Origin of the sequence: Cyclobacterium sp. SYSU L10401, assembly GCF_010993705.1 — a bacterium.
Taxonomy (GTDB): domain Bacteria; phylum Bacteroidota; class Bacteroidia; order Cytophagales; family Cyclobacteriaceae; genus Cyclobacterium.
This window is the reverse complement of record NZ_WOFO01000003.1, coordinates 499,598-557,268: the sequence shown is the minus strand read 5'-3', so window position 1 is coordinate 557,268 and position 57,671 is coordinate 499,598. Positions and strand designations below refer to the sequence as shown.

Genomic DNA, 57,671 nt, shown 5'->3' with positions numbered 1-57,671 from the left:
AGGGGTAAATCTGCCTTGCCCTTTGCTTCAATTCGGACTGCATGGCAATATTGTTGCCGGAATATTTTCTGTATTGCCATCTCAGAAAAGCGTTTCTTTTTCCGGCATCCCAAAGGACCAAACCCAGCGTTCCGTATAATTTATCATACGTATAGTTGGAACGTTCAAAATCAAAGGCATATCCCTGGCCCATGAGGGGCGATATATTGCCCCATTCCCTACCATACCCTGCTCCTAGGGTGACAAAATTAAAAACATTGACCCTGACTCCCACATTAATTGGGTATGCCATTTGGCCAGTTGTCATGGCCAGTGTATCCCCCGGCTGAATATCCATCTGCTGGTCTGCCCCCGTAGGGCGCAGTGGATAATTTGATGGCGTATCACTATTAAAAAGCAAATCATGTTCCTGGTAAGCCGCACCTGTCGATATTTCGAAAGAAAAATTACTCACCATGTTTCTGAAAACATTACCCAACTCATTTTCACTTTTCCTCCCTTTAATTTTCCGCTCTATGCCAAAAATATCCTCCTGGGCCATTAAAGGGAACTGAATACCGCAAATAAACAAGAAAATGGAGACAGCAGCAAATGCCTTTTTTCCGAATAAATTCATCGTGTTAAGGTTTTTATACTTGTTGTTTAACGTATAAAACCAAAAAACCCTCTCAAATGGAGGGTTTTTTTCAATAATTATTGAAAATATTTTTATTCACCAGCATCAGGTGATGCCTCATCTTCAGATTCAACCGTTCTTTTTTCCTTCATCTCGGCGATCATATTGTCTACTTTTTCCTTGATTTCAGGATTTTCCTTCATGGCTTTGTTCACCTTGTTATAAGTAGCAACACCCAGAATGTCATCATTCTTGATAAGACCTATTTTTAAATCCCTCACCTCATTACTGAGAGACCCCATAAATTCCAGTATTTCCTCATAGGCAGCTTTCTCCTCATCCGTGATTTCAAGTTCGGCCATTTTTTCTTCATCTTCCCAGGCACCCTTGATTTCATTGTAGCGGGCAGCTCCATCAATCACCTCATTATCCTTGATCATACTGACCAACTCCTCATTTTTCTGATCGTAGAAAGCCATTACGGAATCTTCTACAGCTGCGAATTTAGCCAACTCTTCATCAGTGATTTCCTCTTCTGCTTCATCCTGTGCCTGTGCGTGAAATCCTATTACTCCTAACATCAGGAAAGCCAATACAAATAATTTTTTCATAATTTCTATTTCAGTTTATTAAACGCTTTATACCTACGAATTAAATTAGAATCCATTTATTTCACAAATAATATCGCAAAAAATACGCCATATTTTATACCAAGCCCCTAAAATTTGAATTTAAACAATGTTTTTTAGCTTTTTAATGGTTTCTGCTGGACTTTTTGAGGAAAACACAAAATGCCCGGCTACAAGTATATTGGCTCCTGCACTAAAAAGCTTCCCTGCATTATCCATACTGACCCCGCCATCTATTTCTATTCTCGCATGGGATCCGGTTTCAACGATCAATCTGGTCAGGGCATTCACTTTCTTATAGGTATTATCGATAAATTTTTGCCCCCCAAATCCCGGATTGACAGACATAAGCAATACGACGTCTACCTCTCGGATGATGTCTTCAAGGAACTTAACCGGTGTATGTGGATTCAATGCTACCCCTGCTTTACATCCCAGCTCTTTGATGGCCTGCACGGTCCGGTGAAGATGTGGGCAGGCCTCGATATGGACGGTCAGTTGAGATGCTCCTGCCTTTTGGCAAGGTGCCAGGTATTTGTCAGGCTCGACGATCATCAAGTGCACATCAAGCGGTTTTTTGGCATGCCGGTGAATGGCCTCCAATACAGGCAGACCGAGCGATATGTTGGGAACAAAAACCCCGTCCATGATGTCTACATGAATGTAATCAGCTTCAGAACCATTGATCATTTCTACTTCTGCCTGTAGGTTGGCAAAATCAGCTGCCAGTATGGATGGTGCGATTAAAGGATTCATGGTGCTGGCTTTTAGGAATTGGTATCTTACTTTATTGAATGACTTGAATTACAAAAAAAAGGAAATAAACCCTCATTTCCTTATTTCTTCCACAACTTTATACTCCCGGCTTCTACAGCATCCTCTAATTCAAGCCAATAAATGCCCGGATGCAGGTTTCCCATGTCTATCCTGTAGGGGTTTTCTCGTTCCCTTCTGTACAGGGACAACAGCCCGAGCATTTCTCCCTGGGTATCATAAAGCTTCATGCTGCAGTTCACCTGTTTGCCAAACTCTACCTTTAATTCATTTTCTGTCAGGGGGTTAGGGTATATTTTCAAAGGAGATTTCACCAGTACTTTCTTGTCTTCGCCCGAATTGATCCTCAAAAAACTGGGGACGCCATAACCGAGCTCGAAATCCGGCCGATCTGACTGGGATCCACTTTCCAATAACTTTTCCTTGAGCACAGACCGGGTCCAATCAGGATTGGCCTGCCAAACTCCTGCCGCAAGAGCAGCTACCTGCGGGGAAGAAAAAGAAGTACCGCTGGAAATACTTGTTCCCTCAATTTGACGCCAAAGTGTCACTCCCGAACCAAAAGCGGCCAATTCAGGTTTGACCCGTCCGTCACTGCTTGGGCCAATAGAACTGAAGCTGGCTTTATTGAAGCTATTGGTGATGGCACCTACTGCAAGGATTCCCCGAGCATCTGCAGGCACCGTAATGGTTTTCCAACTGATATTCCCCTCATTACCAGAACTGCAAACCACCAGGATACCCTTATCGGCTGCCATACTTGCCCCCCTGGAAATAATCGCAGTGGTACCATTGAGATCCTCCCTGGAATAATTCATTTCGGGATCATCAAAATTATTGTATCCCAGAGAACTATTAATCACATCCACCCCCAGGCTGTCGGCAAATTCTGCGGCACGTACCCAGTTGTATTCTTCTATCCTGTATTCTGAAAAAACATCTTCTGTGATACAAAGGATATAATCAGCGGCGTAAGCCCCTCCTACCAATTGGCTTGGATCATAAGCAGCCATCAAAGAAAGAGATCCTGTACCATGGGTATCCGTTCGAAACACATCCCCGGAACCTGGTTGGACAAAATCTCTTGTGGCGATGATTCTGTTTTCATTGAACAAATGCTGCAGCCCGGTGATTTCATCTGCATTTAAAAATCCTGCATCAAATACCGCCACTTTTATACCCTGCCCGGTGAAGCCTGCCCGGTGCATTTCAGGAATGCCTAAAATATTGTTTTGAAATTCAAAGGCCCTATTTTCCGGTGTAAAGGATTCCAGTTTGGATGGAAATTTTTCATGCAGGGCCTGGCTACCTTCATGCTCATTCCGAAGCCCTCCCCTTGCCACCAAAATTACATTTTCTACGAAGTCCAACTGCCTCAATCGATCAGCGGAATTTTCATCCGCATGGACAATGGAAGCATTCATCCATTTGGAATGATAAATCACTTGATCAACCTCTTTCGCTATCAATGGTATGTATTGTGCGGAGACGGGCAAATCCGTGCTGTCTACCGCCAGCTTTTCTCTGCTCCTGCGCAGGAGAGCGGCCGCTGTCATCAATTCTTCCGGACTGTCCAGGCTGTACTCGGTGGTAGGTTTGTATTTGTAATGTATGGCATACCTGTCCTGAGCGATAGCGTTGGACCAGCAACCCAGGAGGAACAGCACAAACAAAAAACGGACGTTACATTTGGCCATAGTCAATTAGCTTTAAATGAGTAAAACGACCTTCCTGAATGATTTGTTCTCCCAAACAGTCATTTCTGGAACAATACCTGAAGACTTCATAGTAGCTTTCTACCATTCCAATATCTTTAGCAAACACCTCATACCGATTGTCCCTGATGGTAATCAGGTCGTCCTCTTGCTGTTGACGGATCGTTACTGTTTCCGGAAAACTCAAGTTGTCCAATATATGGTCTCCTTGCCTTTCCACCGTAAAATTTTCGGGAGGTAGGTTATTCAGCGAATTGCCGTCCCATTCCAGTTCTGAGTTTAGGGGGTATACCAAAATGACATCCTGCCGGTTGTTATAATGGCGGATTATACGGTTTTGGCTAAAAAGTAGGGTGAAAACCCTTTCATTTATCCAATTGTTTCTGTCAGTTGAAGACTGCCTTTCTACCCTGTAAACAAATTCATTTTCAGCATTGAGGTATTGGTCTACAATTTGATCCCGGTAAAAGAAGGTTTGGGTTTCAAAATCATTTTCTCCAAAGTAAACCGTCTCCGCCACCCTGTACTCCCAAAATTTACCGGGAGATAAAGGGTAAAAAGGGGAAGAAATACTTTCCGGTTCCTCCCGCTCTATCCCACAACTGGCCATAAAAATCAAGTACAGAAAGAATCCCTGCCTTTTAAACAAAATATACATTCTCTATCTTTGAATTCCGTTGAAAATTACACAAATAATACCCTAAAATAAAATGGCTTTAAAAACTTTTGTAAAGATAAGCAATGTAAATAACCTCAGTGATGCCAGATACTGTGCCGGAATGTACGTCAACCTGATGGGCTTCTCCCTTGAGGAAAATAACGAATATTACGTCTCTCCTACCGAATTCAAAGAAATAACCGATTGGCTGTCCGGGTTGCAATATGTAGCTGAGTTTCGTTTCGCCCATCCGGATCAAATTTTAGAAACGCTTCAGCAATATGAGGGTTTTGACTATATACAAGTCGACGAAAAGTTTCATTTACAAATGCTCCATAATTCTGGCTATGGACTTATTTATAATTTTACCATAAAAAAAGAAGCAGATTGGGAAGAGGTACTCTCTTTTTCCAAAACACTGAAAGCCCATAAAGTAATGCTCAATCTTGAAGCAGAAGGCAACAGGCAATTGGAGCAAACGGAACAAAAGCACCTGCAGGCCCTGTCTGAGAATTGTGAAGTATTGCTGGGTTTTGGGTTTGATGAGCAAAATGTAGAGCAAATTTTAGAAGCATCTGGAGTCAAGGGCATCAGCATGAAAGGTGGTCATGAAATCAAGCCTGGAATCAAGGATTTTGATGAACTGGCAGATATCCTGGAGTTGCTTGAGGTAGAGGATTAGCTCTGGATAAAACAAAATTCAATGTATTTGATGGTTTCTCCTTTTTCCATAAACATTTTTTCATAGCGTGTTCTGATGCCGTGGTGCTCGTCTTTCCAGTCGGAAAGGTAAAAATCAGTTGTTTTCCTGATTATCCGGATATCTGTACTGGCAGATAGCACCTCATGCGTATAATTAAATAATCCGGTATTGTCGGTTTTAAAATGAATGTGCCCCCCATCTGCCATAAGTTGGCGGTAGCTGTCCAAAAATCTTGGAGAAGTCAATCGTTTCCTTTCATCACCTTCTCTGGGCCTGGGATCGGGGAAGGTGATCCACAACTCATTGATTTCACCAGGTGCAAAAAACCGCTCCAGCAGTTCAATTTGTGTTCTTAAAAATGCGGCATTGTTTATTCCTTCGGCAAACGCCTGGCTACTCCCCTTCCAAATCCTGGACCCTTTGATATCCACACCCACAAAATTTTTCTCTGGATATTGTCTGGCCAAACCTACGGTAAACTCTCCTCTGCCACAAGCCAGTTCTACCACCAGGGGATGGTCGTTCTGAAATTGAAAGGATTTCCATTGTCCCTTGATCTCTTCGAAAATCTTTTTGCCTGCTTGTACCACATGGGGATTTTCTTCATTTTGCCTGAAGCGTTCTAGTTTCTTTCTGCCCATTATTCTTATAATTCGTTCAATTCGGCTACTACAAAGGTACTCCCTCCAATAAAAATCAAATCCCTGTTTCCGGCACTTTTTTTAGCATATTCCAGTGCCTGGTTTACATCAGGAATACAGGTTCCGCTCAATCCATAGGTCTTGGCCTTTTCCATTAATTGTTCAGCCGGCAGGGATCTGGGTTGGTCCGCCTGACAAAAAACATAGACCCCTTTTTTTGGCAGAAGAGAAAGGATCTGGTCCTGATCTTTGTCTGCGACCATACCCAAAACGAAAAATAGGGTTTCCCGATCCAATTCTTCTACCTGTGAAAGTATGGATTCAAATCCATCTATATTATGTCCTGTATCACAAATGGTTAAAGGGGATTGACTTAAGATTTGCCAGCGGCCTTTTAATCCGGTATTCCGTTTTATTTGTGACAATCCTTTGGCAATATGTGTATCTTTGATTTCCAGTCCCATAGCCTGCAATATTTCCAGGGCTTTAAGGATAGCTGGAAGGTTTTTAATCTGATATTTCCCCAATAAATCCATGGAGATCTCCTGAAGACTGCCCATTGCGGGCTTGATCTGATAGACCGCATTGGCAACATGCCCTTCATTTGCCTCAGAGCGCCTGGAGGTAACCTTCACCCCTTGATCGGCAAAGGTGATCGGTGATTGTGTTTCTTCTGCCCGCTGAGTAAATACCCCGGCGGTTAAGGGATGGGTTTGCCCGATAATTACCGGAACGCCGGCCTTGATGATGCCTGCTTTTTCAAATGCGATCTTATCCAGGGTATCGCCCAGGAATTGCGTGTGGTCCATACCTATATTGGTGATCAGACTGAGGATGGGCTGGATCACATTGGTGCTATCAAAACGACCGCCCATCCCTGTTTCTATGATGGCATAATCTACCTTTTGTTTGGAAAAATGGTCAAATGCCAAAGCAACCGTCATTTCAAAAAAGCTGGGCTTTAGTGCTGTCAGGTAGGCTTGATGGCCTTTCACAAAAGCAATCACCTCACTTTCTGGGATTTCCTTGCCATTAATTTTAATCCTCTCGCGAAAGGATTTCAAATGAGGAGAGGTGTACAAGCCTGTTTTGTATCCGGCTTCCTGCAGCACGGAAGCCAGGGCATGTGCAGTACTCCCCTTTCCATTGGTCCCAGCGATATGAATACTTTTGAAATTGTTTTGGGGCTGCCCCAGCCTTTCACAAAGCTTAAAGGTGTTGCTGAGGTCCTTTTTGAAAGCGCTGCCGCCTACCCGCTGAAACATAGGTAGGGCCTGGAATAAAAAGTCAAGGGATTCCTGATAATTCATGGATTCAAACTAGTCAACCCTTATGATAAAAGTAATTCTACCGGTAGAATATTCGGCGGTGGGATTCCCACTCTGCCGTTTGAACGAAAGACCATTGACCACTGTCCGGTAGTAATTCATTACTTCATTTGTGACGTTATATTCCAGAGGAATCGCCTGTACAATTTTTCCGTCGTCATTTACGGTTATCCGGAATACAATTTTCCCGTTTCTGTTGGATAAATTATCCTGAATATTGGGTTTGGATGCAAAATCCCAGCCTGCCAGATCCAGGTTGTAACCTGATCCATCTCCGGTATTACCCCTTCCGGATTGCAAGATGGACCTGCCATCTACCGTGCCCTGGGGATTGCCTTCATCGCCGCTTTGATTGGATTCACCCTGTTGACTTCCGGCAGCAGGTTGTCTGGAAGAGCCTTTGGTCCCCCCTGCCCCAAAAATTGCTCGGGGATCTACGGTGGGCTTTTTTTCTTCTACTTTTTCAGGAGCAGGTGCTTCCTTCACCTCATTACTAGCAGATTCTGAAGGTTTTTCGTTTGTTTTTTCCGGTTCTTTTATGGATTCTTCCAGTTGTTCTTCTGCTTGTATGGGGCTGGGCACCCTGGATGGGGATTCCACCTTGGGTTGACTTTGCTGAGGGGTATTTTGGGAAGGAGTGGATTCGGGAGGACTAGTGGGGACGGCGTTTTCCGATGGCTGAGGGGCAGGCTCACCAGGGGCTGCTGCCTCTGTGGCAGGTTCCTCGCTGCTGGAAGGCGGTGTAGTGGTTTGGTTTTCGCCCGTACCTACATCGGAAAAGCCCAGGTTAAGTTCCAGGCCAAATTGAGACATGGGAGGAACCGGCTGCTTCCATACCACTATAAAGTACACGGCAGTCAGTATCAATACATTCATGATGAAGGTAATGATTATGGCCTTTCTTTTAGTGGTTGCTTGTTCTCTTTGGTCTTCCCAGACTTCCATGATTTACTTAAATGGTTGTGTTGCAATCGTTACATTGGCTTCCAGTGCAGCTGCTATGCCTCCAATTTCCACCAGGTATTCAACCGGCACTTCTTTATCAATATGTAAAACTACATATCCTTTCTTCTCACTAAGTAACGCAGTAAGTTCATTTTTAATTTCATTCCTGTTCACCTGCCGGTCGTTGACGGCATACCTCAGGTCCTTGGTGATGCTCACGGTGATTTCCTGCATCACTATATCAGAACTCTCGCTAGAGGGAAGGTTTACCGGCAGTCCGGAGGGAGTGATAAAGGATGAAGTAAGCATAAAAAATATCAGCAACAGGAAAATGATGTCTGTCATGGAAGACATGCTGAAGGCGGCTTCGATTTTGTTCTTAGATTGTAAGGCCATTTTATTTCTTGTCCTGAAGTAAATCGATAAATTCTATGGTAGTGTATTCCATGTTGTGTATCAACTTAGACACCTGGGTCACCAGATAATTGTAACCCAAATAAGCAACAATTCCTACCACCAACCCGGTAGCCGTGGTAATCATGGCTTCATAAATCCCTGTGGACAAAAGTTTGGGGGATACCATCCCCTCTTCCTGTGCTACTCCAATAAATGCCCGGATCATTCCTGCGACAGTACCCAAAAAGCCAATCATGGGAGCTGCTCCGGAAACGGTAGCAAGGAGCCCCAGGTTTTTCTCCAATTTATAGATTTCAATTTTACCCACATTCTCTATGGCTACTTCTATGTTTTTCAAAGGGCTTCCTATCCTTTCCAATCCCTTGGCAATCATGTGGGCAACGGGCGTCTCTTCTCCCTGGCAGATCATTTTGGCCTGCTCAATATTCCCGCTTTGCACCATCATCTTGACCTGATCGATCATGCCTTTTGGTGTTTTGGAGGCCTTTTTAAGCGTAAGTATCCGTTCTACAAAAATAAAAATAGCCAGGATGAATAAAAGGTAGAGAGGGATCATCATGTATCCTCCTTTTATCAATAATTCCAGTAATCCGATATCTGAAGATCCGGTTCCTTCCATCAAGGCAAGGGAATCTACGGTTTGCTGTCCATCAGCTGTTGACAAAGTTTGTAATAATATCATATTAGTATTTCAAAACCCATAAGTTTTCCTTGTAATCATTCTGGGAGGATTCCATGGCCTCCAATGCCAAATCTAAATTTTCAAATTGTCCAACAGCCAGTCTGTAAAAATTAATATTGCCGTACGGATGCACCAAAAACGTATTCAATCCCGAATTATTGAGTCTGGAGGAATAATCCCTGGCAAGATCGTCGTCTATAAAACTACCTACTACTAAAAAATACCTGGGACTACCTTCTCGGCCTTCGATTTCGGTGAGCTGGGGTGCTGTTGTTGGCTCCTCAGTTTCCGGAATAGCAGCTTCAGGATCCGGGCTTGGTTCAGGTTCAGGGCTTTCCACAGCAGGTGGCGTTGTATCCTCAGTGGTCACTTCAGGAGTATTTCTATTGAAATCCTCCATCAGTCCAAAATGGTAAACACCATATCCAACGGCTAATATAAAAAGCAGGATCAACAAGATCACCCAATTGGTACGGTCTTTTTTTTCTTTCTTTTCAGGATTTTTTCCAGCATCAGGAACGGAGGATGAACCTGATTCCTGGGCTACAGGTACAGCCGGTTTTTCTGCAACCAATTTTTGTGGGTCGCTTTTTAATGGACTTACATTTACCGGGGGAAGCCCAAAGTCCTCATCATTATCGGATTGGCTGTTATGATCCTTAGATTTATTTTCAGACATCTCAAAAATGGTTGATTTAATCCACTAAGCTAAAGTAAAACCAGCAATTCGCCAATATTGCTACGAATAATTACCTGATATTTACCTTCTAAAACCCCCTCAAAATCCCGGAAGGTTTTCTATTTTCAAATTTTTCAGAATTTAAATCCGATTCCACCGATTACCTGTATGGATCTTACCGGATAATAGTTAAATCGTTCATAGGATTGATTCAGTAAATTATTTCCCTGAAGGAAAGCTGAAAATCTTTCCGTGATCGCATAATCTACACTCAGGTGTAGATCCAATATGGGATCCAATTTTCTTTGGCTGTCAGCGGCCAGGTTAATGGCTTGAATCCCTCCCAAAGCATTCAGATTGGCATGTAAGGTCCATTGTTCATCCGGCGTGAAAGTATTGTTGAGATGGAGTTCCCATTCCGGCCTGTGCCAGGCGGTATTGATTTCGTCAAGCGTATATTGGAAATAATGGGCGCTTGCCTGCAGCTGATAATACTGGTCAAATTTGTAATCTAGTGCTGCATGGTATTCCATTACCCTGGTATTGTTATCGTAAATGAGTTGAAACCGGGTGCTATCGGTAGCATTGTTGCCAAAGAAATGCATGTTGGTATAATCTCCATATCTTAATCCTGCTTTGTAATTGGCTTCATCATTGGCTTTCCCTGAAATTCCGGCATCAATTCTATAATTTTGAACGGTATTTCTCAGCTGGTCGGAAGGACCCAGAAAAGGATTCTCCCGGACAAAATCATAATAGGTATTTCTTATTACATCGCCTTTATATTCAGCATACAGGCCAATGGACGGCATTACATGATAGGATAGGAATACGGATGGAAACACATAAAATTCCTTCAGTTTGTTGGGTACAATGTCATTCTCATGAATCACATTGGCGCCGATTTCCACATGAAAGCCATCTTTGTTATACTGGGCATAGGGATGCAATTTGAAATAATTTCTGTTGATCGCTTCATATTTGACATCTGTAGGTGAGGTAAATGCCAGCTGCGAATTAATTCCTCCGATGAGGTTTTCATTGGCCCTGAATAGTGCCCTGACTTTGACCAATGCTTCACTTTCCCGGGCTTCATACCGATCATTAAACAACCTGAGGGAAAGGCTGGCGCCATAATCAAAAGGCTCGGACCGGTCTATTCTTTTTATACCTACAACAGTCTTTATCGTATTGAATACTTGCTTGATGCTATCAGATGGAATCGCTATTTCAGGGTCAGCGGTATAGCCGTAAAAATGATACATGTCCCTTTGAAAATCCAGGTTACCATAAATTTCCACAACATCCTTATATAAACTTCCACTTAAACCAATTTCAGTATGGTCTTCAGCCGAATTTTCTCCATCCACAGGTCCCGTATAAAACCCCTGATGCCTCAGATGCAGTCCGTATGACTTATCAGGATCGGGCAAATTATGTATATCCAACCGGATCAAGGGTGAAGAATAATTTCCAAATCCAAGTTTTGCGCTGCCCAGCGTTTGGTCATAGGCAGGCAAAGGGAAGGGTTTTTGGTAGGGCTGGGTTTCCAGTACCACGGGATCAAGGGGTACAAAAAAATCCTTAACCTGATAACTGTAATTGGTAGAGGCAGCTACAGGAGGTAAAGTCGGGCTTTTTTCGAAAACCCTGGACTGCCTGGGTAAACTCAATACCCTGTCTTTCCGGATGATGAATTCGGTATCCCTGATTTCTCCCCTATCCGGCTCCTGCCCCTCCTGGCCATTTGACTGGATGGACAGCAGCATTCCCCATAAGGTGAATCCCATACAAAGAGATTTTATTTGGTTCATTCTCCAGTTGCGTTGATGGTTTCTAATAACTCCTCGGCTTCCTGCTTCACCCCTGCATCAGATGAATTCTCTATGATGGATTCCAAAGTGGCTTTTGCCTGAAATTTTTCATCCATTGCCAGGTAATTTTTGGCCAGTTGTACAAATTGCATCCCGTACCAGTACTCATACTGACTGAATGCCTGAGATCTCTCGAAAATCAATTCGTTTGATGCCGCATATGCTCCTGCTTCGGTTTGTATGCGTGCCAGGTGGTACAATCCTTCTGCCCCCTGAATGGTATTGTAATTGTCCACCAACTCCTGATAAGCAGCTGCTGCTCCCGTATCATCATCGGCTTCCTGCAAGGATTTCCCTTTAATCAGCCATGCGTTGGGTTCTGCTTCAGGAGTGATATTTCCCAATGCAAGAATTTTGTCCGCATTTTCTACGGCTTTTTCATAATTGCCTGTTTCATAAAAAGAAAGCATCAAACCAAAATAAGCTTCATATTCCTCTGCTTTGCTCCTGGCATTATCTGCTGTAAATTGAAAATAAGGGATGGTTTTATCGAAATTGCCCCGGTCAAATTCAATAGAAGCAATTTTTTGGAATACCCGGTTCTTTAGATTTACATCGGTAGTATTTTCCAGTTCATAGAATAAGGCCAAAGCCTTGTCCTCATTGTCCATCCTGAAATAGGCATCTCCCAAATAATATTTCGCTTCCGGTACCTGGGAAGCCTTGGGATAATTTCTCATGAATCCCTCCAGGGCTTTGATGGCTTGTTCATAAGATTGGTTGAAAACCAGGCTTTTTGCTGCTTCAAATTCCACATTCTGGAGGTTACTGCTGCTGGGGTTGGTAGTGCGGTATTCCGAAAGGTAGGTGGAAAACTCTTCAGATCTTCCTTGGAGAGAAAGACTTTCCTGCAAACCCACCAATGCCGTTTCTCCATTACTTGCATTGGGAAACTGATTCAAAATTTGTTTATAATCTTCAATAGCTTTATCATAATCTTTCAATGAATAATTGGCCACTGCCCTTCCTTCCAGGGCAAAGGGAATAAAGGGACTGTTGGGTTTGGATGAAATCAGGTTGGTAAAGACCTCCCTTCCCTGTCTGTAATTGAGGTCTTCCATGTGGATCTGGGCTTTCTGAAATACGGCATCTTCCCAGTAAAGGCTGTTGGGATAATTGTTGATTACCTGATCCAGTTGTCGGATGGCCTCGTTATTGTTATTCTGAAAATTGGCTACCACCCCTCCCCTGAAATAAGCATAGTCGCTATACTGATTGTTTTCCCTTACTGCTCTTCTAAAGGTACTCGCAGCAGCATCAAATTTCTTTTGAACATAATATACATCGCCCAGCCTTACCAGGCCATCATCGTAATGCTGCTTTTCATTGCTGTTACTGAGTTTATCGGTGTATACTTTAAACTGGTTCTCCGCTTTTTCGTATTGCCCCTCATTGAAATAAGCATAGCCTAAACTATAGTGGGTTTTAATCAAGCTTTGATCATTACCAGGGGGCTTCATGGCCAGCAAACGCTCATAAGCCTGAATGGCAGCATCCGGTTTATCATTGATGGCATTTACCTCTCCTTTCCAATATTGTGCCTGATAGAGTAATCCTTTATCCATAGGAAAGCGCATGGATTTGTTCAAAAGGTCCAGGGTTCCGTTGAAGTTATTATCCCGTAAGTAGGTCATCGCCTGATAAAAAGTCACTTTCTGATAGGCCGCTTTGATCCGATCTGACTTTTGTTGCATGCCCTCTATGTGAGAAATGGCCCGGAGGTAATTACTGGTATTGATCAAGGCATCACTCAATAGGTTTTCTGCCTCATTTATTTTTTCACCACGGGGATACTGATCCAGGTAATTGTCCAGACCAGAAACGGCTTCCTGAAATTTCCCCATTTCCAAATTTACTTTGGCGTAGTTAAACAAAGCCTCTTCTTTGATACCGGGCTTGAAATCCATCTTATAGGCTGCACTAAAGCTATTTGCCGCAAAAGGTAAATTCTTCAATTGTATGTAAGCATGCCCCAAAAAGTAACTTGATACCTGCCCCAGGTCGTCATTTACCAAAGCAACATCTTTAAAATAATTGCTGGAAGCTTCATAATGCCCCATTTCATAATTAGCCACTCCCGCCTTGTATTTCTGATCTCTGGACAATTGGCCCTTTTTTTCATCAAGAAAAGCCTGGTAATTTACTGCTGCCTGGGAAAAATCCCGCTCATTATAATAGGCTTCTGCCAGCAATAAGTGGATCTGTGCTTTGTTTTCCAGGCCTGCTTTGCCTACCAGCGGGGCAGCGTATCCGATTAGGCTGTCAAGTTTGTCCTGCTGGTAGTAGATGGCTGACAACATGTAGGGGACCTTTAAACTGAATTCCCTGGATTTACCTGCTTCCTTAAAATCTGCGACGGCCTGCTCAAATTCATTTTGTTTAAAGGAACTAAAGCCAGAATAGTAATAGGCCCCTGCCAGAAACGGACTCCTGTACCTTTTTGCCCGTTCAAAGTAATATTTCGACTGCGCATAGTTCTTAAGTTGAAAATAGCTATAACCTATCTTGAAAAGATATTCAGGATGCCTTTCTTCCATCAGGGGTACATCTTGAAGCAAGCTGAAATTTGCTATGGCCTTGCGGTAATCCTTCCTGGCCAAGAAATAATTGCCCAATTCCCAGGCAGCATCATGACTTAAGGGGTGGCCCGGGTGATCCATAATAAACGCTTCCAGAACCGAAGGCCCTTCAGGGAAATCTCCCCTGAGTGAATTAAGGGCGATGTAATAAGCTACATCTGTTGATTTGTTGGAATCGGCGGCTTCAAAATCGATTTTTTCAAAGGCTTCTTTGGAGGAAGCAAACTGGTCCTTATGAAATAAATCCAGGGCCTCCTGAAAGGTAGAAGCCATGTTGTTCTGGTGCTGCGTGCTTTGTGCTTTGGATGTATACCATGCCAAATTCACAAGTACCGAAAGTAAAATTATTCTTTTCATTCTAACCATTCGGATCAATGAAGAATTTTAAAAATGAGTTCTTTAAGTATCTGGCTTTCTTCCATATTGCTTGCTGTTACTCCTTTGGAACGTAAATCTGCTTCTCTCAGGTATCCGATGATATCAATAATCTTGCCTAAAGGGTAATTTTTCCCTGCAGTGATGTATTCTTTTATAAAATAGGGGTTTACTTTTAATAGTCCTGCCAGTTCCCGTTCACCCATGTTCTGGTTAACTTTGAGGAGCAGTAAACGCGTAAAATGGGTGTACAGCAAGTATAAAAGAGGTACCAGGGGGTGTGATTTCTGGTTCTGGGAAAAGTAGCGGATGATGGTATTGGCCTTTGGGACATCCTTATAGCTCAGCGATTTTGTCAATTCAAAATTATTAAAATCCTTACTGATGCCAACATATTTTTGAATGTGCGAAGAATCAATTTGAACGGGCTCGTCAAAATTTATGAGCATTTTATCAATCTCATTTGTCAGCACCTCCATATTATTGCCAATGGATTCCGCAATTACCTGACAGGCCCTGGGTTCAATGGTAAACCCCTTTGATTTGACATATTTGTCAATGTAAGGACCCAGCTTGTATTCTTGTATTTTGTCGGATTTCACCAAAACAGCCTTCTTATCCAATTCTTTCGCCAGGGCCTTTCTGCCGTCTAATATTTTATATTTATAGGCAAAAACAAGGATGGTACTGGGTAAGGGATTTTGAATGTAGGAAAGTAACTGCTGCATGCCATGTTCCCTGTTCAAATCCTGAATGTATTGGGCTTCCTTTACGATGACCACCTGCCGGTCTGCCATCATGGGAAATCTTTTGGCATGGGTAAGGATAGACTCCATACTGGAATCCTTTCCATAAACAATGGTTTGGTTAAATCCACGATCCTGCGGGGATAGGGCATTGTTTTCAATAAAATCAGTAATTTTGTCGATGAAGTAGGGTTCCTCTCCCTGAAGAAAATAGATGGGGGCAAATTTGTTTGCTTCTAAATCTTTAAGAATACTTTCCGGATTATTGGGCATACCTGGTTTAAAAATATCTCAACAAGAACTCAAATATAAAAAGAATATAGGATTATCAAGGGTGAGCAGAAACAATACAGCCATAATTTTTGTATGTATAGAAGATCTAAATGAAAAATGGTGGAAACGATAGAAAAAGGAATTATTTGCTACAAAGAGGGGAAATTCGAGGAAGCGTTACTGATATTTGATAAATTGGTGCAATCTGATGGCCCAAAATCAGAATACCTGCATTTTCGGGGCAGAATCCAGTCCCGGCTGGGATCATTGGACCAGGCCATCAGCGATTTTGATAAATTGATTGCACTAGAGCCCTTTAATACTACCTTTATCAGCGATCGTGCAGTGGTCCTTCATTTGCTGAAAAGGAATCAGGAGGCGATGGAGGCCTTTGATCAGGCCCTGAATTTAGATCCCAATAACCCATATCGTTATTCCAGCAGGGCTTATTTCAAAGATAGGATCGGTGATTTGAAGGGGGCCATAGCGGATTATGAAAAAGCCATTGCCCTTGATCCTGAAGATGCCATTGCCTATAACAATAAAGGATTGGTAGAAGAGAAATTAGGCTATCAGCAAAAATCTAAAAACAGCTTTTCTGAAGCAGATCGGTTGTCTGGCTATGACAACAAGGAAAGCAAAGAAGATTTCACTTCCCCGGAGAATACTTCCTTAAATGAGCCTCATTTTATCCAGGAGGATGAAAATAAGCCCATGAGTTTGGGCCATTACTTTTCTATTTTAACCGACTTATTTACCAAAAAGGAGACCAGGCATGAATTTAAGCAATTCTTAAGTTCAAAGTTCAAAGGGTCTTGACCACATAAAGGGGCTTGTTGATAAAGTAAGACATCTTTTTGGAAAGGTTTTTAGTGAAAAGTTGTTCAAACCATGACTTTTTTCTGCTCAGGGTAAATAATATATCCCCTTTGGCGGTGATCAGGTAGTTTTCCAATCCAAGACCTGGCTCATCCCGATAGCTTTTCAACACAAAATTTATTTTTTCATAATTAACAAAAGGAATTAACTCCTCCATCATAAGCAGGTGTTGGGCCTTGTCGATGATTTTCACCCGGGTACTGACATGTACCACATCTACTTCGGCCTCATAATACTTTGCCAGCTCAATTACTTTCTGAATGGCCAGTTTGTCTTCCTCCAGGTAATCCGTAGCGTAGACCAGTTTTCTTGGGGCTTTGAAAAATACCTTTCTGGGAATGATAAAGACATCACAAGCTGCCTTTAGGACTACCTTGCTGGACTTTGTACCTATATAGTTTTTTTTGACCTCATTGATTCCCTCAGTTCCCATGATGATCAGGTCCACTTTTTCCCTTTCCGAAAAGTCAAGAATGGAGGAAACGGTCTTCCCTTCCTGCAGGATGCCTTTACACTCGGAAAGTCCTTTATCCAGACTTTCCTCCCGAACGGTTTCCACCAGGCGCTTTAATTTCCTTTGAGCTGTTTGAAGGCTTTCACTCAGTTGGTTTCCGGGGAAAAGTTTTTCGTAGTCCTCCTGATCTGGTACATGAAACAAAATTAATGTTGCCCCTTTTTCCTCACCTATTTTGGCTGCATATTCAATGGCATTTAAGGAGCATTCGGAAAAATCAGTAGGACAAAGAATGGTATAGGTTTTCATAAAGAATGGTATAGGTTTAATAGCCCTGGTTTTTGTTGATTTGGTTGATAAGGGGTTTATCGGCCATCAGGTTCTGGTAGTTCTCCATAATTTGTGGAGCTGCGGCTTTGTGATTGGTGATACTGGCAATATGTGGGGTGACGGTAATTTTATCATGCTCCCAGAAGGGGTGTGTCACGGGCAAGGGCTCCTCCTGAAAAACATCCAGCAAGGCACCTGAAATAAAACCGGCCTGGATGGCTGGTATAAGGTCTTCTTCCACCAGGTGCTTTCCCCTCGCTACGTTGATCAGGTAAGTTCCTTTTTTAAATTTCCTGAATAAATCCTTGTTTAAAAATCCGACCGTCTTGGGCGTTAAGGGTAGCAAACAGACAATCAGATTCACTTCATTTAAAAACTCCTGCAATTGATCGCCGTAAAAATAGCGGTGCCTGAAATTGGATTTGGGTGAATTGCCATAACCTATGGCTGGAAATCCAAGCCCGGCAACTTTATCCAAAACATCACCGCCCAATTCACCTACTCCCATTACCCCTACTGAAATGGGAATCTCAGGTTGGCTCATGTCCCAGGTTTTGGATTGGTTATCCTTGATGTACCGCAAGATCTGCCGGTGATGATTAAGAATGCCCATGACCACATAATTGGTCATGGAAAACGTCAATCTAGGATCTACGATTCGGGTAATCGGCACATTGTCCGGACTGTAATCTGCCATGATATGATCTACTCCTGATCCCATGGAACAAATTAAGCGCAGGTTTGGAAATTCATGTAATATACCTTTGGGGTGCTGCCAGAGCACCACTACCTCTACGGCTTTTTTATCGCTGATCTCAGGAAAAACCTGAATATGTAATTGAGGATTGATTTCCCTGAACACAGCCGTCCAGGCATTGATTTCATCTATTGATTTATTTGGAGCAATAATTGCAAGTCCCATTGAAAGAATTTTGATTAAAAGATTAAATATTTTCAAAAATGACCTCCAAAAATGCACTTTAGCTAACCAACCACCAAACAATTACCCCAACAGGATTACTAAAATGGCACAGAATTTACTCACAATTTCCATATCTTTACCGAAAAGGATCCTACCGGTAAAACAATAGATTTACCTGTGCCGTAAACTAAAAATGCTTCGGATGATCATAACTACAATCTAATTATAAATTTCTATGAAAACAAAAAATCTGCTTTTTCTCATTACAATTTTGTCGTTAATCCAAATAAATGGATTCGCTCAGATCAAAATGCCTCAGGCCAGTCCCAGTAGCAAAGTGGTTCAGCAAATGGGATTAACTGAAGTCCACCTAGATTATTCCAGACCAAGTAAAAAGGGACGAAAAATTTTTGGCGAGTTGGTTCCCTTTGGACAGGTTTGGAGGACCGGTGCCAACAACCCTACTACACTTGAATTCGATACAGATATCAAGGTAAATGGGCAAAATCTGCCTGCTGGCAAATACGCTTTTTATACCATACCGGATAAAAAACAATGGACGGTCATTTTTTCCAAAAAAACCGAACTTTGGGGAGCAATGGGTTATGATGCCAATGACGATGCCCTACGGGTATCTGTTCCGGTAAACAAACTAAGAAAGCCAGTGGAATCCATGTCCATTCAATTTGCAGACCTGACAGATACTGGCGCGACTTTACAACTGGCATGGGATAAGAGCCAGATCGAGCTAAGGATGGAAACTGAAGTGGATCCGGTGGTCATGAAACAGATCAGGGAATTGCTTATCGATCAGGACAGTGATAACCCCGGGCTTTATTTTCAGGCAGCAAACTACTACTTTACCAATGACAAGGACCTGGACACTGCTTTGGAATGGGTCAATAAAGCTGTGGACGCTGATCCAAAATATTATATCGTACACCTGAAAGCTAAAATTCAGGCAGCTTTAGGCATGAAATCAGAAGCCATCGCCACGGCACAGCAATCCCTGGAACTGGCCAAGGAAGCCAATAATCCAGATTATGTTGGTCTGAATGAAAGACTGATTGCTTCTTTAAAATAGTTTCAAAGGAGCTGCTCAGGTTTAATGAGCAGCTCCTTTAATTTTTTTATCCTTTGACTTTTTTGGGGATAAATAACTGCAGAATAGCGGCAATCAACATGACCAGGATACAGCCGATGGCATTGTACCACAAGTATCCCACATCAATTGCCATTCCAGCAACGGTTTTTCCATTATAAAAATGGAGGGTCAGGATCAATATTTCAGTGATAATGGAAGCCACAAAGACGGCTCTTCCCCCAACCCATTTCATAAAAAAGCCAACCAGGAATATACCGAGTATGGTGCCATAAAAAAGGGATCCCAATAAGTTAACTGCCTGAATCAGGTTCTCAAACAAGGTAGCATAAGTAGCAAAAAGCACAGCAAATAACCCCCAAAGGGCTGTAAACCATTTAGATGATAACATGTAATGCCTGCTGCTTTCTGACTTTCTGATGGACCTTTTGTAGATATCCATGGTCGTCGTAGAGGAAAGGGCATTCAATTCCGATGCAGTGGATGACATGGCTGCACTGAAAATCACAGCAAATAGGAGCCCTACGATCCCTTTAGGCAGGTAATCCATCACAAAACGCATAAAAACGTAATCGGTATCGTTGGTTTCTGCTAACGGGTCATTCCTGACAATCAATGCTTTTACTTTTTCTCTTACTTCTTCCTGCCTGGCTGAATGATCAAAGATCTCAGCCTTGTACTGATTCGTTTGAGACTCGTTTTCTGAAGAAATGGCTCCCAATAACTGCTGAATACTTTCACTTTTTTCATCAAATATATGGCTGTATTCATCTTCCAGTACCTGAAAATCCTCTATAAGTTCACTTTGCTTGAGTTTATCCAATTGAATGGTATTGAAAATGACAGGCGGCTGGAAAAACTGGTAAAAAACAAACACCATGACACCAATAAATAAGATCACAAATTGCATGGGCACCTTTAAAAATCCGTTCATCATCAATCCCATCCTGCTCTGTGTTAAGGAGCGGCCACTGAGGTACCGCTGTACCTGAGATTGATCCGTGCCAAAATAGGATAAAAACAAAAACAAAGCCCCTGTCACTCCCGACCAGAAGTTATACCTGTCGGAAAGATCAAATTCAAAATTGACGATATTTAATTTCTCCATTTTGCCAGCCAAATGCAAGGCTTCGGTAAATTTCACCGGGATCATATGAATGACAATGATTCCAGCCAGAATCATCCCACCCATCATTACGGTCATTTGTTGTTTTTGGGTGATGGATACCGCTTTCGTACCTCCCGAAACGGTATAGACGATCACCATTATCCCGATGAAAAAATTGGTAAGTGTCAGGTTCCATTCCAGCAATGTAGATAGAATAATGGCCGGCGCATAAATGGTAATCCCGGCTGCCAATCCACGCTGAACCAAAAACAAACAGGCCGTCAGGGTCCTTGTTTTCAGGTCAAAACGGGTCTCCAGAAACTCATAGGCAGTATAGACCTTTAACCGGTAATAAATGGGCAAAAACACCACCGAGATGATGATCATGGCTACAGGCAGGCCAAAATAAAATTGTATAAACCTCATGCCGTCTGCATAAGCCTGTCCGGGAGTACTTAAAAAAGTAATGGCAGAAGCCTGGGTTGCCATGATGGAAAGGCCTATGGTCCACCAGTTCAGATCATTCCCCCCTTTCAGGTATTTTTCCATGTCCTTGGGGCCATAGGTTTTGTATATACCATAAGCGGCAATAGCAACCAAGGTGCCGAACATGATGGTCCAGTCCAGGTAACTCATGAAAAAGCATGGGTTAATATATAAAGTAAAATAACCAAAATGCCAAGCACAATCACCTGAAGCCAATAAAGTCTATTCCAATGCTGATATTCCTTTTCCTTCTTCACCGGATTGTTCGATTAGGTTGACAAATAATTTAATTGCTCCTGGAACCCCTGCAGGCAATAATCGGAACCAGGAGATGCCTGAATAGGTGAAAGTACCCTTGCCATAGCGGCTTAGCAGGAGCGATCCTTTGGTCGGGGACTCATTGGGGTCCTGCATGAGCAGGGGCGTTTGGTAATTATCATCCCAATCTCTAGGGAAATACAAGCCCCTTTCCTGAACCCAGCCTTCAAAATCCATATTTTCAATTTTATTGGGATGATTCAGCGCCGGATGCTCCTTCAATAGTATTTTTACGGGTGAATCTTCCACAGCTATCCTGTCCCTGGAAAGCTCCAGCGGATAGGGACCAAAATCACGGGAGAGCAAGGGCGAACTGGTATTGTATTGCACAATCAGGTTACCCCCATCTTTCACATATTCCATCAATGCTGCGGTTTGGTTGGCCAGCCGTTGATTGACGTTGAAGGCCCTGATGCCTACGATGATGGTAGGGTATTTGCTAAAAAGCGAGGGGCCGAAATTGTCATTCTCCAACATTTCCACCGTATAGCCCAGGTTTCTCAAAACGCCGGGAATATCATCTCCTGCACCCGGTATGTACCCAATCGTTTGTTGGCTCATGTCCATATTCATCCGGATCAGGTTAAATGAAGCTTCCGGAAAATAGGTCAGGTTTGGAATATGATCATATAGGATGCGATTCCTGCCTTGGTTGAAAACCAGGCCATCTTCACTTTCAAAAAACACGGTATGGTTTGATTTTTCCACCCCATTGGTATTGGATAAGGCTACTTTAAAATAGTACTTGCCATTGGCCTTGTCTGTCAGCTTTCCCACAATGCGGTAGGCTTCATTGTTCAGTCCGTCGATGCCTATGGTTCCTGGTACCATATCTCCTTCAAAAGTCACCGTCACTCCTATGATGGATTCCTGTCCATTGAGCAGGAATACATTGTCCTGATCTACACTTACCGAAGCCTTTGGTACAATCGTAAAAGGCTGAATGATTTCGCCGTTGACCTGATCATTGTATCGGTATTGGAGGGGAATTTCTATTTCAAAATTATGCCCATTGATATCAAAACCCAAGGTTCCCGAAATAGAGGGCTCGTTGAAGGCTTTTCCGATCATGGCCTGCTCACTTACTGTATATAAATTGTTCTCGGGAGCTTTTTCCAGCCAATAGGGTTGGGAAATAGGATACGTTTCCGGTATAGACAAATCCATTTCCAATTCAAAAGGTTTGTTGTCACTCAGGGTTGAATTCAATTCGTGGGTAGTATCCAATACCTCAAATGACCGTAAATTGACAGCTGTTTTATAGGGTTGATTCACCACAAGCCGACCGCCAATTTGGTCAGAAGGAAAGGACAACTCTTTGTTAGCTAAAAACAAGGATTTCCAGCCCAGGGCATCTAAGGTGATCTCATCGATCAGTTTTTGCTTTTCTTTGACCCAGGGTAAATTTTCCTGAACCTGATTTAAATTTACTTTAATATCGAGTAGTTCCGGTAAATTATTTTCCGGATGCACAAAATCAAAATTTTCCAGCAACCCCTCAATTTGGTTCTGAATGACTTTACCCCGATCCAGGTTTTCCCATCTGTTGGGAATACCATCAAAGGGACCATCTTCAAATGAATCTCCGGCAACAAACTCGATGAAATCCTGTCCCTCTCCAATAGAAGCCGTAGACCCGAAGCCTTGCGACTTATGCATGGTCCTGCTGTCTGCTGCAATTTGTGAATAGGTGGTGCCAAGCAAGGGATTGAATGCGCCTACTGGAAAACGATAATATTTTTTATCTGGTTTGGGCTCATATTGCCCTCCCCAATTGTATGCATTCCAAAAAATTCTTTTGGCGGTCCAGGGAGCTACCACCTGCAATTGTTCTGGAAAAACATCGGGATCTCCAGATTTTTTGAAAGCCTCTCCCGCAAGAATGGCTGAGGTAGTATGGTGTCCATGGGTAGTACCCGGGGTGGTGTTAAATCTGGTAATGATGATGTCTGGCTGGAAGTTCCTGATGACCCAAACCACATCAGAAAGCAATTTTTCCCGGTCCCAATTGTTTAAGGTTTCGTCTGGATTTTTGCTGTAACCAAAGTCAATGGCTCGCGAAAAAAATTGTCTGCCACCATCCGTTTCTCTGGCTTTCAATAATTCCTGTGTGCGGATCATTCCCAACTGGATGCCCAATTCTTTTCCAATCAGGTTTTGTCCGCCATCACCCCTGGTGAGTGACAAATAAGCGACCTCAGCATTAATGGCATTAGACAAATAACCGATCAGCCGGGTATTTTCATCATCTGGATGGGCAGCGATATACAATACCCGTTTGGTCTCCTTTAGTTTTAAAAGTTGGTGGTAAATTTCCGAACCACTTTGCGCCTGAGCCAAGGGAGCAGGTAGCCACAATCCTGCCAGGCAGCATACCATGAGCAAGACAGGTAGTTTGAATAAGTTCATTGGTTGAGGTTTCATGTTTCAAGCTAAGCAATGTAAAATCCATCCTGAAACTAATTTACATTAATGGAAATATAAGCAGATCAAATCAAAAATGTCGCTTATTCTTAATATTTTAGGTTTTTGTAGAATTAAATTATTAATGTTATATTTTGCCTGAAAGATAAAAATTTTACGATGGCTATTAATAAAAATCATAAAGATATTCCTGGAAACCCATCTACTGCGACCTCCAGTAAAGTTTTTTTAAATGACAGAAGCACGGGTCGTCCGCTGAAGGTTTTGACGGAGAATGATTGGCATTTCTGGGTAGACAACGGGTATGTGATCATCAAAAAAGCAGTACCCAAAGGACTGACATCCAGGTTGCAGCAGTTGTTGTGGGAATTTGAAGAGAAGGACCCTAATCGTCCGGAAACCTGGTATGGGGAGGACAAACCGGAAATGAAAATGAAAGAATTGACCAATAGCGGGATGGTAGAAATTTACAACCACCAATACCTGTGGGATATCCGGCAATACCCTAAGGTGTATGAAACCTTCACCGATATTTGGGGTATGGATGAACTTTGGGTTACCATAGACAGGGCAAACCTTAACCTGCCTTCCCGACCTGGATTTGAGTTCAAAGGCTTCATTCATTGGGATTATGATCCGGAAACGAACCCTCAAAATGTTCAGGGACTGGTCGCATTGAATGACCAGACTGAACCAAATGTAGGAGGTTTTCAATGTATCCCGGAACTCTATCGCGAATATGAAACCTGGAAACAAAGTCAACCGGAAGACAGGGACAGGTTCAAACCTGACACCAGTGGATTTGAATTGGCAAAAATAAAGCTGGAGGAGGGTGACCTGTTGATCTTCAATAGTAAACTGCCCCATGGAATCCGCCCGAATACCAGTCGGGACAAAGTAAGGATGGCCCAATACATCTCCATGATGCCAGCCGAGAATGATAATGAGGAGCTGAGAAATTGGCGCATATCTTCCTGGAAAAACAGGATAGCACCCGATGGATATGCCTTTCCGGGAGATCCCAGAAACTGGGAACAATCCAAGTATGAAAGGGCCAGCTTAAGTCCCCTGGGTAGAAAACTACTGGGACTGGATCATTGGTAGCTGGTCCGATGCTACCAGGTCCACCAGTAAGTAAATTTCAATGCCAGGGTCCTGTTTTTTACATAAAATGGTGCAGGCAGGTAATTATCTGTAAAAACCAGGTAAAGGTCAGAAGCAGGCTTAAACCGCCATTGAAACCTGGTGTTTAAATTGATATTGTCTATCTGCTCGTTGTATTGCGCAAATGCAGTGAAAAACAGGGTGTTGGTAAAGGTCACATCCACTCTGGGACCCACCAGCCAAAACCTGGTATCACCCCAGGGTTCCGGAAGATCAATCTGGTTATAATTTCCCGTCATCGATAGGCCAACATAAGGCTGGAACCTGTATCCCAGCTCTCCAGATAGATTAAACCTTTCTCCCTGAGCAAAATAGCCTCCGTACTGAGAGGAGACAGTGTAAGTAAAGAGACTTTGCGGTTTGGATACATATTCCATGCCTATGGCATTCCAGGTGTGGTCTGTAAACGCCGCCAATGTATCGCCGCTAAAGTTTGTAGGGTCAAAAGCCTGTTGTAACAATATCCGGTTATAGGTGTATTTGGCCGTCAGGTTACTCTGACTCCTGAACCGCACCGTATAGCCCAATTCGGTAATGTTGTCTGTCTGTTCCCTATCCATATTGTAAAAAAGGGAAGTATTTACGGTGGGGCCATGCCTGAGAATTTTCTTACTCTTTGGGAAAAAGAGGTATTCCATATTTGGATTGATCCGGTAGTAGCCATTTCGGGGAACATAACCTACCTCTGCTGTATAATTGGGTGAAACGTATTCATGTTTCCATTCCCAGGTCAGGTTGCCACTGGAATACCTGAGATTGGCCGCATGCACCATGCTTTCACCCGATTGAACGGGGCTAAACGATTTCAGGAAAAGGGCCTTTCCGGTCCAGAGGTTGTTGGATGAGGCCAGGTTGTATTCCAAACCCAAATTTCTATCATAGGCAGGGATAGGTTCCACATTTGCTCCATTACTGCCGGGCACCTGGCCCATATTGGCCTTATTGACGAAGATGGCGGCAATATTGGACCGTTGTCCCACTCTCCTTTGGGCTGACATCACGGTAAAGTTTTGGGCTGGTGTTGCCGTTTCCTCTACCTGTCCTGTTTGCATGTTCATGGCCCCAATACGCCAGTCGCGATTGATTTTTCCGCTAAGCCTGGCCCCAAACTGAATGGGGGCATTCAAACCAATGCGTCGGGAAAAGAATGGCCGGATGGTTTCGTATCCAAAATTGGCGAACAAATCTCCATTTTCCAGAAAAAATTGTCTCCGTTCAGGAAAAAACAATTCGAAGCGATCCAGGTTGGTAATCTGCCGGTCCACTTCCACCTGCGAAAAATCAGGATTTACGGTTAGGTCCAGGTTTAATGAAGAACTTACAGCGATTTTTGCATCCACTCCTACCCTGTTTTGGTAATCTGTTGGAATGCCGCCTTCATTGTCTTTTACACTACCTCCCATGACATAAGGGATGATGGAAACATTCATTCCTGCCTCTGGCGGGGCCTCATCCCAAACCAGGATACCTGTATAAGCCAGGGAGGCGGAAGGAAACTGCCTGGGGACAGGAGCCCAGGAAGATTTTTCCGTGGTTTTTAAGTCCAGGCGACTGAAATTAATCCCCCATTCCTTGATTCCTTTTTTGTATCGGATGGATTTGAACGGTATGGAGGCCTCAAAAACCCATCTGTCTTCATAGTTTTGAACCTTGGAAACCCACTTATTGTCCCAGCTTAAATCTACCTTTCCCCCTTCATACATGATCCCGTCCCATTGGGCTCCGGCGGCATTGGCACCAAATGAAAAGCCATTGGTCTGGTCATCGAAGGTGTCCATGAATAAGAGGAAATTGTCATTCTTTCCAAATGAAAAATCCCGGCGCAGTGATTCCACATAATAGGGACCGGGGACAGCATGGTGGTTGATTACCAACAAGTATAGGCGCTCATCGTCATAGGTCATCATGACTTCCGTCTCTACCTGAGAGAAACTGGTGTCCATGGGCAGGATCATATAAAAATCACTGGCCACTTCAGCGTCCTTCCAGGCCTGCTCATCCGCTTTACCGTCTATGATTACCGGAGAACTGGCCCGCTTGATATGCAACCTGTAGTCATCATTAATTTTTTGACTGAAACCAGGAAATGACAAGAGTACTCCTAAAAGTACCAGGCAGACCTGATTCATCTTAACCTTCCCTGCAAATAAGCTCCAAACCATACCGAAAACCCGAAATATTACCTTGAATCAATTTATTTTGAAGGGCAATAATAAGTTAAATAATCCTATTGTGGACTTTTATTTCTACAATTCTATTGAAAAAAACGGTAATTTATATTGGTTGTGCCAAACCTGGTTTTAATGGTTAATTTCTTTTGGTTTCCTGTTTGATCTTACCGGTTTCCTTGTCCTTCAGGATTAATTTTTCGTCTCCATTGGGCAGAAGCTCTTTTTTAATCAGGAAGTATCTGGCATCATAGGAAGCATAAAATTTATCCTGCTGGTGTTTTGAATCTCCTCTCCAATCTTCTAGTAGGACTTTTTCCCAATTTTTACTTTTTGCTGACAAAAATGCCGCATCAAGGATGGCATTGACTACATATCCGTCATAGAAGGTTTCCAGGGGTGCCCTGCCCTCTTCGATGGCATCAAACATATCCGTAAACATGTGCGGATAGCCCAATTCATGGGCTTCATCCCCAACAGGAAATAGCCATCCTGAGTCAGATTCTGCCTTTTCTGCCACATATTTACCCCCTTTACCAGTGGTAAACATGTCAAACCCGGTTCTTAAAAAACTATTCAGCCAAATGGTACCTTCCGTTCCCATCACTTCATCTCTCAAATCCATGCCTCCTCGAAAAGTCCAACTGACTTCAAACTGGCCAATGGCCCCATTTTCGTAACGGACCAGCCCAATGGCATGGTCTTCTGCTTCTATGGGGTGCACCTGGGTATCTGCCCAGCACATGACTTCCATGGGCCGTACAGACTTGCCGATAAAATTGCGACCGATTTCTACACAATGACAAGCTAGATCTATGATGGCTCCACCGCCAGATAGTTCCTTATCCCAAAACCAGTCGCTGTGAGGTCCGGGATGCGCTTCGCGGGATTTGGTCCACAATATCCTTCCCAGGCTTCCGGCAGCAACACTTTCTACTGATTTCAAAAATTTGGGTGTGTAACAAAGGTCCTCCAGGTATCCGGCAAATATACCAGCCTTCTCTACTGCATCCAGCATGCGCCTGGCCTCACTGGCATTTCTGCCCAGTGGTTTGGTGCACAACACGGCTTTTCCCAACCTGGCACAAGCCAGCACGGCTTCTTCGTGCAGGTGGTTGGGCAGGGCCACAATTACCGCATCAATACTATCCGCACCAATGCTTTCTTCCATTTCGGTGCTATAGGATTCCAAGTCATAATCTGCAGCAAATCTTTTGGCATTGGCTTCATTTCTGGAATATACAGTAGTGATCTGGTCCTTCCTCCTTTGGGCATGTAAAGTGTCCGCATAAAATCGGGCTATAAACCCGGAACCGAGCATGGCGATATTCATAAGTTTTTATATATTGATTAATTAAATGTAGCAAAAATGTTGAAAAATGAAAATGTCAATTCCATGAATCACAATGCCGATCTACCGAATGGTCATGGTAAACGATTTTCCTTTTTGTCATGGAATAGGTTCTTCCGATCAAACAACCATTTTATAATTTTATGAGTCAAAACACCAACCGGCAGGCCTTGATTAAAGCCGATGAGCTGGAGCATTTTTTGGATTGGACCTCAAAAAATGGCATGCAACACGAATACGATACAATTAAGCATAAAATCTTTATTTATCATCAGGCCTGCAGGCTGGGGGATGTAAGACTTCCAATGACAGCCGTTTATGCACCGGAAAAGGCCGGGATAAAGTGGGAAGAAAAAAACCATATCCTGTGTATGGTAAAAGCAGGAATGGCAGCAGTAGGCTATTTCGAAAATGGCATCAATATATCTCATAAGGTTTTCAGGGCCTATATGGTCAGAAAAAAGCAAGGTAAAAGTCAAATCAAATACCTGAAAACAAAGGGGAAATCCAGGGCTGGATCAAGGGTGAGATTGGGAGAATCGGAAATTTTTTTCAATCAAATCAATGAAAGGATATCCAACTACCTGGATACCTATCCAATTGATTATATCGGTTATTCCTGCTCAAAAACCTTATGGCCCTTTCTTTTTAAGCCAGGTTCCACTTTGCAAAACAACAAACACCTGCTCTATAAAATCCCTGTTCATATTCAACAACCGACCTATGACAGGATGCTGGAAATTAATGGCTTATTACTCAAGGCTACCCTTAGGTTGGAAGATGTCGCACCCAATTTACTGGCGGAATATTTTGAGCAAAACAGGGAATCCTCCCACGAAGATGAGCAATGGTAGCGGCAAGGTAAATGATGATGGGAAAGGTTTCCGCTGCGATTATCTGCGAAACCTTCAAGTTTTATCTAACTACAGGCTATATTTGTGCACACAGATCTGAAATTTATGGCATACGATATTACCATTATAGGAGGAGGAATTGTTGGCCTGGCAACAGGATTAAAAATCAAGACACAAAAACCTGATTTAAAAGTAGCCATTCTTGAAAAAGAAGGAGAATTGGCCCGGCATCAGACCGGAAATAACAGTGGTGTAATCCATTCCGGTTTGTACTATAAGCCTGGAAGCCTCAAAGCTAAGAACTGTATTGACGGCTACCGACAATTGGTACAATATTGCGAAACACATGAAATCCCCTATGAAATAACCGGCAAGGTGGTGGTAGCCACAGAAAAAGATCAATTGCCACAGCTAAAATTTCTATTGGAAAGAGGTTTGCAAAATGGGCTAACCGGTATTAGGTCCATTACTTTGGATGAGCTTAAAGAACTGGAACCCTATTGTAGTGGACTGGGTGCATTACATGTGCCGCAAACAGGAATTGTAGATTATAAAGCTGTTGCATTAAGCTATGCCAAAGAATTTCAAGCCTTGGGGGGAGATATATTTATAAACCATAAGGTACTGAATATCAAAAATATAAATAATAAAATTGTAATTGAAACTTCAAGCAGTGATTGTACTACTAAGGTTTTGATAAACTGTGCGGGTTTATACGCAGATAAAATTGCTGAACTCCATGAAAACGCCCCCTTGTCCATTAAAATAATTCCCTTCAGAGGGGAGTATTTTAAAATAAAGAAAGAACGGCAATATTTGGTCAAGAACCTGATCTACCCCGTTCCAGATCCTAATTTCCCTTTTTTAGGTGTTCATTTTACCCGGATGATGAGGGGTGGTGTGGAAGCCGGTCCTAATGCTGTCCTGGCATTTAAGAAAGAGGGGTATAACAAAAGTGACTTTAACCTGAAGGAATTTATAGAAGCCATAAGTTGGCCAGGCCTTCAGAAAGTGGCGGGAAAATATTGGAAAACTGGTCTGGGAGAGTATAAACGATCATTTTCAAAAAAGGCCTTTACAGCAGCCCTTCAGGAGTTGATTCCGGATATACAGGAAACGGATTTGGAAGCTGGAGGAGCAGGTGTCAGGGCGCAGGCATGCGACCGTGAAGGGGGCCTTTTGGATGATTTTGCCATCCACGAAACTAGCAGGGCGGTTCATGTCATCAATGCTCCTTCCCCGGCTGCTACCAGTGCGCTGTCTATTGGAGATAAAGTTGCAGAGCTGGCCTTAACAAAAATATAGGCCATTGAAGCCTTTAAGCCTGAAGATGATGCTTCCAAAATTCAATGGTGTTGCAAATTAGTTTTTGGTAGGTATCAATATGGAGTGGTTTGGTCAAATAAGCATTGGCACCTAAAGATAAGGACTTGAGGGCATCCTGATGGCTGGAACTGGAGGAGAACATGATGATGGGAACCAGTGCCATTTGGGGCTGAGCCCTGATTCTCTCTAACATTTCAAAACCATTAATCTTGGGCATATTGATGTCAGAAATTATGATGAATTTTTCCATCCGAAACATTTCAGGATGGATCGATTCAATGTAGGATAAAAAATTTTCGGGATGAGAAAAACTTTTGAAATTAATAGTGTCAGAAAATTCCGAGATAGCATCTTCAACTATTAAAATATCAACGTCACTATCATCCACTATTAACAGGTTTATGCACATAAATCAAAACAAATATATTGTTTTCAGGATTACCTCATTTTTTGAAGAAAAATTTCTTCCAAATCCAGCAAAGATATTACTTCCCCCTCAATTCAACTACTTATAAATAAAATGTTTTTTTATTCCTACCCAATTGAGCTGGGACCAGAATTTTGAAGCAGGAAAAAATGACTATTGAAAATCTATCTGTAATTTTTCACCTCCTTCAGCACATCATTCGCTGCCTCCAGAAATTCATTTTTATGAGCTTCAATACCCTCATCAAATCCCTTTTCCAGCATTAATCGCTTACCGTTACCGATAATTATGGCTAATTTTTCCAAATCAAATAAACCTAGGGTAGGCTTTATTTTATGTCTTGCCTGCTTGATCGTAGGTAGGCTTTTCTCCTCTATCCCCCTGATATAGGTGCTTCGGAGTTCTTCAACAGCCGCCTGAATGGCATCCAACAATTGGTTTCGGAAGTCTAAATCGTCTTCCACCATATCTTCAATTTTTTTGAAATCAATATTCTTAAAATTTTTATCCATAGTAATTATTTTGTTGACGATTTTCCAGCCAGAAATCCGGTACTCCAGGCTGCTTGAAAATTAAATCCTCCGGTGATTCCATCCACATCAATGACTTCTCCGGCAAAAAAAAGTCCGGGTATCAGTTTGCTTTCCATGGTGTTGGCATCAATCTCCCGAAGATCTACTCCACCAGCAGTAACGAATTCTTCCTTAAAGGTAGTTTTTCCTGAGATTATTAAGGAAAAGTTAAATAGGTTTTCTATCAATTTGTTGATCTTTTTTTTACTGATATCATCCCAGTTTAAATGTTCTTCTATATCCGCCTTTAGGGTCAAATATTGCCAAAGTCTGGCAGGAAGGCTAAAAAGGGCGTTTTTTCTTATGTTTTTTTTAGGATGCCTTTTTTTGAAGTCATTCAAGGCATTTTTTAATCCAGGCTCTGAAAAGCTTTCATCCCACTTGATCAGCACAGCTGCTTGATACTGCTTGCCGTGCAACCAATCTGCTCCAAAAGCAGAAAGCTTCAATACAGCCGGACCAGATATACCCCAATGGGTAATCAGAATCGGCCCCGAATAGCTAAGTTTTGATCCCTCAAACCTGATCTTCCCACTGGGAACACTGATCCCCTTTAATAATTTCAACCCTGTATCTGGTGTATTGAATGTAAACAAAGAGGGTATGGGATTAATGATGGTATGTCCAAGTTTCTCTAAAAAGGAATAAGGCTCTTTTTTGTTATTACCTCCGGTACAAATGATTAACCGGTCCATTTTTTCTTCTATTTCATCCCCTTTCAGGAGAAAATAGCCATCTACCGGGATTATTTCACGTATTTCCTTCCGGGTCATTACTTCCACCCCATATTTACTTGCCTGATCCAAAAGCAGATTGACGATGGTTTTCGAATCATCACTCTGTGGAAACACCCTTAAATCCGTTTCTGTTTTGAGTAATACTCCCCTGCTCTCAAACCAGGCCATGGTGTCGGATGTGCTGAAATGATGGAATACTTTTTTTAAAAACCCACTACCTCTGGGGTATCCCTTTAATAATTCATTTAAAAAAAATGTACCATGCGTCAGGTTACACCTACCCCCACCCGAAATCAATACTTTTGAAAGTAGTTTTGGACTCTTTTCAAAAAGTTTAACTTTATGGCCGGCGTATGCTGCATGAATGGCAGAAAAAAAACCAGCTGCACCGCCGCCGACTACTCCTATTTTCATATAATATGTAAGGTATTCATTAATTACACGGTTAAATTATCCATTTTTAGAATAGCAAATGACAAAACAGCATAAAATTAAATCAAAAAGAGGTAATAGATCCAATAAAAACATTTTTTTATATTATTTATTCTTTTTGGTTATGATGGTTTTCCTGGCTTTCCTTGTTCGAAAGGAATGGAAAAAAAATCAGGATAGCATTTCTATTTATCAGCCTGCAAAAGAGGTAGAAAAAGGTCCTACTGATACCAAAAAAGACCAAAAGCAATCCCCGGAAAATAAAAATAAAGCCGGAGACACTTCCCATTTTTCCTTGGATTCGGCTTATGTTCATGCCCTTTTGATACCCCAATGGTCTCCCGAAAGCAGCTTACAAGTGGTCCACCATGGCTATTACGCTCTGGGTTATGACGAATCGTTGGAACAAGCCGCCTGGGTGGCCTATCAATTGACCCCGGAAAAGCTGTTGGGAAAGCATCAGCGTAAGGATGTTTTTATGGAAGATCGCTTTATTGAAACAGGCTCGGCTCACCCCAAGGATTACTTGAAATCAGGATACGACAGGGGGCACCTGGCTCCTGCAGCGGATTTTACGTATTCAGAAAGTGCCATGAAAGCGAGTTTTTATATGAGCAATATTTCCCCTCAGCATCCAGGCTTTAACCGGGGTATATGGAAAAAATTAGAACAGCAGGTGCGGTCATGGGCCATGGAATATGAAAATATCCTGGTGATTACAGGCCCGGTGGTCAAAACCAATGGGGCGCTTTCCATAGGAGAAAATGAGGTAAGGGTCCCGGAATATTTTTATAAAGTTATCTTTGACATCCATCCCCCTTCGTATAAAATGTTGGCTTTTTTGTTAAAAAATGAAAAATCCAGCCGACCTTTATTGCATCATGTGGTTTCTGTGGATAGTTTAGAACAATTTTCCGGGTTGGATTTCTTCGAAGTCCTTCCAGATAGCCTGGAATCAGCATTAGAAAATGAGATTAGATATGACATTTGGTTTGAATAGCATTTGGAGATACTCCCAAAGTTCCGCAAAGCTTTCAGCTTTTATTGAAAAACAGCAGTTTGTTAAATATAAATACATTAAACCTGAAAGGATCCCCTCCATAAGCACCCCACAGATAATAATGCGCATGAAAGGTCTCAGGTACGCTTTACTTTTTCTTTTATGCCTGCTTTATTTCCCATCTCTTGCCCAGCTACAACCCAACCTGGGCTCTACTTCCAGATTGATGGACAAGGCGGTAAATGCCATGGAAAATGAAAACTATTTGGAAGCAAACAATCACTTCAGGGAAATCATCAGCAGCAACCTCCCTATTCCTGCCGAGATGCCTTATTTTTTTGCTGCTACGCTTTATGAATTAGGACAATATCACAATAGCGGATCCTTCATCCAAAAATACCTTGACCTGAATGGTTTTAAAGGAGAACATTACGATGAAGCAAAGGTACTTGTAGAAAAGCTGGAAAAACCACTCGCCGCCATTGCTAATTGCAATCTCTGTGATCGCAAGGGCTACCGATACCAAACCTGTGAAACCTGCCAGGGGGAAGGCCACACGGAACAAGCCTGTTCCCTGTGCCGGGGGCTTGGGGTTATCGGCTGCAGTCGCTGTACCGGAGATGGCCTGGTGACCAAAAGGAATGTCTTTAATATTGTTGAATATTTTGAATGCGACCGGTGCTCAGGTAAAGGAAGGCTCACCTGCACCAAATGTGAAGGCAGCCTTGTAGAGCATGGAGCGTGCAAGACTTGTGACGGAACAGGCAAAATTCAATCCGAAGTGATTTGTGATCACGAGCATGAATAAAAAAAGTCTGGGGTTTCCAGACTTTTTCTTTTATGGACAGTAATTACTAATGGCTTCATCCGCTGGTTCATAACCATTTTCTTTAGCAGCTCTGAAATCCTGGCAGGCTTTGGTGGCCTCCTCGGTAGCGACGTACAACATCCCTCTGTAATAATAAGATTGTCCGTTTTTAGGACTCATTTTTATGGCAGTATTGTACTCCCTGAGTGCTTCCTTGACGTTGCCTATACGGTGCATGGACCGGGCTTTTAAGAAATAGGCCATAGAAGGCGCACCAGATACTTCCACCGCATTGTCCGCATACATCAAAGCCAATTCCGGCTGATCATTTTTATGGTATAAATTAGACAGACTCAATAAAACCTGAATGTTTTTGGGATCCTGCTTCAAGGCTAATTTGAAGCTTTCTTCCGCTTCTTTGAAATCATTCAATTCTTCATGAGCTCTTCCTTTATTATAAAGGGCCTTCACATTATTGGGCCTGTTTTCCAAATAACTGGTATAAGCCATTATGGCTTCCTCATATTGGCCCTCATTGTAGTAAACATCTCCTTTGGAAGAAGAACTATCACCACAGGAAGCCAACAAAAAGGCAATAAAAAAAATGCTTAATAGGTTTTTAATGGTAATCATATTTGAATTTAGTTTATACAGCTACACTATTTTCTCGAAGGGCTTCGTTTAGGGAAGTCTTTAAATCAGTGGAAGCTTTTCTTTGGCCAATAATCAGTGCGCATGGCACCATGAACTCTCCAGCGCTAAAGTTTTTCTTAAGGGATCCAGGTATAACCACCGCTCTTTCAGGAACATATCCTTTGTATTCTTTCGGCTCATCTCCGGTTACGTCTATGATTTTAGAACTTGCTGTAAGCGTTACACCTGCACCGATTACCGCTTCCTTCGCTATCCTTACTCCTTCTACAATGATCGCTCTGGATCCAATAAAGGCACCTTCTTCAATGATTACGGGTGCCGCCTGAATTGGTTCCAAAACTCCTCCTATGCCCACACCGCCACTAAGGTGTACATTTTTCCCGATCTGCGCACAGGAGCCTACAGTAGCCCAGGTGTCGACCATGGTACCAGAGTCAACATAAGCGCCGATGTTTACATAAGAAGGCATCATGACTACACCCCTAGCAAGAAATGCGCCATATCTTGCCACTGCATGAGGAACTACCCGGACACCCTGCTTGGCATAATTGGTTTTTAATGCCATTTTATCATGAAACTCGAAGGGGCCGACTTCTATCGTCCTCATTTTCTGAATCGGAAAATAGAGAATCACAGCCTTTTTCACCCAATCATTTACTTTCCATGAGCCGTCATTGAGAGGTTCTGCAACCCTCAAAGAACCATTATCCAAATCTGCAATAACTGTTTTGATGGCAATCTGGACATCCTTTTCGTTTAACAAATCCCTGTTGTCCCAGGCTTTTTCTATGATGTGCTGTAATTCCATAAAATTTTAAATATTAGCTTTGTTTGAATGAATACCGAATGATGAGAAAAAAAATCCCTATAGTCCTGGCTTCCATCCTTAAACCTGTGAATGATTCCAGGATGTTGTTTAAGCTGGGATTTTCATTGCGTGAAACAAATAAATACCACCTTAACATCATAGGTTTTTCTTCAAAAAAAAAGTGCAAAGTCAAAAATATTCAATTTATTGATATTTTTTCCAAAAACAGGACCCATCCGTCCCGGGTACTGGTACCATTCAGGTTTATCTTTCACCTTTTCAGAATCAAACCCAGGGTGGTGGTGGTAGGTACCTTTGAGCTATTACCTGCTGCCGTATTGGGAAAATGGATGTTGTCCTACAAGCTGCTTTACGATGTACAGGAAAATTACCTGTGGAACCTGCAATACAATCAAACCCAATCCGGTTTAAAGAAAGTGCTGGGAAAGATACTGGTCTATTTTTTCGAAAGATTCAGCCGCCCTTTTATTGACCATTTTATTTTTGCTGAGAGGTGCTTTACAGCCGAAATGCCTGCCAATAAAAACCATACGGTCATAGAAAATAAAGCCTGCATGCCTGAAAATCTTTTACCTCCTTTTACATTGGGACAGAGCCAGGCTCCACAATTCTTACTGACAGGTACGATTAGCAGGGTTTATGGAGTTTCCACTGCCATCAATTGGTTTATTTGCCTCAGGGATGTCCTACCCGAGGCCAGGCTACATGTTATAGGGCATTGTCCCCTGCCCTCCTATGCGGCCGAACTCCAGGCAAAGGTGTCCATGCACCCGGGAATAAATCTCCAGCTTTCCCCGGACCCATTGCCCCATTCCCACGTACTCAGCCAAATCCGATTGGCTGATGTTTTATTGCTCCCTTACAGGCAGCTTCCCAGTATTAAGGATAAAATACCAACCAAGCTTTATGAAGGCATCGCCCATCAAAAACCCATACTCATCTCTGAAAATAAAGTTTGGGAAGAAATGCTGCAAAAATATCCTGCCGGAATAGGGATCGATTTTAAGGATACTACCAGGATTAAAACCAACTGGGAAAAATTCTCCCGGATGGAGTTTTATCAGGTGGCCCCTGGTAATGAAGTAAGCTGGGAAGCGGAGAAAAAATCTTTTCAGCAACTGATTGAAAGATTTCTTTAAGCATCACATCGGGTAAATTGTACTTTTCTTATATCCCAAATCCCGACAATATTTTCCCAAATTTACATTCGTAGATATTTTAAATAGCTATAAATCAGTTCATTATACTTTTTTTAGATTAGGCTAAAATTAAATTAATACTCACCTTAATTTTTCAAAACATTACCAACCCACTTGTCCACATTTGATTTAGTCTCAAATTAAAATTTTTTTTAGACCAATCTAAATTCTATTTTTGCCAAAAAACGGCCCATGAAAAAACTATCTCCCGCAGAAGAAAATTATCTCAAAGCGATTTACCATTTACTGGAAGAAGGACTGGAAAAGGTATCCACCAATGAGATTGCCTCCCTGATCCAAACCAGTGCCGCCTCTGTGAGTGACATGTTAAAAAAGTTGGCTGAGAAAGAATTGATCCACTACAAAAAATACCAGGGAGTCAGCCTGACTGAATTGGGTGACAAGACTGCCTTACACATCATTCGGAGAAACCGGCTCTGGGAGGTTTTTTTGGTAGAAAAATTAAAGTTTAGCTGGGATGAAATTGACACCATTGCGGAGGAGTTAGAGCATGTCAATGCTCCCCTACTCGTCCGCAGACTGGATGAGTATTTGGGCTTTCCAAAATTTGATCCTCATGGAGACCCCATTCCCGATGAATTTGGAGAGTTGAGCAGCAAACCCAGGATTGCTCTGGGAGACGTACCTGCTGGTCAATCCGGCAAAATAGTGGCTGTCAACAACAGCAGTGCCGCCTTTCTAAAATACCTGGACAAGGTAGGCGTTTATATAGGTGCGAAAGTAGCCGTCCTGGATAGAATAGAGTTTGATGGCTCCCTGGAATTGTTAATAGATGGCCAAAAGAAAGTTTTTGTTTCCAAGGAGGTTTCGGCCAACATTCAGGTGATGTTACATCCCTCCTGAGTTTGCGGAACCTATGGCATGCAATTTTGGTTTTAAGTCAATATTTACCTGAAAAAAGAGGAACGTAATTTTTTATATTTGTCAAATAAATCAGTAGAAACATGAAAAAATCATTGGGGATTGTGGTGTTGGGCTTGATGATTACATTCAGTCTGAAAGCGCAAGAGGAGGCCATTACCTGGTATAGTTTTGAGGAGGTCATTGATAAGGTAGAAGAGCAGCCTAAAATGATTCTGGTCGACGTCTATACGGATTGGTGTGGATGGTGCAAAAAAATGGACAAAGAAACCTTTACCGATAAGGAAGTGATCAGCTATGTGAACCAAAATTTTTATGCGGTCAAATTAAATGCTGAAGACGGAAAGCGAAAATTTGATTTTCGGGGCAAGGAATATTCGGAGGAAGAAATGGCACGGGCCATGCGGGTGCGTTCTTACCCCAATTTTGTTATCATGGATGCGGCCATGGAAAACATCACCCAGTTGCCCGGATACCGGGAGGCCACCCCTTTTGTAGAGGCATTGGTTGCCCTGCTCGAAAATTTCAAACAATAAATGGTACATGCTATCAGCCAAAAAGAGGACACCATTGTTGCGCTGGCTACCCCTCAGGGTGTAGGCGCCATTGCAGTGATCCGGCTATCGGGACCACAAGCCATCGGGTTGGTAAACAAAGTTTTTTACGGCAAGGATCTGGAAAAGCAGCCGGGCCATACCATTCACTTTGGCACCTTGCGGGATGGGTCAAAGGTCATAGATGAGGTTTTGGTTTCACTTTTTATAGCCCCTAAATCGTTTACAAAAGAGGATGTGGTAGAAATTAGCACGCATGGCTCTTCCTATATAGTCAATCAGGTCATCAAGCTGATGATCCGCCAAGGCGCCAGGCCTGCCCGACCCGGGGAATTTACCCAAAGGGCTTTTCTCAATGGTCAGTTTGACCTGGCCCAGGCAGAAGCAGTGGCAGACCTGATCCACTCCGATTCGGAAGCTTCCCATCAGGCAGCCATGAACCAGATGCGCGGTGGTTTTTCGGGAGAAATTGCCGGGCTACGTACCCAGTTGATCCATTTTGCCTCCATGATTGAACTGGAACTGGATTTCACAGAGGAGGATGTGGAGTTTGCCAGCAGGGATGACTTGCGGGTATTGGTTGAGAAGCTACTGCGGGTAGTGGAAAACCTGATCAGCAGCTTTGACCTGGGCAATGTGATCAAAAACGGGGTGCCCACGGTCATTGCAGGGAAACCCAATGCCGGAAAGTCCACCCTGCTCAATGCCCTGCTCAATGAAGAAAAAGCCATAGTTTCGGAGATAGCTGGCACCACCCGGGACTTTATAGAAGATGAAATCAATATAGGCGGGGTCATTTTTCGGTTCATAGATACTGCAGGCTTGCGGGAAACCAACGATACCATCGAGGCCATGGGCGTAAGCCGTACCAAGGAAAAAATGAAATCCGCCTCCCTGATTCTGTACCTTTTCGATCTCGGCGATACCGATATGGTAGAAATCAACCGGGACGTCAACCTTTTGGAAAACCTGGGGGTTCCCTTCCTTAAAGTAGCCAATAAGATGGACAAGGGTAAAGAGCAGTTAACCAATGAATTAAATAAGGTGTTCCCTGACACCATTTTCATTTCTGCTGGCAAAAAAGAGAACCTGGATCTTTTGAGAAAAAGGATATTGGAGCTGGTAAACTTGGACAAGTTCAAAACCGGGAATACCATCGTTACGAATATCCGGCATTACGATTCCCTGACACGGACAAGGGAGTCCTTGCTGGATGTGCTGAATGGTCTGGATCAGGAGGTCACCAATGATTTTCTGGCTATGGATATCCGCCGCTCCCTGCACTATCTGGGCGAAATCACCGGGGAGATTACAACGGATGATTTGCTGGCGAATATATTTAGTAAGTTTTGTATCGGAAAGTAACCTTTGAGGTTTTCAAAACCTCAAAGGTTTCACCGTGAAAATCAGTGATTGATCCTCGATTTTAAAAATATCTAAAATGACCGTCGAAGAATTAGCTCAATACCTTTCCTCCAAAAAACCCGGATTCCAAACCCAAAATGGCCTGTCCATCTACTTAATTGACGGTGGGATTTCTTTCTCCTACGATTTTGAAATGAATGAATTAGATTTTTCCTTTCGTCTATTTTCCGAAGAGGAAAGTCTTGGCGATTTTATTGAGGGATTTAGGATCCAGCGTATCAAAGATTTTGAAGCATTGGGTTACAACAATAGTTGGATCCGATACCTCAACCGGGAAGCCGATATGGAGGTTTGCCAGATGGAATTCGAGGAGGGCCCGCTATGTTTTCGATTACACAAAATGAAAACCCTGGTATTCTCTGCCTCCTTACATTTCTATGATGAAGTGTATGAACAACTGACCTTACCGGAAGATTTTATTTCTTATTTTTCCAAAAATAAATCAAAGATTGCTACCGCTATGGCAAATCGGTATCGATTTTAGGGAAAATTACTCTCAGCCTGGTGCTTAAACCCAAAAAAGGTGCTTACACCGGTAAGATCAGAAAGGTCGCAGAAATGTTGGACTTACTTGTTGAAATGCTTATTTAAGCTTATAAAATGGACGGTCAGCAAGAATCAGGTAAACAGTAAAATAAGCATTATTATTTTCCTACATGATGTCAGTTCATCATCACACTTGATATTCGTAAATTGCTATATTTGGAAATACCTATGCTCCATGATGTGCGAAAGATGTTGGATTGGAGGAATTCGAGTAAAATTTTAAGGAGAAACTTTTATGGAAAATCAAATCGAAATCTACCGAGGGAGCGATGGCCAAACTCAAATTGAGGTTCGTTTTGAAGGCGACACCTTTTGGTTGCCATTGCAGCAAATATCAGAATTGTTTGAAAGAGATAAATCTATAGTTTCCAGGCATATCAAAAACATTTACAAAGAAGGTGAACTGGTCAGGGAAGCAACTGTTGCAAAAAATGCAACAGTTCAAAAGGAAGGGAAAAGAAAGGTGGAAAAGGTGAAGAAATTGGTAATTAGTGTTCTTAACCGGAATAGATTGTTCAGCAAAATAGAGGACATCTAAAATATCTGAACAAAATTGCCAAATAAGTTTCGGACTACATTACAAAAGTTTACTTTTTTAGTAAACTTATTTTTTTATCTTGGCGTTTAAAATGAAATATCAAAACATTATGAGTAGTGACAGCATATTAGCCAACGATCTTGTTCCGGGGTTAGCCAGTCATCCCGGCAGGCTTTTGAAAGATGAACTAGATGCCAGGGAAATGAAGCAAATTGACTTGGCCAAAGAATTGGGAATTGCCAAAAACGTAATGTCAGATATCATTAATGGCAAGCGAAACCTTACTCCTGAGCTGGCGGTCAGACTGGAAAATGCATTTGGCATCAAAGCAGAATTCTGGATGAAATACCAGGTGGCCTATGAGATTGACAAGATCCGGATTAAAAACAGAAAGGCGGTGGAGAAAGCCAAAATTTCTGAAAAAGCAAAGAAGCAACTGGCCTCAATTTGAGGTTTCCAGATAGGTTTTAAATTGTCGAAATGATGATCCACCATAGGGCCTAGTTATTGGAAGAGTCCAAAAATCGAGCTGGAATTGGATAATGGGACACCTTCTTATCTGGCAGGCTGACGACCTTACCGAAATATATCTGTGTGACCGGAGGTTTTTGGACATATGCAAACGAAAAAGTACCATATCTTCTCAGAAAATACTTTTGAGCGGATATCTGAAAATCGCAAGATGCTTCTCTTTGCTTCTCCTATTCTGAAGTGGTATAACACGCTAAGAAAGTATATATACGATTTATTGGCACCCATGCGGAACCTGCCGGCCGGACAGGCGGGTATGACAAAATATAGGACATTCAAAATACCTGAGCCATGATTAAGTCAGAAAAAGAATATACTGCCATAAAAAACAGAATTGAGGAATTACTTTCTGTTGCTGAAAACTTAGAAAATACAGAAGCTAAGGGCTACGAGGAACTGAATTTGCTTTCCGATTTGGTGGCGGATTATGAAGAAAAGCAGCACTCAATCCAGCCTCCTTCCCTTTCCTAAGCCCTAAAACTGCGAATGCATTACTATCTTTGTCAGGTTCTTCCCGGGAAATAAATAGTAATTCCCTCATTTCTTCCCTCACGTCCATCCTCGATTTCGACAAGGAAAAACCTGAACTTTTTTGCTTATATTTGCGTACCAAATAGGTACATTAAATAAACCAAAATATAATGATAATTATCAATTCAAGGGAGTTTAGAGATAATCAGAAAAAGTATTTCGAGCTGGCGTTAAAACAACAGGTCATCGTCCAGCAGGGTAGAAAACACGCCTTCGCTATCACCCCAATCAGTGAGGACGACCAATATTTTATGGATCCCAAGGTAAAATTGGAGATAATGGAAGGAATAGCCCAGCACAAAGCCGGAAAGACCACAAGGGTTGATCCCAAGGATTTTGACAAGCTTCTTGGTCTATGAGCATGGTTGACCTTTTCCATTCATAAGGTAGGCTTGCCCTACTCCAGATCGCATAAAAACGGCAACCCCACCCCTGCTATACTGGCCAATGCAGGTTGTGTCAAGGCAACCGCCTTTCTTTTATTTTTTACGAACTCGGATAGATGGGTTCAAGGAAACCGTTGAAAGATCTGTTTTTCAAACGAGCCTTCTTTACCAAGTAGGAACAGGTGAGGAATAGTAGAATGCTAAATCCGAATGTCTAATTACTAAAAGCCATTTTCTTCAGATTCCACCCTTCTGAAAAATCGGTCCCAAGCTAAATAGAAATGATATATTAAAAGATTAGGTGTTCAGTGGGTTTAATTTAAATCAAAAAGTTACTTTTGTTACAGGAGGGTTGTTTTTAGCACAATAGGAATGAATTTACCAGGCGAAAAACACGAGCCTGTTTTCGCCCCACTGTTGATGTTGGCAGAACTTCTTACGATTTCCGAAATCATGGCCAGCCCACCGATCATGCCTGCCAGCACATTGCCAAGACCTACACCAATCAGGTCCTTGTTCATATTGGACTTCCGCTTGAGGGGATCCAAACCATCTATAGCTTTTGTACTGAGCAGTGACTCCAGGCTTCCAACCAAAGCAAACATGAAAATGTATTTAATCGAGTTCATTGAAAATACCTGGGAAAAATCAGGTAAGGTCACGGCAGCAATTAGGTTGTCTGGTAAAGTATCCAGAAATCAGGTCAGATTTCCAATTTTTACGAAGTTCTGCCAATCTTGACATAGGAACTTCAACAGCAGACTTATGCATGTTGTATTTGGTTTAAGAAGATTTTAAAGCGGTAGCATGATAATTTTTGACATGAGGGCCTAGGAAAAGCCGCGCATAGATACGGATCAGGGCAATGCCGCCAAAGATATAACTGATGGCATCAAAAGAGGCCAACAGGTATTGATCCTGGTGAATATGACTGAATAATAAATCCACACCAACGAAAGTCGGACTTATAGGAAATCCCATCAAACCCAGGGAAGCAAGCAGAAATACCAAGGCAAGTTTCGGATATTCATACACATGGCCATAGTACTGGTTAAGGTCAAAATGGTTGGGTTCCTTTTTCCTAAGGTAATCCAAGGTCCAGAAACCAATGATACCTGCCACCACGACGCCACTGAGGTAAATCATCGTTTGACTGTAATCAAAATTTTCATTGAATGAAACGGCCAATGCAACCCAGAAATGATTGGCCATAACCAGCAATAAGGCCAGCCTGGGATAAATTCTCTCAGAAAAAGCCTTGAACACCATGAACAAACCCAAGAGACCAAATGAACCTGGCAAATAGTAAAGGATAGTATCCGGTACCCATTCTTTATTAAAATACAAGAATAAACCAAGTGCGTAAAGGGGCAGAAAAAACAGCAAAAGGTTTTTGGGTGTCAGGAAATCCAGTTTTCGCCCAAACCTTTTGATAGGATTGAAAAACATCCTATTGAGCAACCTGTCCAAATTCCATTCTTTTAGAGAAAGAATGTACATACTGTAGGCCAATCTTTTAGAGAATGTGTCCTCCAGACGGATTGTTTTGGGCTTGAAATGGTAAAACTTATCCCTTATCATGTAGGCCACCACAGAAGGGGAAACCAATAACTGGTAGGTCCTTAAAAATGCATTCCCGGCAAAATGTATCAATGCCAGTACCTGCAAGCCCAGGGCCACTTCAATAAACATAATTCCTATCTGTGCTATGGAAGCATAGGCGATTTGGGTTTTAATAGTGGACTGAACTCTTGCAATGGAATAGGCCATTACTGCTGTCACCAGACCAAGAAGCCCTATCAGTATTCTCGCCGTCAGCTGATGCTCCCAGAAAGGGAAAGTCCTCAGCAAGAGAAAAACACCAAAATGTACTGAAAGAGACCCATAGAAGATGGCTGAAGAGGGAGTAGGTCCTTCCATGGCCTTTGGAAGCCAGGAAGAAAAAGGAAATTGGGCGGACTTTGCCGCTGCCGCTATCCATAAACAGACGGCAATGAACAGTCCGATTCCCCCATGGGAACTCATTTGGTTGGAAACAAGATCCTTATCCAATAATTTGATGAAATTTATGTTTTCATGCCACATATGATGGCTTGCCCACATTGCGAGGATGATGCCAATATCCCCAATCCTGTAAATGGAGAAAACCTTTACCGCATTCCTAACCGGTAAATACCGGTCTCTGTAAAATGCGATCAATAAGAAAGAAGAAATCCCTAACATTTCCCAGCCCAAAAATAGGGTTTCGAAATTACCTGCCAATACGGTGAGATTATAGGCCAGGTAGAAGAAAAGTAAAGTGATGAAAAACCTTTTGTATCCTTCTTCTAAGTGCATATAAAACCTACTGTACCTTATGATCAAAAAAGAAATAAAGGCCCCCACCCAAAGAAAAACCGCTGAAACAGTATCAAAATAAAAACCAAGCAGAAATTGGTAATCACCTTTATTAAAAATTTCCAATGCCGGGATGTTAACGTGATTCATGCCATTAATTATCCAGTAAACGCTATAACCTGTGATGCCCAATAACTGTAAACTCAAGGCGCCAAAAGCCAATCTGGAAAAGGTTTTTTCCCTTCCCTCGGGAATTAGCAAGGAGATCAAAAAAGTCAACAAAGGAAGCAAAACGAATAAACTGATCATTATGTTATTTTCCATGTTTTATCCAATAAGGTATACAGGTAGATTTTCCGAAGTGGATTCCAGTACAGCATTGAGGTTTTTAACAGCCTCGATCGAATGGGTGAGTGGAATGTATTCAAAAAACTCACTTTCTTTAAAAACAAAAGCCTTTTTGCTTTCGGGATGGATACAAACCAGCTTTACCCAATCATTGGCAAACCATTCATAGGTTTGTTCATGGGTTTGGATGGTTTTCAATACGATGTCTGGATAATGTTCCACCGTGATCAATATTCTGAGAGGATCATGAATATTAACCATTTGCATGGGTAAGCCTGTTCTCAAGTCACCATCCATCCCATTGGCCACAGCGATCAGGCCCATCACATTGTGTGGCAACTTACTTCCGGCACCCAGCCTGTCGTTATCTACTTTCGAAAAATAATATTCCAAATTAATTCCACCACAAACCGGTGCCACTGCTTTAAGGATACCAAAGAGATATTTGCCCTCCAGATCAATGCTGTAATCATAAGAATTGAGGAATGCACGCTTGTCTAAAAACAAGTGACGGTTATTTTCCCTTTTTCCAATCAAACAAAGTGCATTAGTCGCATGATTCCATTCAGGTCTGGTTACAAAAAGCGACAAAGCCCTTTTCTTCACTTGTTCATGTACTTTCTTTGCATCCTGTCTGGAATCAATGGTATGAAACCTTCTTGATCTTTCCTTTGCATTATAATCCAGGGCTACTTCAAAAGTCTTCACATTTCTTTCGTGTAAAATCCTGATGGAATCCACGAGATCCTCTACATCGTAAAACTCCATTTCGTCCCGGGTGGTATCATGTAACCCTCCTACAAATACGGTGGTATCTGGGATTATAAGACCCCTTTTGGCTAAAACCTCCCTTACCTCAAGGTTGTTGCCGATGGTCGCGGCCACGCGGGCATTAACAGATCCGGCCCTTCCACTACAGGCGCCACAGTCATATCCGGCATAATGGGTATTATTTACCGAACTGGCACCATGACCAATGACATATACCAAATGGGCAAAATCCTGGACCAAACCGATGCTCCTCAAAAGTCCTTCCAAGGCATCGGCCATTTCCTCTATCGTGAAGCCAACCTGAAGTCCGTGATGTTTATTTTCCGGATTTTTGCTTACTATACTCAATTTACCTCTGGGGTCCATGTGCTTGAAAGAAGAAACCATGGCAGGGGTTGCTGAAGGGTAGAAAATATTTTTGGCCAATTTCAAAGCCGACCAGAAACCCATGGTCTGACTGATGGCCCAACCCCCAAATATACCCTTGGAATGTTTACTGAAATGGGCATCTTTTTCATGTCTTATTTTGGATTCGGTTTCTTTGATGACATGTGAAGGGGTGACAGGAGCGGGACAAACTTTGGTCATAAACTTGCCATGCTGGGGCTGAAAATAGAAGGGAAGGTTAAAGAAACCGGCAGTTCCAAAGGTCTGGGCATCCGGGGCAAAGTGTTCTACATGCCGCCTAATAGAACAAGACCTGTCATCAAGGCAGAACATGGCCTGAAAAGCTGCCTTTTTTTTGAAATCTTCTTCGTGGCTAAGTTGAAGTCCTTTGATGACCTGGTCGTAGTAAGACCACTCCAAAGCTTCCTGCCAAAGTTTATGAATTTCAAACCATTCGGAGTATTTTAGTTCTTCAAAAATTCCAAGATGGTCAGGCGGAATTAACGGCGCTAACGCTGCCCATCGATTACCCCTTCTCCTGTCCAAAGCATCGATTTCCAGAAGACACTCCAAAAATATCAGGTCATATAAACAAACCTTTCTTTTGTCCAGAAGGGTGCTTTCGTTATGCTCCAACACAGACACCATTCCAGACCAGCCCGGGTGGGAAAACTGCTGGTCGAACAGGTATTGGCCATAGAATTTTTCATTGCCTACCAAAAGATCAAGTAAATCCTCCAATTGGGTGCTCTTATCAAAGAGCAGCTCCCTGACCCGCTCACTCTTAATAAAAGTGCTGAAACTGTTTTTTTCTAATTTCCTGATACCTGCTAACAGCCCATTTGTTCCGGCAGGAAATTTCCAAATGGCAATACCCTGATCCAAATAAGCATTTAGCAATCGGAATAGGGTCTGATGGACCTCTTTATCCAAATTAAGGTTATAAGCTTGTCTCCACAGTTTTCTGATTTGGCCGATTTTGGGCTCGATCAACTCCTTTGGCGACTTGTGAAGCAAAAGGTTTGTCCAATGGGCCAGATCATCAGCTCCTTTATGTTCGGTAATTACCCGTTTCAGAATTTCTTCATTGATTTTCTTTTCATAGAAATATGCTCTGTACCTTTCAATGTTCCAATAAACCTTGTAACCAAAGGTTACTGATGCTTTATGCAAAGCTTCGTGAAAAGGTAAATGCTGGAATGCATGTAAGGTGTTGTGGTGCACAAAATCCTTTAGCGGGAATTGTGCAGGAAGATAGTGGCCCAATTTCTGGATGATATCATCCATGGCCGATGACACGCTATGCGCCATATTAAAGAAATTAAAAGTGGAAGAATAAAATATTTAAACTGGAAAAACCCGTATTCACACAGAATTTTATGCCAGGTCTAGCCGGAGTTTTTGGAAAAGTATATACAATGATACCTTACAATAAAAAATAAACTTAGATTTAATAATGCCCCTCGAAATAGCAGCAATTGAAGGAAATTGCGTCTCGAATGTTGTCGCATGGGTGCCCAGGGAATTTTTATGATAATTTTCTTCCTCTTTTTCTTCTACTTCTTCAAAGATAAAACCCGTAATTCTTCCAGAAGTCTTATGAGTCTCCGTTGCTGAAATTTTGGTTGGATGGATAGAAAAGCTCCTGTTATCCGGTACAAAATTGCTCAACTGGAAAAAAAGGAAGGTAGAGAAAATCACATAAAGCAACCCCAGCAAAATTCCGATTAAGGGAAATTTTCTGAAACCTGGCTGTATTGCTAAATTTTTGGACATTGATAAATGCGAATTTCCAAAGTTAGAGAAAACTGAATATTTATCGGCAATGTTCCATCTTTTTTCGAAATAAGTTATGTTTTAACAAATCATTATTTCAAGGTCATTTAAAATATGAGAGGTAATCAAATCCAGTTTTCCTGAGCTGATCTGCCTTCTTAAATGCTCTTTTAAAATTTCCCTTGTTAAGGGATCCAAACCCGCAGTACGTTCATCTAAAATCAAAATTGATGGATAAAAAAGAATTTGAACATGCCGGTTGATTATCTGCCTGGGTACGGTGCCAAAAAGCGACCATCATTTATCTTGATTTAGTGGAGTCATTTCCCTGTTACCTCCCGGATCACACGAAGCCAGTTTAAGCCAAGGATTTTTTTGATTCGCTGATCGCTATAACCGAGCCGCTGCATGGCCAGGGTAATCTGGGGAAAATCGCTGATATCCTGGATTTCCCGAGGCAACTCAGGACCGCCATCTAAATCGGAACCTATGGCAACATGGTCTTCTCCTACTAAATTCACCCCATAGTCAATCACTTTCGCCAACTGATCTACATGCATCCAATAGGGGTCCGGAATCGTTCCCTTGAAATTCAGTGGAACCTCTTTCATCAGTTCCTGATCCACTTCTTCAATGGTCTTCAATTCAGCACCCTGAACGGAAGCTGGGGTGGTTTCTTTAGTATCTGTCTGCCATTCCCAGTATTTTGGGTTGTTAAATAGGCTGCCAAAGTGAATCCCAATTACGCCACCTTTTGATGCCAGCGCTTTCGCTGCTTCGTCAGTAATACAGCGCGGATGAGGCACGATGCTGTAGAAACCTCCATGACTATAGATAATAGGATGCTTGCTCGCCTCGGCCGTTTGCAGGATCGCCTCATTGGATGCATGGGCAATATTGATGACCATTCCAAGACGATTCATTTCGGCAATGATTGTTTTTCCCAGCTCATTGATACCCCCCCATCGTCTGACATCATTGCAGGTATCTATAAAAGCATTGGTGGTATTGTGGGCGGTTAGCTGCATGGACCTAAGGCCTAATCGATATAGTGCACGTAATAGGTTGATATCTCCGTCCAGGTCAAAAGGGCCTTCTAAATCCAGAAATGCCGCAATCTTTCCTTTCTTGGTGATGCGTTCGATATCCGAAGCGGTAAGGGCAAGCTCGATCACCGCATGGTTCTTTTCGATTTGGTCCAGCGCCAGGTTTACCACGCGAAAGGTGTTTTTTGTCTCGAACCTTCCGGGATAATAGTGTTCAGGTGTATACACAGAAAAAAACATGGCGTCTACACCACCTTCTATAGCCCTTGGCAAATCGACGGTCCCATCGGTATAACGCTGTCCAATATCGGTACCAAACAGTAGCTCGCGGGTCATGACGTGCGTATGCCCGTCCATCACCAAGGCCTGGTGATGTAAATCATTTATTGGCTTGGTAGGGGGATCTGAGGGAAGACTCATTCCGGTGGCAGAAGCAGCTTTTAAGGTTTCTATTGGAAACATGCTTCCTGCAATGGGAAGAAGTGTTAAGTTTTTTATAAGGTCTCGGCGTTTCATGAGATTATCCAATTATCAATTATGAGTCAAAACCCCTAATATAGGGCCGGCTGGGTGGCCGCTCGCCTTTGTTAAATTGTGCACCCCGGGTAGATTGGTAGGTCATATCCATGTAGGGCGTCTCGATGCGACGTCCAATAGGCGTGAACCGACCATTTTCCCAGTTGGATTCCATGTAATGGTTTACAATTCCGGTGGAAAGCAGCAATCGCTCAGCAGGGAAGGGTTCTTTTTTGGTAACCATCATCTCGGTTATCCAATGCGGTTGGGCGTTCGATGCATGATACTGATCGAAGGGACCTGCCCAGCCCAGCATAGAGATGATCGTTGGGTCTTTTTGCCCTTCGATTTCGCCAGCGTAAGTCCAGCCAACACCCCGGCCAGAGAGTACAGCTGCTTTAGTTCCATCATTATACTCCACCAAACACAGGTTTGTCTGGGCATTCTGCTGAAAATGTCCAGACGGTAGTTCAAATTTTTTTGCGACTGATTCTATCAGCGTGCTTGCCCATGGATTGCGCTCCACCCAATTCCAAGTCTCGGGCCCCCTGATGGACTGTACCGATTTAACACCTGACTCCCCTCCCTTCCTGCGCTCTACAAAGGCTTGAAGTACGTCAATACAATGGAAAATGCCGCCTTCGTCTGCTGCTCCACCAAGAACGATCGAATGTTTTATGGGTGTATCGATATCGATCTCTATCTCAGGCTTACGGTAGTAGACGGGTATGGAGGAGCCGCCGGTCAAGGGGAAATCGAGCTCACGGGATTTGTCAAACATCCACTTGGCTTCATCCCAATTGTAAGAGAGGTGCTTGTCATTAAAGACCGGAACGGACCGCTTACTCTGCTCGAAAACCTGTATCACCTGGCTGTAGATCAGCCAGCGTGGTAAAAGCCAATGTCCCTTCAGGTCCTTTGGATAATCTCCATGTTCTCCCACAATGACCACACCATCCACTGCAAGTTCCTTCCCTCCCAGCGTCACGGCCTCCCCTACTGTTTTAAAGATCGGAATACCTTTGGCCTTTGCTACCTTCTGGCCCAGTTCACTTTGGTCATGTTGGTGCAGAAAGATAGAAGCTACCTCAACTCGTGATGGCGTGTGGGCACCCTGCCACCAATATCCGTCAATCAACTTGGTTACGATCCAATCTGCATGGGATCTGGTAGCACCCCAATAGCTGGCCAAAACGGCAATGCGGAGCCGTCGTTGTGGAGACTGCGCAGCAGCATTAAAACCGATTCCAGTAAAAGTGGCCAAGCCGGCTAAACTGCTTATTCCAAGCATTTCACGTCGTGTTAAGAAAGTGTTGCTTACTTTCTTTTCGGCAACTGTATTGAAACCGTGGTCCGTGGCTTTATCATTCGTAGGTCTTTTAGCCATATTGTTTGATGAATTACTGGTAAGAAATTAGTGGGTAAATCCTTCGCCTGGTACAAAACTATACAAATATTTAGCAATCGATTCTTACGCATTGGTCTTTTTCCTGATTATTGGTTTGAGATTAGGAATAAAATTGAATATTTAGGAGATCACCTTACGGGAATCCAAAACGAGCTGGAATGCAAAGGGTTTGGTGGTGGAATACGAGGAATTGCACCACCCTATCCAAGGTCTTACCCTCTCTCCTAAGCCATAGAAATCTGAATGCACGAAATAATTTAAAAGTACTTGCTCCATATTTGGGCGTAAGTAGTTCCAGAAAGATTAATCACTTACTTTTTCAAACACCAGGCGGTGATGGTCCCAAATTCCTCGTTCGAAAACAACCTTGATAGGTGCTACTTTAAGGTTGCTCAAGCGTTTACGCATCGATGGGTCGGTGAAAAGTTGAGGAACAAGCTGCAGGTAGGCCCAGTACTTCTTCCAGCCAAAAGATTTAAGTTTTTGACGCCATACTTTGATGGTTTCAATGTAATCCAGCCGGCCACTATGTTCAGTAACAAGCTTAAAATACGGAGCTGCATTTTTAATGATTTGCTCTTTTCCATACGGAATCCAGGAACCGGGAAATTCATTCATAATCAACGCTAGCAAATATTCATTAGAGTCCTTAGGTGCATGTATATCGGCACTGTCAATGTCTATCATGTCTTTACCAAAAACCATGGATTGGATAAAACATCGTTTGCCTACCGGTATGAGACTGCTGACAATTTTAAAAAAGTTTTTATAAACCTCATCTTGTTTACCCGCCCTGTACTCATCCACTGAACAAAAATGTTCAAACGCCCCAACTGAGGCTATTGCATCAAATTTTCCAAAGGTAGCGGGTCTTAGGTCGCGATAATTACAAATATGTACATCCAGGCCATTACGTCTACAAGCATTGTATTGCCCCTCCGAAAGTGTAATGCCAGTTCCTATTGCACCCAATTCTTTGATATAGCTTAAAAATGGCCCCCAGCCCGAACCGATATCCAGTACCCTATCGCCTGCTTTTATTTCCAGGTTTTCGGCAATAAACTTGTGTTTATTTTGCTGCGCCTCTTCCAGTGAAATTGAAAAATCCCCATCATACTTAGCCCCGGTAAAATCAGCAGTTTCCCCAACACTCCATCTCCATATCTTGTCCATTGTAGAATAGGTATAATCGATATCCTGCTTGCTAGCCATAATTAATGATGTTTTGGTGGGTAAATATTTTTTATCTAAGCCATTGATGTTTAATTTGATAATTCATGTTTGGAGTCTATTGGTTAACCAAATTGTAAATTTATCACCTTGGGACTGTTTCCTCAAACAAGGTTTTTTTGTCTACACCATTTAAAATCATGTAATTCCCTGTTTCCAAGAAGTAGTATGAACGGCTTACCATTTTATCGGTCACATGAGGTGATCCGGATGCTGGAAAGGTTTTCAATGGACAAGGCTTTTTTTACTACTAAGTCCATTCCTATCACATTTACTTTTAAAGATAGTGATTAATTATAAAAAATAATCTAACCAATAGCATATTCCCAGACACCTATTTTTCCTTGAATTTCACTGTTTAATTCTGAAGTGCATTTCTACCGCAAATAGTTTACCTAATCAATTGATATAAATAATATTAATTGGCTATAAGGATAGCCTTATACCCTCTGTAAAAACTTACCTGGAATTATAAATTGCGCTCTAAAAACCGTTGCAGTGCTGGTCCGCGCAGGTTTTTTTCAATTATTTTTCCTTCCGGGTCAATCATAAAGGATGCTGGAATAGCCGTAATGTTATACAAGCGGCCTGCTTCGCTATCCCACATTTTGAGGTCCGATAGCTGCGTCCATACCAGTTTGTCATCTTTGATGGCCTTAAGCCAGGCATCCCGATCTTTATCCAGGGATAGTCCTACCACGGTAAACCCTTTATCTTTAAATTTATGATATTGGGAAACGATATTAGGGTTCTCTTCGCGGCATGGCGCACACCAGGCGGCCCAAAAATCCAAAAGAACGTACTGGCCCCTGAAGTCGGAAAGCTTGACTTCTTTGCCTTCCGGTGTCAAGGAGCTAAAGTCGGGTGCTTGCTGACCGATACTTAATGGTTTTATCTCTTCAATATGTGAGGCAAAGGATTGCACATCTTGATTGTTTGGAAACTTTTCCCGGAATTCTTCCATGTGTTTAATGATTGCTTCCTCATGTGCTGTCGGGTCAACGGAATACAAAGTCATTATTCCATAAAAACCGGCCAGATTATTTTTGTTCTCCAAAAAAAACTGCAACACCTTCTCTGATAACTCGCTGACATACTTTTCATTCTTGGCCATCAAATCATTCTGTATCGATAACATCGTTTCGCCGCTGTCTATCCGCTTTTCAAAATCACCATGTAATTTAACCTGTTGTTTATCAAATTTTTGACGAATCGCATCTAGCTCTTGTAGTTTAGCCGATGTTTCCGAACCCTTTACCGTGTAATGGTCAGGGTTGGACAGGTCAGCGTTGAATTCGACTTTTTTTCCATTTTTTAGTACCAGCATAAATGATCGCTCTCCAACCAAAAAGGTATATAAAGCCTCATCAGGCGCACTTCCTTCGAAATAAAATCCGCCATTACTTTCTAATTCGATAGAATGGGTAGCCGTCTCTCCTTCTAGCAGCTGGACTGTTTCAAGTTCACCTGCATTTTCTATACGTCCGGTCAAAATAAATTTATTTTGAACTACAGCATTAGCTCTTTCCTTGTCTTGGGCATTGCATGACATGAGTAAGATCAGGATAAAAGCTTTTATTAGAATTATTTCTGCTTTCATTGTATTAATAGTTAATGGTGGCTGATTAATCTTTTACACTCAACGTTTTTAAGCCACAATTTAGAAAGGAACATAATTTTCTATATCCAGATCAAAGGATATCGGCAGTACTAATATTTTACCCTTATTATCTGATAACACAATAATGGTTCCATAAAAAACAGTCGCCTGCATACCATTCCATTTTCGTCCGAATATTGACTTCCTCTTTTCACTAAATGACAACCTATTTCTTTTTCAAAATACCCTCAAAACGGTCTATCAAAATCTGAAGCTTCATACAACCATACTCCTTCGGTAATCCTATTTTTGATTTTTCGGCTGCTTTGTCAAAAACTTCTATTGCCAGGTCATTTTACAAATTATCCTTGGATAGTTGCGCATGTTTCTCTTTATAAAAACGAAGTGCAAGATCCTGTCGCGCTCCCTCCCATGGGTCGCTGATCCATGAAATTTTTTAAATGGAAGGAAAAGGAAAGTCTTTTTCTTACTTTGTGATGGAATCAGATCAGGTTACAAATGAAAAAAATAGGTTTAATCGGTGGCACTTCATGGCATGCTACCATTGTTTACTATCGTCTTATTAATGAGTTGGTGGGAGAAAGGATCGGTACGCAGGGAAATCCCGAACTGCTTATATACAGCTTGAATATAGAACTGATGCGAGCCCAGGATAAAGAAAAAATCAATGCCAAATACCTGGAAATTGCCCAAACCCTGGAAGCGGCAGGTGCAAAAGCCCTGGTCATCTGTGCCAATACGCCGCATATGGTGTACGATTTCGTACAGCCGCAAGTAGGCATACCAATATTGCACATCGCTGATGCCGTGGGGAAAGAGGCAAAGGAAAAAAAGCTACAGACACTGGGTCTCCTGGGTAACAGGCCCACCATGACCGGTGATTTCATTCCTTCTCGTTTAGCAAAGAAATTTAGCATACAGACAGTCATCCCAGACGAACGCTACATCGCACAAAATCATTGGTATGTCTCCAATGAATTGACGCAGGGCATTTTCAGGGACGAGGCAAAAACGTTTTTTCTGGAACAAATGCACTTGCTCCAGAAAAAAGGCGCAGAAGGCATAATTCTCGGATGTACCGAACTCCCAATCCTTATGGATGAAACAGATTTTGCGCTACCCCTCCTGGCTACTACGACGCTCCATGCCCGAATGGCTGCCGATTTTATATTGAATTGAGTTTAGCAGAGCTATTGTTTACCCGGACCGAAATCCGAAGAGGAGGATTACCCTGTTTTACATTAAAACCCAGTAGGTGCTATCTGTGAATGGACGGAAAAGAAGAAGACCTGTTTCCTGCCAATGGTAGGCATACTGTTGTCAGACTCATGCTAAACCGATAAAGAGTACCTGCTGCTGATATGATGAAAAAGCAACCAGAGATGTTGGGCTTTCCTCTTGAAGTGATAATTCAACCTTAGAGAAAATACGGTAAACAAGAAACAACCAAATGATAAAGCCATATTTTTTACAAAATCCAAACCTAAACGGCCTTGCAACTATGCCTTGCAATCCATATTTTTTGTAGATTTGGTTCTCCTCCAAACAGTAGCGGTCTATGTATAAGCGCATTTTATCGGCCATGGTCTATTTCATTCCCTTTATAGCCATTTCCCAAACCGGGAAGTTTCACGAAGCCTTTGTCGAAGATTTTTCCGATACTACTTCAGCGTATTTCAGATATGGCTCCACCGGAAACAAGGCGCCATTTAAATACAAGCTGGGGGTGAATTCCCCTTCAGAGGAGGGCACTAAAATCCTTTCCTTTAAGATAGATCCTACAGATAGTGCCGGTGCGGGTCGCGGGCCAGAAATTATCTCCAGGCACTTCACCCATTATGGCTCTTATGCTGCCAGGCTGAAAGTTCCGAAGACAAGTCATATACAACCCAATGTTGGGGCTGTGGTGGGATATTTCACTTATCATATGGATAGTATTCCAGGACTGAGTGAAATTGACTTCGAATGGTTACTCGCAGACCCTACCGTTATTTATATGGGTACTTGGACGGGTCATTCAGGAGAGCTTAAAAGAGTTGGCAGGATCATCAATCTGGCTGAAGGAACTATCTATAGTACGGTCTACAGAGAAGATCACAATGACCTGAGGGTCCCCTTGGCCGATTTGCAAAATCAGCCCGACACCATTGAGGCCATTGCAGACTATGATGCCTCGGCACGATTTTACACCTATGGTTTCGACTGGTATCCGGACCGCATCCAATGGTGGATGCTTCACCCTGAAAACGGTGAAAAAATTGTATTGTGGGATTATCAGGGATCAGAAAAGGGAATTCCCCAACACCGTACGCGTTACCGCATGAATTTTTGGCATACCAACAATTGGTCGGTGGAAACCAATCCGCTTTCCATTGAAAAACCATTGCAGCCCTACGAGTTGGAGGTGGATTGGATGTCTTATGAGCCATTTAAAAAGGATTCGAAATAAATGGGATTACTTTACACGATCAAGCATATCCATTTCTACATTAACTTATAAAAAATCCATACTTCTACCCTTCACATTTTAGGAAACCCCTCGGATATCGACTATGAAAGTAACCAGGATATTTTTGGACAGATCATAACGCAGGTGCCCATTCTTGTGGCCAATAGGCAGGTAAAATTAGCCCACTATACCACCATCATTCAGATCCACCAGCTACCACGCCCAATCCAACTAAACCAGCCATTAAAGTTACCAAGCCTACCCCTTTACCTCTAACGATGGAGTATCCCGACATCTCTTCCCTTGGCGCCAGGATTTGGTTAAATTGTTATTGGGTTAGTTCTCGGACTTTAAAGAATGAAGCCAGGTAAAAATTTTGATTAATGACTTCTGTCTTTACCGGCTGGTTATCGGTATCGAGCATAGAATAATTAAGGTAACTTTTTAGAGTTATGGGGGTACTCTCACGATCGTAAAAGGCCATTTTAGCCTTTAGTTCCTTGTTAAAGAGAGAATTATAAGACCAGTTGCCTTCAAGGTCTTCTCCCATAATATTTCTAGTTTCTGCACGAATATCTGCAAACTCATTTTCTACAAAAGCCTGGGGTGGAATATAAAGCGTATTGGTTTTTTCGGAAATCTCACCGTCAAAACCGCTTATTGTGCCCGTTCCCAAATTGGATATACTTCCATAAATGGTTGCCTTACCGTCAATAAAACCAATCGTGTTACCATTGATAGTCAAGGCAGATTTGGTCAGATCGACCAAAATCGGCTTATCCGCATAATTCTCTATACGTATCAATATCCTTCCATTTTGACTATTGAAAGCATGTGAAATACCGACCGTACCATTTTCTTCAGTGTAATCCCTACCGTCAATGGTACCATCGGGTCGCTCCTCATTTTGCCAGGAGGCCAAATAGTGCGTAGTACAACTCAACAAAATGGGAAGAATAAATACAATCAATAAAAACTTCTTAAAAATATTGGCCATGGATTTTATAGTATAGATTTACCCCTATTTATACGAAAAAGAAATATTAAGTTGTGGAACCAACTGTTTTTATTCGTTATAATAGAGAATGATGTTGACCTTTGGATTTCCCCAAACCAGAAGGTCTTTTCCCAGGACTGTCACGAAAAAAACCATCGAGGTCCCAAAGACCTCAACGGTTAGGACTATTGACCTTTGGGGTTTTCCCAACCCA

53 protein-coding genes (1 of these 53 cut by a window edge) are annotated in these 57,671 nt (G+C 42.4%); 19 read left to right on the top strand and 34 right to left on the bottom strand.

From position 1 onward, the window contains the following. From GL182_RS10220 to GL182_RS10200, 5 genes are all read right to left on the bottom strand, one after another. On the bottom strand, positions 1–616 hold the 5' portion of the coding sequence (locus GL182_RS10220; protein WP_240469770.1) for a hypothetical protein. It extends 374 nt beyond the left edge of the window; only the first 616 of its 990 coding nucleotides appear in the window; its start codon is at positions 614–616; its stop codon lies beyond the left edge, outside the window. Between the two features lie 92 nt (positions 617–708). Then, positions 709–1,227 carry a hypothetical protein gene (locus tag GL182_RS10215; RefSeq protein WP_163379550.1) on the bottom strand — a complete coding sequence of 173 codons (519 nt, stop codon included), beginning with the start codon at positions 1,225–1,227 and terminating at the stop codon, positions 709–711. A 120-nt stretch (positions 1,228–1,347) separates the two neighbouring features. Continuing rightward, positions 1,348–2,001: a ribulose-phosphate 3-epimerase gene (rpe, locus tag GL182_RS10210; protein ID WP_163379549.1), complete on the bottom strand. Its 654-nt coding sequence runs from the start codon at positions 1,999–2,001 to the stop codon at positions 1,348–1,350. 80 nt (positions 2,002–2,081) lie between these two features. Further along, positions 2,082–3,716 carry a S8 family serine peptidase gene (locus tag GL182_RS10205; protein ID WP_163379548.1) on the bottom strand — a complete coding sequence of 545 codons (1,635 nt, stop codon included), beginning with the start codon at positions 3,714–3,716 and terminating at the stop codon, positions 2,082–2,084. Further along, on the bottom strand, positions 3,703–4,392 hold the full coding sequence (locus tag GL182_RS10200) for a hypothetical protein (RefSeq protein WP_163379547.1): 690 nt from the start codon (positions 4,390–4,392) through the stop codon (positions 3,703–3,705). The genes GL182_RS10205 and GL182_RS10200 overlap by 14 nt, the downstream gene beginning before the upstream one ends. Before the next feature lie 52 nt (positions 4,393–4,444). Here GL182_RS10200 and GL182_RS10195 point away from each other — a divergent pair, with 52 nt between their 5' ends. Further along, on the top strand, positions 4,445–5,074 hold the full coding sequence (locus tag GL182_RS10195; RefSeq protein ID WP_163379546.1) for a phosphoribosylanthranilate isomerase: 630 nt from the start codon (positions 4,445–4,447) through the stop codon (positions 5,072–5,074). Here GL182_RS10195 and trmB read toward each other — a convergent pair. From trmB to holA, 9 genes are all read right to left on the bottom strand, one after another. Beyond that, a complete protein-coding gene (gene trmB / locus GL182_RS10190) occupies positions 5,071–5,736 on the bottom strand; it encodes a tRNA (guanosine(46)-N7)-methyltransferase TrmB (protein WP_163379545.1) in 666 nt (221 codons plus the stop codon). The genes GL182_RS10195 and trmB overlap by 4 nt on opposite strands. Before the next feature lie 5 nt (positions 5,737–5,741). Next, positions 5,742–7,046 (bottom strand): bifunctional folylpolyglutamate synthase/dihydrofolate synthase, encoded by a 1,305-nt coding sequence (locus GL182_RS10185; RefSeq protein ID WP_163379544.1) that lies wholly within the window; start codon positions 7,044–7,046, stop codon positions 5,742–5,744. A 9-nt stretch (positions 7,047–7,055) separates the two neighbouring features. Further along, on the bottom strand, positions 7,056–8,009 hold the full coding sequence (locus tag GL182_RS10180; RefSeq protein WP_163379543.1) for an energy transducer TonB: 954 nt from the start codon (positions 8,007–8,009) through the stop codon (positions 7,056–7,058). Between the two features lie 3 nt (positions 8,010–8,012). After that, on the bottom strand, positions 8,013–8,405 hold the full coding sequence (locus GL182_RS10175; protein WP_163379542.1) for an ExbD/TolR family protein: 393 nt from the start codon (positions 8,403–8,405) through the stop codon (positions 8,013–8,015). A 1-nt stretch (position 8,406) separates the two neighbouring features. Next, positions 8,407–9,108: a MotA/TolQ/ExbB proton channel family protein gene (locus tag GL182_RS10170; protein WP_163379541.1), complete on the bottom strand. Its 702-nt coding sequence runs from the start codon at positions 9,106–9,108 to the stop codon at positions 8,407–8,409. A gap of 1 nt (position 9,109) precedes the next feature. Then, entirely contained in the window at positions 9,110–9,787 is a 678-nt protein-coding gene (locus tag GL182_RS10165; protein WP_163379540.1) for an SPOR domain-containing protein, read from the bottom strand. A 134-nt stretch (positions 9,788–9,921) separates the two neighbouring features. After that, positions 9,922–11,577 (bottom strand): TonB-dependent receptor, encoded by a 1,656-nt coding sequence (locus GL182_RS10160; protein ID WP_163379539.1) that lies wholly within the window; start codon positions 11,575–11,577, stop codon positions 9,922–9,924. Positions 11,578–11,597: 20 nt separating this feature from the next. Next, positions 11,598–14,597: a tetratricopeptide repeat protein gene (locus GL182_RS10155; protein ID WP_240469769.1), complete on the bottom strand. Its 3,000-nt coding sequence runs from the start codon at positions 14,595–14,597 to the stop codon at positions 11,598–11,600. Between the two features lie 14 nt (positions 14,598–14,611). After that, positions 14,612–15,634: a DNA polymerase III subunit delta gene (gene holA / locus GL182_RS10150; protein WP_163379537.1), complete on the bottom strand. Its 1,023-nt coding sequence runs from the start codon at positions 15,632–15,634 to the stop codon at positions 14,612–14,614. Positions 15,635–15,751: 117 nt separating this feature from the next. On the opposite strand from holA, the gene GL182_RS10145 reads away from it, so the two are divergent. Beyond that, positions 15,752–16,453, top strand: coding sequence for a tetratricopeptide repeat protein (locus GL182_RS10145; RefSeq protein ID WP_163379536.1), 702 nt, complete (start codon positions 15,752–15,754; stop codon positions 16,451–16,453). On the opposite strand, the gene GL182_RS10140 is transcribed toward GL182_RS10145, so the two are convergent. Continuing rightward, positions 16,440–17,276: a universal stress protein gene (locus GL182_RS10140; protein WP_163379535.1), complete on the bottom strand. Its 837-nt coding sequence runs from the start codon at positions 17,274–17,276 to the stop codon at positions 16,440–16,442. The two genes, GL182_RS10145 and GL182_RS10140, sit on opposite strands and share 14 nt — an antisense overlap. Before the next feature lie 16 nt (positions 17,277–17,292). Then, complete coding sequence (locus tag GL182_RS10135; protein WP_163379534.1) at positions 17,293–18,219, bottom strand: 2-hydroxyacid dehydrogenase; 927 nt, start codon at positions 18,217–18,219, stop codon at positions 17,293–17,295. A gap of 235 nt (positions 18,220–18,454) precedes the next feature. Between GL182_RS10135 and GL182_RS10130 the strand changes: the two genes are divergently transcribed. Next, a complete protein-coding gene (locus GL182_RS10130; RefSeq protein ID WP_163379533.1) occupies positions 18,455–19,303 on the top strand; it encodes a DUF2911 domain-containing protein in 849 nt (282 codons plus the stop codon). A 46-nt stretch (positions 19,304–19,349) separates the two neighbouring features. On the opposite strand, the gene GL182_RS10125 is transcribed toward GL182_RS10130, so the two are convergent. Both GL182_RS10125 and GL182_RS10120 read right to left on the bottom strand, forming a co-directional pair. Then, positions 19,350–21,065: a sodium:solute symporter gene (locus GL182_RS10125; RefSeq protein ID WP_163379532.1), complete on the bottom strand. Its 1,716-nt coding sequence runs from the start codon at positions 21,063–21,065 to the stop codon at positions 19,350–19,352. Positions 21,066–21,137: 72 nt separating this feature from the next. Further along, complete coding sequence (locus GL182_RS10120) at positions 21,138–23,642, bottom strand: PIG-L family deacetylase (protein WP_240469768.1); 2,505 nt, start codon at positions 23,640–23,642, stop codon at positions 21,138–21,140. Positions 23,643–23,816: 174 nt separating this feature from the next. Here GL182_RS10120 and GL182_RS10115 point away from each other — a divergent pair, with 174 nt between their 5' ends. Continuing rightward, positions 23,817–24,761, top strand: coding sequence for a phytanoyl-CoA dioxygenase family protein (locus tag GL182_RS10115; protein ID WP_163379530.1), 945 nt, complete (start codon positions 23,817–23,819; stop codon positions 24,759–24,761). Positions 24,762–24,772: 11 nt separating this feature from the next. On the opposite strand, the gene GL182_RS10110 is transcribed toward GL182_RS10115, so the two are convergent. Then, positions 24,773–26,950 carry a DUF5916 domain-containing protein gene (locus tag GL182_RS10110; protein WP_163379706.1) on the bottom strand — a complete coding sequence of 726 codons (2,178 nt, stop codon included), beginning with the start codon at positions 26,948–26,950 and terminating at the stop codon, positions 24,773–24,775. A gap of 178 nt (positions 26,951–27,128) precedes the next feature. Continuing rightward, a complete protein-coding gene (locus GL182_RS10105) occupies positions 27,129–28,322 on the bottom strand; it encodes a Gfo/Idh/MocA family protein (protein ID WP_163379529.1) in 1,194 nt (397 codons plus the stop codon). 161 nt (positions 28,323–28,483) lie between these two features. Between GL182_RS10105 and GL182_RS10100 the strand changes: the two genes are divergently transcribed. Both GL182_RS10100 and lhgO read left to right on the top strand, forming a co-directional pair. Then, entirely contained in the window at positions 28,484–29,194 is a 711-nt protein-coding gene (locus GL182_RS10100) for a hypothetical protein (RefSeq protein ID WP_240469767.1), read from the top strand. 105 nt (positions 29,195–29,299) lie between these two features. Next, on the top strand, positions 29,300–30,499 hold the full coding sequence (gene lhgO, locus GL182_RS10095) for an L-2-hydroxyglutarate oxidase (RefSeq protein WP_163379528.1): 1,200 nt from the start codon (positions 29,300–29,302) through the stop codon (positions 30,497–30,499). Positions 30,500–30,512: 13 nt separating this feature from the next. Here lhgO and GL182_RS10090 read toward each other — a convergent pair whose 3' ends face one another. From GL182_RS10090 to GL182_RS10080, 3 genes are all read right to left on the bottom strand, one after another. After that, positions 30,513–30,929, bottom strand: coding sequence for a response regulator (locus GL182_RS10090; protein WP_240469766.1), 417 nt, complete (start codon positions 30,927–30,929; stop codon positions 30,513–30,515). Positions 30,930–31,111: 182 nt separating this feature from the next. Then, positions 31,112–31,459 (bottom strand): hypothetical protein, encoded by a 348-nt coding sequence (locus tag GL182_RS10085; protein ID WP_163379526.1) that lies wholly within the window; start codon positions 31,457–31,459, stop codon positions 31,112–31,114. Between the two features lie 5 nt (positions 31,460–31,464). Next, entirely contained in the window at positions 31,465–32,670 is a 1,206-nt protein-coding gene (locus GL182_RS10080; protein ID WP_163379525.1) for an NAD(P)/FAD-dependent oxidoreductase, read from the bottom strand. Between the two features lie 142 nt (positions 32,671–32,812). On the opposite strand from GL182_RS10080, the gene GL182_RS10075 reads away from it, so the two are divergent. Both GL182_RS10075 and GL182_RS10070 read left to right on the top strand, forming a co-directional pair. Then, positions 32,813–33,688 (top strand): DNA/RNA non-specific endonuclease, encoded by an 876-nt coding sequence (locus tag GL182_RS10075; RefSeq protein ID WP_163379524.1) that lies wholly within the window; start codon positions 32,813–32,815, stop codon positions 33,686–33,688. A 121-nt stretch (positions 33,689–33,809) separates the two neighbouring features. Then, the gene (locus GL182_RS10070; RefSeq protein WP_163379523.1) at positions 33,810–34,496 is read left to right on the top strand and encodes a molecular chaperone DnaJ; all 687 of its coding nucleotides are present in this window, start codon (positions 33,810–33,812) and stop codon (positions 34,494–34,496) included. A 30-nt stretch (positions 34,497–34,526) separates the two neighbouring features. On the opposite strand, the gene GL182_RS10065 is transcribed toward GL182_RS10070, so the two are convergent. Next, positions 34,527–35,129, bottom strand: a complete 603-nt coding sequence (locus GL182_RS10065; protein ID WP_163379522.1) for a tetratricopeptide repeat protein — start codon at positions 35,127–35,129, stop codon at positions 34,527–34,529. Positions 35,130–35,142: 13 nt separating this feature from the next. Continuing rightward, complete coding sequence (locus GL182_RS10060; RefSeq protein WP_163379521.1) at positions 35,143–35,958, bottom strand: 2,3,4,5-tetrahydropyridine-2,6-dicarboxylate N-succinyltransferase; 816 nt, start codon at positions 35,956–35,958, stop codon at positions 35,143–35,145. A gap of 38 nt (positions 35,959–35,996) precedes the next feature. Between GL182_RS10060 and GL182_RS10055 the strand changes: the two genes are divergently transcribed. From GL182_RS10055 to GL182_RS10015, 9 genes are all read left to right on the top strand, one after another. Beyond that, positions 35,997–37,118, top strand: coding sequence for a glycosyltransferase family 4 protein (locus tag GL182_RS10055; protein WP_163379520.1), 1,122 nt, complete (start codon positions 35,997–35,999; stop codon positions 37,116–37,118). A gap of 252 nt (positions 37,119–37,370) precedes the next feature. Then, positions 37,371–38,042 (top strand): metal-dependent transcriptional regulator, encoded by a 672-nt coding sequence (locus tag GL182_RS10050; RefSeq protein ID WP_163379519.1) that lies wholly within the window; start codon positions 37,371–37,373, stop codon positions 38,040–38,042. Between the two features lie 101 nt (positions 38,043–38,143). Next, positions 38,144–38,596, top strand: coding sequence for a thioredoxin family protein (locus GL182_RS10045; RefSeq protein ID WP_163379518.1), 453 nt, complete (start codon positions 38,144–38,146; stop codon positions 38,594–38,596). Beyond that, positions 38,597–39,979, top strand: coding sequence for a tRNA uridine-5-carboxymethylaminomethyl(34) synthesis GTPase MnmE (gene mnmE / locus GL182_RS10040; RefSeq protein WP_163379517.1), 1,383 nt, complete (start codon positions 38,597–38,599; stop codon positions 39,977–39,979). It abuts the gene before it with no gap. Between the two features lie 76 nt (positions 39,980–40,055). After that, complete coding sequence (locus tag GL182_RS10035; RefSeq protein WP_163379516.1) at positions 40,056–40,523, top strand: hypothetical protein; 468 nt, start codon at positions 40,056–40,058, stop codon at positions 40,521–40,523. A 297-nt stretch (positions 40,524–40,820) separates the two neighbouring features. Further along, complete coding sequence (locus tag GL182_RS10030) at positions 40,821–41,123, top strand: virulence factor (RefSeq protein ID WP_163379515.1); 303 nt, start codon at positions 40,821–40,823, stop codon at positions 41,121–41,123. A 109-nt stretch (positions 41,124–41,232) separates the two neighbouring features. Continuing rightward, the gene (locus GL182_RS10025) at positions 41,233–41,574 is read left to right on the top strand and encodes a HigA family addiction module antitoxin (RefSeq protein WP_163379514.1); all 342 of its coding nucleotides are present in this window, start codon (positions 41,233–41,235) and stop codon (positions 41,572–41,574) included. A 371-nt stretch (positions 41,575–41,945) separates the two neighbouring features. Then, on the top strand, positions 41,946–42,125 hold the full coding sequence (locus GL182_RS10020; RefSeq protein WP_205603623.1) for a hypothetical protein: 180 nt from the start codon (positions 41,946–41,948) through the stop codon (positions 42,123–42,125). Positions 42,126–42,295: 170 nt separating this feature from the next. Further along, a complete protein-coding gene (locus GL182_RS10015) occupies positions 42,296–42,544 on the top strand; it encodes a prevent-host-death protein (RefSeq protein WP_163379513.1) in 249 nt (82 codons plus the stop codon). Positions 42,545–42,912: 368 nt separating this feature from the next. Here the strand turns inward: GL182_RS10015 and GL182_RS10010 are convergent, their stop codons facing one another. The 7 genes from GL182_RS10010 to GL182_RS09980 form a co-directional block, all read right to left on the bottom strand. After that, entirely contained in the window at positions 42,913–43,233 is a 321-nt protein-coding gene (locus tag GL182_RS10010; protein WP_262889329.1) for a SulP family inorganic anion transporter, read from the bottom strand. Positions 43,234–43,354: 121 nt separating this feature from the next. After that, positions 43,355–45,232 carry a proton-conducting transporter membrane subunit gene (locus GL182_RS10005; RefSeq protein ID WP_163379512.1) on the bottom strand — a complete coding sequence of 626 codons (1,878 nt, stop codon included), beginning with the start codon at positions 45,230–45,232 and terminating at the stop codon, positions 43,355–43,357. Positions 45,233–45,235: 3 nt separating this feature from the next. Beyond that, positions 45,236–47,725, bottom strand: a complete 2,490-nt coding sequence (locus GL182_RS10000; protein WP_163379511.1) for a YbcC family protein — start codon at positions 47,723–47,725, stop codon at positions 45,236–45,238. A gap of 785 nt (positions 47,726–48,510) precedes the next feature. After that, positions 48,511–49,752 carry a dipeptidase gene (locus GL182_RS09995; RefSeq protein WP_163379510.1) on the bottom strand — a complete coding sequence of 414 codons (1,242 nt, stop codon included), beginning with the start codon at positions 49,750–49,752 and terminating at the stop codon, positions 48,511–48,513. Between the two features lie 19 nt (positions 49,753–49,771). Next, positions 49,772–51,139, bottom strand: a complete 1,368-nt coding sequence (locus tag GL182_RS09990; RefSeq protein WP_240469764.1) for a hypothetical protein — start codon at positions 51,137–51,139, stop codon at positions 49,772–49,774. A 324-nt stretch (positions 51,140–51,463) separates the two neighbouring features. Beyond that, positions 51,464–52,372: an SAM-dependent methyltransferase gene (locus GL182_RS09985; RefSeq protein ID WP_163379509.1), complete on the bottom strand. Its 909-nt coding sequence runs from the start codon at positions 52,370–52,372 to the stop codon at positions 51,464–51,466. 487 nt (positions 52,373–52,859) lie between these two features. After that, the gene (locus tag GL182_RS09980) at positions 52,860–53,990 is read right to left on the bottom strand and encodes a TlpA disulfide reductase family protein (protein ID WP_240469763.1); all 1,131 of its coding nucleotides are present in this window, start codon (positions 53,988–53,990) and stop codon (positions 52,860–52,862) included. Between the two features lie 519 nt (positions 53,991–54,509). Between GL182_RS09980 and GL182_RS09975 the strand changes: the two genes are divergently transcribed. After that, entirely contained in the window at positions 54,510–55,190 is a 681-nt protein-coding gene (locus tag GL182_RS09975) for an aspartate/glutamate racemase family protein (RefSeq protein WP_163379508.1), read from the top strand. A 147-nt stretch (positions 55,191–55,337) separates the two neighbouring features. Here GL182_RS09975 and GL182_RS09970 read toward each other — a convergent pair whose 3' ends face one another. Beyond that, positions 55,338–55,556 (bottom strand): hypothetical protein, encoded by a 219-nt coding sequence (locus tag GL182_RS09970; RefSeq protein ID WP_205603622.1) that lies wholly within the window; start codon positions 55,554–55,556, stop codon positions 55,338–55,340. A gap of 13 nt (positions 55,557–55,569) precedes the next feature. Between GL182_RS09970 and GL182_RS09965 the strand changes: the two genes are divergently transcribed. Further along, the gene (locus GL182_RS09965; RefSeq protein ID WP_163379506.1) at positions 55,570–56,460 is read left to right on the top strand and encodes a glycoside hydrolase family 16 protein; all 891 of its coding nucleotides are present in this window, start codon (positions 55,570–55,572) and stop codon (positions 56,458–56,460) included. A gap of 328 nt (positions 56,461–56,788) precedes the next feature. Here GL182_RS09965 and GL182_RS09960 read toward each other — a convergent pair whose 3' ends face one another. Continuing rightward, complete coding sequence (locus GL182_RS09960) at positions 56,789–57,457, bottom strand: hypothetical protein (protein WP_163379505.1); 669 nt, start codon at positions 57,455–57,457, stop codon at positions 56,789–56,791. Between the last annotated feature and the right edge of the window lie 214 nt (positions 57,458–57,671).

What these genes read in the sequence shown, in the direction of transcription:
- GL182_RS10215 (WP_163379550.1), bottom strand. Translation starts at nt 1,227, where the DNA reads ATGAAAAAATTATTTGTATTGGCTTTCCTGATGTTAGGAGTAATAGGA.
- rpe (WP_163379549.1), bottom strand. Translation starts at nt 2,001, where the DNA reads ATGAATCCTTTAATCGCACCATCCATACTGGCAGCTGATTTTGCCAAC.
- GL182_RS10205 (WP_163379548.1), bottom strand. Translation starts at nt 3,716, where the DNA reads ATGGCCAAATGTAACGTCCGTTTTTTGTTTGTGCTGTTCCTCCTGGGT.
- GL182_RS10200 (WP_163379547.1), bottom strand. Translation starts at nt 4,392, where the DNA reads ATGTATATTTTGTTTAAAAGGCAGGGATTCTTTCTGTACTTGATTTTT.
- GL182_RS10195 (WP_163379546.1), top strand. Translation starts at nt 4,445, where the DNA reads ATGGCTTTAAAAACTTTTGTAAAGATAAGCAATGTAAATAACCTCAGT.
- trmB (WP_163379545.1), bottom strand. Translation starts at nt 5,736, where the DNA reads ATGGGCAGAAAGAAACTAGAACGCTTCAGGCAAAATGAAGAAAATCCC.
- GL182_RS10185 (WP_163379544.1), bottom strand. Translation starts at nt 7,046, where the DNA reads ATGAATTATCAGGAATCCCTTGACTTTTTATTCCAGGCCCTACCTATG.
- GL182_RS10180 (WP_163379543.1), bottom strand. Translation starts at nt 8,009, where the DNA reads ATGGAAGTCTGGGAAGACCAAAGAGAACAAGCAACCACTAAAAGAAAG.
- GL182_RS10175 (WP_163379542.1), bottom strand. Translation starts at nt 8,405, where the DNA reads ATGGCCTTACAATCTAAGAACAAAATCGAAGCCGCCTTCAGCATGTCT.
- GL182_RS10170 (WP_163379541.1), bottom strand. Translation starts at nt 9,108, where the DNA reads ATGATATTATTACAAACTTTGTCAACAGCTGATGGACAGCAAACCGTA.
- GL182_RS10165 (WP_163379540.1), bottom strand. Translation starts at nt 9,787, where the DNA reads ATGTCTGAAAATAAATCTAAGGATCATAACAGCCAATCCGATAATGAT.
- GL182_RS10160 (WP_163379539.1), bottom strand. Translation starts at nt 11,577, where the DNA reads ATGGGATTCACCTTATGGGGAATGCTGCTGTCCATCCAGTCAAATGGC.
- GL182_RS10155 (WP_240469769.1), bottom strand. Translation starts at nt 14,597, where the DNA reads ATGAAAAGAATAATTTTACTTTCGGTACTTGTGAATTTGGCATGGTAT.
- holA (WP_163379537.1), bottom strand. Translation starts at nt 15,634, where the DNA reads ATGCCCAATAATCCGGAAAGTATTCTTAAAGATTTAGAAGCAAACAAA.
- GL182_RS10145 (WP_163379536.1), top strand. Translation starts at nt 15,752, where the DNA reads ATGGTGGAAACGATAGAAAAAGGAATTATTTGCTACAAAGAGGGGAAA.
- GL182_RS10140 (WP_163379535.1), bottom strand. Translation starts at nt 17,276, where the DNA reads ATGAAAACCTATACCATTCTTTGTCCTACTGATTTTTCCGAATGCTCC.
- GL182_RS10135 (WP_163379534.1), bottom strand. Translation starts at nt 18,219, where the DNA reads ATGGGACTTGCAATTATTGCTCCAAATAAATCAATAGATGAAATCAAT.
- GL182_RS10130 (WP_163379533.1), top strand. Translation starts at nt 18,455, where the DNA reads ATGAAAACAAAAAATCTGCTTTTTCTCATTACAATTTTGTCGTTAATC.
- GL182_RS10125 (WP_163379532.1), bottom strand. Translation starts at nt 21,065, where the DNA reads ATGAGTTACCTGGACTGGACCATCATGTTCGGCACCTTGGTTGCTATT.
- GL182_RS10120 (WP_240469768.1), bottom strand. Translation starts at nt 23,642, where the DNA reads ATGAACTTATTCAAACTACCTGTCTTGCTCATGGTATGCTGCCTGGCA.
- GL182_RS10115 (WP_163379530.1), top strand. Translation starts at nt 23,817, where the DNA reads ATGGCTATTAATAAAAATCATAAAGATATTCCTGGAAACCCATCTACT.
- GL182_RS10110 (WP_163379706.1), bottom strand. Translation starts at nt 26,950, where the DNA reads ATGAATCAGGTCTGCCTGGTACTTTTAGGAGTACTCTTGTCATTTCCT.
- GL182_RS10105 (WP_163379529.1), bottom strand. Translation starts at nt 28,322, where the DNA reads ATGAATATCGCCATGCTCGGTTCCGGGTTTATAGCCCGATTTTATGCG.
- GL182_RS10100 (WP_240469767.1), top strand. Translation starts at nt 28,484, where the DNA reads ATGAGTCAAAACACCAACCGGCAGGCCTTGATTAAAGCCGATGAGCTG.
- lhgO (WP_163379528.1), top strand. Translation starts at nt 29,300, where the DNA reads ATGGCATACGATATTACCATTATAGGAGGAGGAATTGTTGGCCTGGCA.
- GL182_RS10090 (WP_240469766.1), bottom strand. Translation starts at nt 30,929, where the DNA reads ATGTGCATAAACCTGTTAATAGTGGATGATAGTGACGTTGATATTTTA.
- GL182_RS10085 (WP_163379526.1), bottom strand. Translation starts at nt 31,459, where the DNA reads ATGGATAAAAATTTTAAGAATATTGATTTCAAAAAAATTGAAGATATG.
- GL182_RS10080 (WP_163379525.1), bottom strand. Translation starts at nt 32,670, where the DNA reads ATGAAAATAGGAGTAGTCGGCGGCGGTGCAGCTGGTTTTTTTTCTGCC.
- GL182_RS10075 (WP_163379524.1), top strand. Translation starts at nt 32,813, where the DNA reads ATGATGGTTTTCCTGGCTTTCCTTGTTCGAAAGGAATGGAAAAAAAAT.
- GL182_RS10070 (WP_163379523.1), top strand. Translation starts at nt 33,810, where the DNA reads ATGCGCATGAAAGGTCTCAGGTACGCTTTACTTTTTCTTTTATGCCTG.
- GL182_RS10065 (WP_163379522.1), bottom strand. Translation starts at nt 35,129, where the DNA reads ATGATTACCATTAAAAACCTATTAAGCATTTTTTTTATTGCCTTTTTG.
- GL182_RS10060 (WP_163379521.1), bottom strand. Translation starts at nt 35,958, where the DNA reads ATGGAATTACAGCACATCATAGAAAAAGCCTGGGACAACAGGGATTTG.
- GL182_RS10055 (WP_163379520.1), top strand. Translation starts at nt 35,997, where the DNA reads ATGATGAGAAAAAAAATCCCTATAGTCCTGGCTTCCATCCTTAAACCT.
- GL182_RS10050 (WP_163379519.1), top strand. Translation starts at nt 37,371, where the DNA reads ATGAAAAAACTATCTCCCGCAGAAGAAAATTATCTCAAAGCGATTTAC.
- GL182_RS10045 (WP_163379518.1), top strand. Translation starts at nt 38,144, where the DNA reads ATGAAAAAATCATTGGGGATTGTGGTGTTGGGCTTGATGATTACATTC.
- mnmE (WP_163379517.1), top strand. Translation starts at nt 38,597, where the DNA reads ATGGTACATGCTATCAGCCAAAAAGAGGACACCATTGTTGCGCTGGCT.
- GL182_RS10035 (WP_163379516.1), top strand. Translation starts at nt 40,056, where the DNA reads ATGACCGTCGAAGAATTAGCTCAATACCTTTCCTCCAAAAAACCCGGA.
- GL182_RS10030 (WP_163379515.1), top strand. Translation starts at nt 40,821, where the DNA reads ATGGAAAATCAAATCGAAATCTACCGAGGGAGCGATGGCCAAACTCAA.
- GL182_RS10025 (WP_163379514.1), top strand. Translation starts at nt 41,233, where the DNA reads ATGAGTAGTGACAGCATATTAGCCAACGATCTTGTTCCGGGGTTAGCC.
- GL182_RS10020 (WP_205603623.1), top strand. Translation starts at nt 41,946, where the DNA reads ATGATTAAGTCAGAAAAAGAATATACTGCCATAAAAAACAGAATTGAG.
- GL182_RS10015 (WP_163379513.1), top strand. Translation starts at nt 42,296, where the DNA reads ATGATAATTATCAATTCAAGGGAGTTTAGAGATAATCAGAAAAAGTAT.
- GL182_RS10005 (WP_163379512.1), bottom strand. Translation starts at nt 45,232, where the DNA reads ATGGAAAATAACATAATGATCAGTTTATTCGTTTTGCTTCCTTTGTTG.
- GL182_RS10000 (WP_163379511.1), bottom strand. Translation starts at nt 47,725, where the DNA reads ATGGCGCATAGCGTGTCATCGGCCATGGATGATATCATCCAGAAATTG.
- GL182_RS09995 (WP_163379510.1), bottom strand. Translation starts at nt 49,752, where the DNA reads ATGAAACGCCGAGACCTTATAAAAAACTTAACACTTCTTCCCATTGCA.
- GL182_RS09990 (WP_240469764.1), bottom strand. Translation starts at nt 51,139, where the DNA reads ATGGCTAAAAGACCTACGAATGATAAAGCCACGGACCACGGTTTCAAT.
- GL182_RS09985 (WP_163379509.1), bottom strand. Translation starts at nt 52,372, where the DNA reads ATGGCTAGCAAGCAGGATATCGATTATACCTATTCTACAATGGACAAG.
- GL182_RS09980 (WP_240469763.1), bottom strand. Translation starts at nt 53,990, where the DNA reads ATGAAAGCAGAAATAATTCTAATAAAAGCTTTTATCCTGATCTTACTC.
- GL182_RS09975 (WP_163379508.1), top strand. Translation starts at nt 54,510, where the DNA reads ATGAAAAAAATAGGTTTAATCGGTGGCACTTCATGGCATGCTACCATT.
- GL182_RS09965 (WP_163379506.1), top strand. Translation starts at nt 55,570, where the DNA reads ATGTATAAGCGCATTTTATCGGCCATGGTCTATTTCATTCCCTTTATA.
- GL182_RS09960 (WP_163379505.1), bottom strand. Translation starts at nt 57,457, where the DNA reads ATGGCCAATATTTTTAAGAAGTTTTTATTGATTGTATTTATTCTTCCC.